The organism is Microvirga yunnanensis (genome assembly GCF_025460875.1).
Genome location: NZ_JAMXFI010000041.1, coordinates 1 through 56,416 on the forward strand (window position 1 = coordinate 1; position 56,416 = coordinate 56,416).

55 protein-coding genes and 6 pseudogenes (1 of these 61 cut by a window edge) are annotated in these 56,416 nt (G+C 61.3%); 27 read left to right on the plus strand and 34 right to left on the minus strand.

The window, feature by feature from the left end:
- Positions 1–617: 617 nt before the first annotated feature.
- Positions 618–1,658, plus strand: coding sequence for a hypothetical protein (locus tag NF876_RS20050; RefSeq protein ID WP_262270408.1), 1,041 nt, complete (start codon positions 618–620; stop codon positions 1,656–1,658).
- A gap of 169 nt (positions 1,659–1,827) precedes the next feature.
- On the opposite strand, the gene NF876_RS20055 is transcribed toward NF876_RS20050, so the two are convergent.
- From NF876_RS20055 to NF876_RS20060, 3 genes are all read right to left on the minus strand, one after another.
- Positions 1,828–3,102, minus strand: coding sequence for an App1 family protein phosphatidate phosphatase (locus NF876_RS20055; RefSeq protein WP_262270409.1), 1,275 nt, complete (start codon positions 3,100–3,102; stop codon positions 1,828–1,830).
- A 284-nt stretch (positions 3,103–3,386) separates the two neighbouring features.
- Positions 3,387–3,689, minus strand: coding sequence for a LuxR C-terminal-related transcriptional regulator (locus NF876_RS43495; protein ID WP_373696689.1), 303 nt, complete (start codon positions 3,687–3,689; stop codon positions 3,387–3,389).
- A gap of 129 nt (positions 3,690–3,818) precedes the next feature.
- A complete protein-coding gene (locus NF876_RS20060; protein ID WP_262270410.1) occupies positions 3,819–4,829 on the minus strand; it encodes a helix-turn-helix domain-containing protein in 1,011 nt (336 codons plus the stop codon).
- An 840-nt stretch (positions 4,830–5,669) separates the two neighbouring features.
- Between NF876_RS20060 and NF876_RS20065 the strand changes: the two genes are divergently transcribed.
- Both NF876_RS20065 and NF876_RS20070 read left to right on the plus strand, forming a co-directional pair.
- Positions 5,670–5,888: a hypothetical protein gene (locus NF876_RS20065; protein WP_262270411.1), complete on the plus strand. Its 219-nt coding sequence runs from the start codon at positions 5,670–5,672 to the stop codon at positions 5,886–5,888.
- Between the two features lie 55 nt (positions 5,889–5,943).
- Complete coding sequence (locus tag NF876_RS20070) at positions 5,944–7,026, plus strand: transporter substrate-binding domain-containing protein (protein ID WP_262270412.1); 1,083 nt, start codon at positions 5,944–5,946, stop codon at positions 7,024–7,026.
- A gap of 559 nt (positions 7,027–7,585) precedes the next feature.
- Here the strand turns inward: NF876_RS20070 and NF876_RS20075 are convergent.
- The 7 genes and pseudogenes from NF876_RS20075 to NF876_RS20105 all read right to left on the minus strand — a co-directional run.
- Positions 7,586–8,419 (minus strand): annotated as a pseudogene (locus NF876_RS20075) (transposase); the annotation flags it as partial.
- Positions 8,420–8,485: 66 nt separating this feature from the next.
- Positions 8,486–9,190: pseudogene (locus NF876_RS20080) on the minus strand (IS6 family transposase).
- 177 nt (positions 9,191–9,367) lie between these two features.
- A complete protein-coding gene (locus tag NF876_RS20085) occupies positions 9,368–10,825 on the minus strand; it encodes a YncE family protein (RefSeq protein ID WP_262270413.1) in 1,458 nt (485 codons plus the stop codon).
- Positions 10,826–10,884: 59 nt separating this feature from the next.
- Positions 10,885–11,331, minus strand: coding sequence for a DUF305 domain-containing protein (locus tag NF876_RS20090; RefSeq protein ID WP_262270414.1), 447 nt, complete (start codon positions 11,329–11,331; stop codon positions 10,885–10,887).
- 254 nt (positions 11,332–11,585) lie between these two features.
- Positions 11,586–12,479, minus strand: coding sequence for a helix-turn-helix domain-containing protein (locus NF876_RS20095; protein WP_262270415.1), 894 nt, complete (start codon positions 12,477–12,479; stop codon positions 11,586–11,588).
- Positions 12,480–12,606: 127 nt separating this feature from the next.
- Complete coding sequence (locus NF876_RS20100; RefSeq protein ID WP_262270416.1) at positions 12,607–13,242, minus strand: response regulator; 636 nt, start codon at positions 13,240–13,242, stop codon at positions 12,607–12,609.
- A 35-nt stretch (positions 13,243–13,277) separates the two neighbouring features.
- On the minus strand, positions 13,278–15,206 hold the full coding sequence (locus tag NF876_RS20105; protein ID WP_262270417.1) for a PAS domain S-box protein: 1,929 nt from the start codon (positions 15,204–15,206) through the stop codon (positions 13,278–13,280).
- Positions 15,207–15,838: 632 nt separating this feature from the next.
- On the opposite strand from NF876_RS20105, the gene NF876_RS20110 reads away from it, so the two are divergent.
- The 9 genes from NF876_RS20110 to NF876_RS20150 all read left to right on the plus strand — a co-directional run bounded on the left by NF876_RS20110 (position 15,839) and on the right by NF876_RS20150 (position 24,730).
- On the plus strand, positions 15,839–18,709 hold the full coding sequence (locus tag NF876_RS20110) for an ATP-binding protein (protein WP_262270459.1): 2,871 nt from the start codon (positions 15,839–15,841) through the stop codon (positions 18,707–18,709).
- Positions 18,710–19,117: 408 nt separating this feature from the next.
- A complete protein-coding gene (locus NF876_RS20115) occupies positions 19,118–20,038 on the plus strand; it encodes a helix-turn-helix domain-containing protein (RefSeq protein WP_262270418.1) in 921 nt (306 codons plus the stop codon).
- Positions 20,039–20,205: 167 nt separating this feature from the next.
- On the plus strand, positions 20,206–21,027 hold the full coding sequence (locus NF876_RS20120; RefSeq protein ID WP_373696692.1) for an alpha/beta fold hydrolase: 822 nt from the start codon (positions 20,206–20,208) through the stop codon (positions 21,025–21,027).
- A gap of 49 nt (positions 21,028–21,076) precedes the next feature.
- Complete coding sequence (locus NF876_RS20125) at positions 21,077–22,048, plus strand: MBL fold metallo-hydrolase (RefSeq protein WP_262270420.1); 972 nt, start codon at positions 21,077–21,079, stop codon at positions 22,046–22,048.
- A gap of 45 nt (positions 22,049–22,093) precedes the next feature.
- Positions 22,094–22,540: a DUF6130 family protein gene (locus NF876_RS20130; RefSeq protein ID WP_373696693.1), complete on the plus strand. Its 447-nt coding sequence runs from the start codon at positions 22,094–22,096 to the stop codon at positions 22,538–22,540.
- 26 nt (positions 22,541–22,566) lie between these two features.
- The gene (locus NF876_RS20135; protein WP_262270422.1) at positions 22,567–23,034 is read left to right on the plus strand and encodes a nuclear transport factor 2 family protein; all 468 of its coding nucleotides are present in this window, start codon (positions 22,567–22,569) and stop codon (positions 23,032–23,034) included.
- A gap of 207 nt (positions 23,035–23,241) precedes the next feature.
- On the plus strand, positions 23,242–24,135 hold the full coding sequence (locus NF876_RS20140) for an MBL fold metallo-hydrolase (RefSeq protein WP_262270423.1): 894 nt from the start codon (positions 23,242–23,244) through the stop codon (positions 24,133–24,135).
- A gap of 51 nt (positions 24,136–24,186) precedes the next feature.
- A complete protein-coding gene (locus NF876_RS20145; protein ID WP_262270463.1) occupies positions 24,187–24,414 on the plus strand; it encodes a hypothetical protein in 228 nt (75 codons plus the stop codon).
- 52 nt (positions 24,415–24,466) lie between these two features.
- Positions 24,467–24,730 carry a DUF2171 domain-containing protein gene (locus tag NF876_RS20150; protein ID WP_262270424.1) on the plus strand — a complete coding sequence of 88 codons (264 nt, stop codon included), beginning with the start codon at positions 24,467–24,469 and terminating at the stop codon, positions 24,728–24,730.
- 16 nt (positions 24,731–24,746) lie between these two features.
- Here the strand turns inward: NF876_RS20150 and NF876_RS20155 are convergent, their stop codons facing one another.
- The 8 genes and pseudogenes from NF876_RS20155 to NF876_RS20195 all read right to left on the minus strand — a co-directional run bounded on the left by NF876_RS20155 (position 24,747) and on the right by NF876_RS20195 (position 30,926).
- Positions 24,747–25,127 (minus strand): DUF983 domain-containing protein, encoded by a 381-nt coding sequence (locus NF876_RS20155; RefSeq protein WP_262270425.1) that lies wholly within the window; start codon positions 25,125–25,127, stop codon positions 24,747–24,749.
- 136 nt (positions 25,128–25,263) lie between these two features.
- Entirely contained in the window at positions 25,264–25,770 is a 507-nt protein-coding gene (locus NF876_RS20160; protein WP_373696694.1) for a c-type cytochrome, read from the minus strand.
- Between the two features lie 19 nt (positions 25,771–25,789).
- Positions 25,790–27,061: a sulfite dehydrogenase gene (gene soxC, locus NF876_RS20165; RefSeq protein ID WP_262270427.1), complete on the minus strand. Its 1,272-nt coding sequence runs from the start codon at positions 27,059–27,061 to the stop codon at positions 25,790–25,792.
- Positions 27,062–27,499: 438 nt separating this feature from the next.
- Positions 27,500–28,248: pseudogene (locus NF876_RS20170) on the minus strand (SDR family NAD(P)-dependent oxidoreductase).
- A 124-nt stretch (positions 28,249–28,372) separates the two neighbouring features.
- Positions 28,373–28,768, minus strand: a pseudogene (locus tag NF876_RS20180) (DUF1993 domain-containing protein); the annotation flags it as partial.
- 192 nt (positions 28,769–28,960) lie between these two features.
- Positions 28,961–29,659, minus strand: coding sequence for a pirin family protein (locus NF876_RS20185; RefSeq protein ID WP_262270430.1), 699 nt, complete (start codon positions 29,657–29,659; stop codon positions 28,961–28,963).
- Between the two features lie 69 nt (positions 29,660–29,728).
- Positions 29,729–30,478 carry an SDR family NAD(P)-dependent oxidoreductase gene (locus NF876_RS20190; RefSeq protein ID WP_262270431.1) on the minus strand — a complete coding sequence of 250 codons (750 nt, stop codon included), beginning with the start codon at positions 30,476–30,478 and terminating at the stop codon, positions 29,729–29,731.
- Positions 30,479–30,539: 61 nt separating this feature from the next.
- Entirely contained in the window at positions 30,540–30,926 is a 387-nt protein-coding gene (locus tag NF876_RS20195; protein WP_262270432.1) for a DUF302 domain-containing protein, read from the minus strand.
- Positions 30,927–32,005: 1,079 nt separating this feature from the next.
- On the opposite strand from NF876_RS20195, the gene NF876_RS20200 reads away from it, so the two are divergent.
- The 4 genes from NF876_RS20200 (at position 32,006) to NF876_RS20215 (ending at position 34,969) form a co-directional block, all read left to right on the plus strand.
- Positions 32,006–32,797, plus strand: coding sequence for an alpha/beta fold hydrolase (locus tag NF876_RS20200; RefSeq protein ID WP_262270433.1), 792 nt, complete (start codon positions 32,006–32,008; stop codon positions 32,795–32,797).
- Positions 32,798–32,939: 142 nt separating this feature from the next.
- Entirely contained in the window at positions 32,940–33,164 is a 225-nt protein-coding gene (locus tag NF876_RS20205) for a hypothetical protein (RefSeq protein WP_262270434.1), read from the plus strand.
- Positions 33,165–33,248: 84 nt separating this feature from the next.
- The gene (locus NF876_RS20210; protein ID WP_262270435.1) at positions 33,249–33,536 is read left to right on the plus strand and encodes a hypothetical protein; all 288 of its coding nucleotides are present in this window, start codon (positions 33,249–33,251) and stop codon (positions 33,534–33,536) included.
- Between the two features lie 77 nt (positions 33,537–33,613).
- A complete protein-coding gene (locus NF876_RS20215; RefSeq protein WP_262270436.1) occupies positions 33,614–34,969 on the plus strand; it encodes an IS1380 family transposase in 1,356 nt (451 codons plus the stop codon).
- Between the two features lie 212 nt (positions 34,970–35,181).
- On the opposite strand, the gene NF876_RS20220 is transcribed toward NF876_RS20215, so the two are convergent.
- Genes NF876_RS20220 through cphA form a run of 5 tightly spaced genes read right to left on the minus strand, consistent with a single transcriptional unit; the run spans position 35,182 to position 40,320 of the window.
- Positions 35,182–35,412: a DUF6894 family protein gene (locus NF876_RS20220; RefSeq protein WP_262270437.1), complete on the minus strand. Its 231-nt coding sequence runs from the start codon at positions 35,410–35,412 to the stop codon at positions 35,182–35,184.
- Between the two features lie 7 nt (positions 35,413–35,419).
- A complete protein-coding gene (locus NF876_RS20225) occupies positions 35,420–35,704 on the minus strand; it encodes a hypothetical protein (protein WP_262270438.1) in 285 nt (94 codons plus the stop codon).
- Between the two features lie 8 nt (positions 35,705–35,712).
- Positions 35,713–36,567, minus strand: a complete 855-nt coding sequence (locus tag NF876_RS20230) for a cyanophycinase (RefSeq protein WP_262270439.1) — start codon at positions 36,565–36,567, stop codon at positions 35,713–35,715.
- 4 nt (positions 36,568–36,571) lie between these two features.
- Positions 36,572–37,447 (minus strand): isoaspartyl peptidase/L-asparaginase family protein, encoded by an 876-nt coding sequence (locus NF876_RS20235; protein WP_262270440.1) that lies wholly within the window; start codon positions 37,445–37,447, stop codon positions 36,572–36,574.
- Positions 37,444–40,320 carry a cyanophycin synthetase gene (cphA, locus tag NF876_RS20240; protein WP_262270441.1) on the minus strand — a complete coding sequence of 959 codons (2,877 nt, stop codon included), beginning with the start codon at positions 40,318–40,320 and terminating at the stop codon, positions 37,444–37,446. Before cphA ends, NF876_RS20235 begins: the two co-directional genes overlap by 4 nt.
- Before the next feature lie 438 nt (positions 40,321–40,758).
- Between cphA and NF876_RS20245 the strand changes: the two genes are divergently transcribed.
- The 5 genes from NF876_RS20245 (at position 40,759) to NF876_RS20265 (ending at position 42,768) form a co-directional block, all read left to right on the plus strand.
- On the plus strand, positions 40,759–40,962 hold the full coding sequence (locus NF876_RS20245; RefSeq protein ID WP_262270442.1) for a hypothetical protein: 204 nt from the start codon (positions 40,759–40,761) through the stop codon (positions 40,960–40,962).
- 15 nt (positions 40,963–40,977) lie between these two features.
- Complete coding sequence (locus tag NF876_RS43500; RefSeq protein ID WP_373696690.1) at positions 40,978–41,316, plus strand: hypothetical protein; 339 nt, start codon at positions 40,978–40,980, stop codon at positions 41,314–41,316.
- 72 nt (positions 41,317–41,388) lie between these two features.
- Positions 41,389–41,784, plus strand: a complete 396-nt coding sequence (locus NF876_RS20255; RefSeq protein WP_262270443.1) for a response regulator — start codon at positions 41,389–41,391, stop codon at positions 41,782–41,784.
- Between the two features lie 206 nt (positions 41,785–41,990).
- A complete protein-coding gene (locus tag NF876_RS20260) occupies positions 41,991–42,230 on the plus strand; it encodes a NepR family anti-sigma factor (protein ID WP_262270444.1) in 240 nt (79 codons plus the stop codon).
- On the plus strand, positions 42,220–42,768 hold the full coding sequence (locus NF876_RS20265) for a sigma-70 family RNA polymerase sigma factor (protein ID WP_262270445.1): 549 nt from the start codon (positions 42,220–42,222) through the stop codon (positions 42,766–42,768). The genes NF876_RS20260 and NF876_RS20265 overlap by 11 nt, the downstream gene beginning before the upstream one ends.
- 245 nt (positions 42,769–43,013) lie before the next feature.
- Here the strand turns inward: NF876_RS20265 and NF876_RS20270 are convergent, their stop codons facing one another.
- From NF876_RS20270 to NF876_RS43185, 3 genes are read right to left on the minus strand one after another with little or no spacing between them, the layout of a single operon-like run.
- Complete coding sequence (locus tag NF876_RS20270) at positions 43,014–43,259, minus strand: hypothetical protein (RefSeq protein WP_262270446.1); 246 nt, start codon at positions 43,257–43,259, stop codon at positions 43,014–43,016.
- A complete protein-coding gene (locus NF876_RS43180; RefSeq protein ID WP_373696695.1) occupies positions 43,256–43,831 on the minus strand; it encodes a Crp/Fnr family transcriptional regulator in 576 nt (191 codons plus the stop codon). Before NF876_RS43180 ends, NF876_RS20270 begins: the two co-directional genes overlap by 4 nt.
- Positions 43,828–44,001 (minus strand): hypothetical protein, encoded by a 174-nt coding sequence (locus NF876_RS43185; protein ID WP_315975057.1) that lies wholly within the window; start codon positions 43,999–44,001, stop codon positions 43,828–43,830. The genes NF876_RS43180 and NF876_RS43185 overlap by 4 nt, the downstream gene beginning before the upstream one ends.
- A 341-nt stretch (positions 44,002–44,342) precedes the next feature.
- Between NF876_RS43185 and NF876_RS20280 the strand changes: the two genes are divergently transcribed.
- From NF876_RS20280 to NF876_RS20295, 4 genes are all read left to right on the plus strand, one after another.
- Positions 44,343–44,603: a hypothetical protein gene (locus NF876_RS20280; protein WP_262270447.1), complete on the plus strand. Its 261-nt coding sequence runs from the start codon at positions 44,343–44,345 to the stop codon at positions 44,601–44,603.
- 184 nt (positions 44,604–44,787) lie between these two features.
- Positions 44,788–45,300: a response regulator gene (locus NF876_RS20285; RefSeq protein ID WP_262270460.1), complete on the plus strand. Its 513-nt coding sequence runs from the start codon at positions 44,788–44,790 to the stop codon at positions 45,298–45,300.
- A gap of 322 nt (positions 45,301–45,622) precedes the next feature.
- Complete coding sequence (locus NF876_RS20290) at positions 45,623–45,799, plus strand: hypothetical protein (protein WP_262270448.1); 177 nt, start codon at positions 45,623–45,625, stop codon at positions 45,797–45,799.
- Positions 45,800–46,223: 424 nt separating this feature from the next.
- On the plus strand, positions 46,224–46,526 hold the full coding sequence (locus tag NF876_RS20295; RefSeq protein ID WP_262270449.1) for a hypothetical protein: 303 nt from the start codon (positions 46,224–46,226) through the stop codon (positions 46,524–46,526).
- A gap of 960 nt (positions 46,527–47,486) precedes the next feature.
- Here NF876_RS20295 and NF876_RS20300 read toward each other — a convergent pair.
- Positions 47,487–47,765, minus strand: a complete 279-nt coding sequence (locus NF876_RS20300) for a LexA family protein (protein ID WP_262270450.1) — start codon at positions 47,763–47,765, stop codon at positions 47,487–47,489.
- Between the two features lie 58 nt (positions 47,766–47,823).
- On the opposite strand from NF876_RS20300, the pseudogene NF876_RS20305 reads away from it, so the two are divergent.
- Positions 47,824–48,561 (plus strand): annotated as a pseudogene (locus tag NF876_RS20305) (IS630 family transposase); the annotation flags it as partial.
- A 13-nt stretch (positions 48,562–48,574) separates the two neighbouring features.
- Here the strand turns inward: NF876_RS20305 and NF876_RS20310 are convergent.
- From NF876_RS20310 to tnpA, 4 genes are all read right to left on the minus strand, one after another.
- Positions 48,575–48,829, minus strand: coding sequence for a hypothetical protein (locus NF876_RS20310; RefSeq protein ID WP_262270451.1), 255 nt, complete (start codon positions 48,827–48,829; stop codon positions 48,575–48,577).
- 2 nt (positions 48,830–48,831) lie between these two features.
- Positions 48,832–50,454: an IS66 family transposase gene (tnpC, locus tag NF876_RS20315; protein WP_262270452.1), complete on the minus strand. Its 1,623-nt coding sequence runs from the start codon at positions 50,452–50,454 to the stop codon at positions 48,832–48,834.
- A gap of 77 nt (positions 50,455–50,531) precedes the next feature.
- Positions 50,532–50,879 (minus strand): IS66 family insertion sequence element accessory protein TnpB, encoded by a 348-nt coding sequence (gene tnpB, locus NF876_RS20320; RefSeq protein WP_262270453.1) that lies wholly within the window; start codon positions 50,877–50,879, stop codon positions 50,532–50,534.
- Complete coding sequence (gene tnpA / locus NF876_RS20325; protein WP_262270454.1) at positions 50,876–51,232, minus strand: IS66-like element accessory protein TnpA; 357 nt, start codon at positions 51,230–51,232, stop codon at positions 50,876–50,878. The genes tnpB and tnpA overlap by 4 nt, the downstream gene beginning before the upstream one ends.
- A gap of 115 nt (positions 51,233–51,347) precedes the next feature.
- Here tnpA and NF876_RS20330 point away from each other — a divergent pair.
- Positions 51,348–51,761: pseudogene (locus NF876_RS20330) on the plus strand (transposase); the annotation flags it as partial.
- A 317-nt stretch (positions 51,762–52,078) separates the two neighbouring features.
- Here NF876_RS20330 and NF876_RS20335 read toward each other — a convergent pair.
- The 3 genes from NF876_RS20335 to NF876_RS43505 form a co-directional block, all read right to left on the minus strand.
- A complete protein-coding gene (locus NF876_RS20335) occupies positions 52,079–52,981 on the minus strand; it encodes a DUF1186 domain-containing protein (RefSeq protein ID WP_262270461.1) in 903 nt (300 codons plus the stop codon).
- Between the two features lie 224 nt (positions 52,982–53,205).
- Positions 53,206–56,049 (minus strand): IS66 family transposase, encoded by a 2,844-nt coding sequence (gene tnpC / locus NF876_RS20340; RefSeq protein WP_262270455.1) that lies wholly within the window; start codon positions 56,047–56,049, stop codon positions 53,206–53,208.
- A 326-nt stretch (positions 56,050–56,375) separates the two neighbouring features.
- Positions 56,376–56,416, minus strand: the final stretch of a protein-coding gene (locus NF876_RS43505) for an alpha/beta fold hydrolase (RefSeq protein ID WP_373696691.1). The gene runs 256 nt beyond the window's last position; the window shows 41 of its 297 coding nt (coding positions 257–297); its start codon lies off the right edge, out of view; it ends in the stop codon at positions 56,376–56,378.

Below are 56,416 nucleotides of genomic sequence, written 5' to 3' on the forward strand. Positions count from 1 at the left end.
TCTTGCTCGGGCACAGCCTTGGCCGCAGCGAAAAGCCGTCGCATGGCGCAGATCCAGGCGGGAAGGAACCCAAACTGCGGTCAAAATCGCCCCAAAAGCCTCAGAACCGCATTGGTATCATAAGCGGCAGTTATCGATACCTAAACCGCAACGCTAATTCCCCGATGCCAAACTGTAGTCAACTCCTACTTAGCTTCACAAATTATCAGATTTATCCTTCTATTCAACATCTTATATGGTGTATAAACTGGTAGTGGCTGGGGTAAGCGGGGCAGATTAGGGGGCGGTGGGCCTCAGCCTGCCCGGAAAACGAGTTTGGCTCACCCCAGTTCGATCCAGTCGGTCGCAAGATAAGCGAAGAACGACAGCCCGAGCGTGTGGCAGGTCATTCACAGGCCCAGAAGCACGCCTTACGCCATACGGCCCAGTTTCAACGATAGCATCGACGATAACGGGGAGCCCACCAATTACTCGCATCTCACGTGTCCGTCAGGCGGGCCGAGCGGGAGCACACAGAGAGTTGTGTGAGCCGGCGAAAGCAGCGTCGCTCCGCTCCATGGCCTGCGGAGCAGGACGCCCTACCTCACCGCAGACATGTCACCCCTGCGAGTTCGGCGATGACAGCTTCCGCTCACATCTACCTAGACCTCGTACGCAGGGCACTGAACCTCGCTGGCGAGGAGCTTCGAGGTCACCGGGTCATTGGTGAGATCATGATCCATGAGCGATGCGTCATCCTGGTCCGCTACAGCTGGGCCGACGATGGCACCCGCATCGAGGCAGACATTGCCCTTGAGGGCAGGGGCGGGATTGTCCGGCAAGTGGTCGTGGGCGCAGGACGAAGTGTCGGGCTCCCCAACGATTGGGTCGAGGACATCCTGCCCGCCGCCTTTGATCACGGACCGTCCGCGGCGGCTGGGTTCCCGACGGGAATGTACCCGTCCTGGGAGCGCCCTGGGCTTCGGGTTCTCGCTGCGCCAGCCAGCCTGCTTGTTCCGATGACATTCCTCGCCTCGCTTCGCCTGAGAGACGACATCGGCTACGACGATCTTGAACCTGCCATCCGGATCGCGGCTCAGGCCGGCATCAAGAGTGCCAAGAGGCTGAAGCGCCTCGTCGCTCCTTACCTGGAGAGAAGAGTCAAGGAGGACGGCGAGATAGCCCGGACCATTGAGAGGAGGCTGTCCCAGTTCGACTATGCACTTGATCGTTTTGGCTGCGGGTTGGTGTTGAACGCGACCCCGAAGTCCCTGGCCGATGTCGCCGCACTGGCGAGGGAGGATGGCGACTGCTTTGGACTTGCCGCGGGCGAGTTCGAGGAAGCTTTCTACCAGCAGAAGGACAAGGCAGCCCAACAGGCTATGCTCGATCCGGTGCCCATTCCGACCGGAGAGCCGAGGGATAATGCCTGGCTCGGAGCGGTCGGCGAGCACCTGGCCCAGCGCTGGGGGCTCGAGGTGCCGCCCTGGACCCAAGAGGCGGCCTTCATGGGCGGACAGAGGCCGTACTTCTGGCCAGACGAGACGCTGGCGCGCGACATTCAGATCATCGAGACGCCTCCGGCCTTTCGGAGACGGCTGCTGTTCACCTATGCGGAGCCGCTCATGAACGCGAAGTTCCCCAATGACCGAAAGGTCAGGATGCCGTTCTGGCATTAAGGCAGCCTTATCTGGCGTTATCGCCTGGAGATGCCGCTGCTCTATGGGTTTGGCAGAGCCCATTGCGTGAGCACCCTTGAGCCCCGGAGTGAGGGTCTTTGAACCGTGGCAGGAGCCCTCCACCATCGACCGCAACAGACACACCTGGTTCTGGGAGGTCCCTGCCACGTCAAGCCTTGTCGAGGGGCCGGCGCGTCTTCGGCTCGACGACGACGCTGGGCGGCACGGCCTCCGATCCCGTCTCGACCAGACACTGCAGGTCACCCCGCGACACGGCGTCGGCTGTCGCAGCCGGAGTGGCGCGCTGGATGCCATGGGTCGCCGGCCGCCGCGCCGTGTCGGCCGCCGCCTTCTCGTCCTTGACCTCCGAGAGCGTCGCTGGAGCAATGAGGCCGAGACCAACCGCGTGCCCGGCCATCGCTAGGCTGTCGGCCGCCAGGACGAGGCTGCTGCCCGCCCCCGCCACCACCTTGGCGAGATCCTCGATCTCCCTGATCCTTTTGGGATCTCGGGAGACATTGCGGATGTAGACCGCCAGCACCCGGCCGGGATGCTCGTCAACGATCTGGCGGTAGATCTCAGGATCATGCTGCCCGCTGTCGCCGATCAGCACGAAAGGCAGATCACGGTAGAGCGCCAGCATGTTGTGGATCAGCTCACGCTTGTGGTCCTCGGCCTTGTGGGGCAGCGGGCTGGTCCACGAGACACCCCATTCGCGCAGGAACAGAATTGGGCCAACGGGAATGCCATGCCGGTCAAAGAATTCCTCCAATACCTCATAGATGCCCCAAGGCGCCCGCGAGACATAGAGCATGGGGTTCTGCTGATGGCCTGAGGTGCCGGCGTGCAGGGCCCGGTACAAGGCGCCGACCCCAGGAAAAGCCATTCGGCTCTTGGCATCTTCGACGAACAGGCGCCAAAGCATCCTGAGCTTGTTGGCGACCCCGGTGTACATGATGGTGTCGTCAATGTCGCTGATAACCACGTACCGGCAGCTGGCCGGCGGGATGAAGATCTGCGCTTGCGCCTGAACCGCCTGAGGCTGCTCCAGGGCCAGATCCATCGTGTGCCACCAACGATCGTCAGGTACCGACAGGGCAGGGGAGAGATGGACCCGGAAGTAGCCATCCTGGTCAGTGGTGAAGGGTTCCTCCGCGCCGTAGAACCGGGCTGTCCCGTCCGCATTGGGAACGGCGCGGCGGGCGATGCGCCGGCCGATATCGCGCAGATCAGCGAGGAGCGGGGTTCGTCGGGTCTCTGAGGACGGTTTCGACTGGCGGAACACCCGGCCGATCAGGAACACCTCAGTGGGGGAACCATACCCACGGTAGGGCTGGAGGACCACCCCGCTCTCGCCTTGCGCCTCACGCACAGGCCGAGCGATGAGGCCCGAGATCCGGGTAAATGCCCTCAACCAGGGTTTCGCCGTGCCCATGCCGCTCATGGCGTTCGCTTTGTTCCTCTGTCTTGTCTCCCAATGAAGCAGGGCCCGAGAAAGATCCTTGGACGGGCATGTGCGCTGAGGAATAGCCGCCTTTGGATCGCTTGGGCTCAGGCAGGGAAGAACGTCTGCAACGCGACCGCGAGCCGACCTTCACACGGTCGCGCTTAAAGACCCAAATCGACCCGTTGCAGGCATTCATAATGTTTGATCGTTGGTCAGCAGGCCGCGAAGCGAAATCATCGAAGTGTCGTCCTGCGGTGTATCTCAGTTGCGTCTCGATCAACTTACTTGCTCACGGGCCGATCTGATGGCGACCGGGCTGTTCTCGTCTTCAACTTGCGCAGAACGGACTTGATGTGCTCCTTGACGGCAGCCTCGTCGATCTTCAACAGATCCGCAACGGCAGACGGGTTTTGGCCGGTCGCCAGATGTGTGATGATCTCAGTTTCCCTCGGCGACATGCCCGGGGAGTCAGAGCATCGGTTTTCGTTCGCTGCCTCCGGATGTAAGAACCGAGATGGACTGTACGCGGCTTCAATGATGCTGCCGGATGGTTCCCTCCGGCGCCGAAAGATCTTTGCGGTCATCGCGGCTGCCCCCTTGCAACGGATTAACCCTGTAAGCTGTTTAGCGGATCGGGCGGGGAAATACTTTGCAGTTTGCCTCAAGCTTTGCGCCGTTTATCTCACGCGCGGGATCAAAGGAGGTAGGGCCGATCAGACCCGAAGATATTGGATCCACTCGGCCAGAACTGGCTGGCCAGATCCATTCGAGCCAGGCTGGAGATGTTTGATTGTTCGATGAGCCGAGGCGCCCTCGGCTCGGGCTTCCCGGGGCGACATATCGAACATTCCGCGGAACGTCCGGCTGAAGGCGGTTTCACTGTTGAAGCCCCACGAGTAGGCGATATCCGCAATGGAGCGATGAGCATGGGCTGATGACGTGATCTCGCTGAAGCACCGGAGCATCCGTCGTGCCCGTATGAACGCCGCTAATCCACCCAATGGCTCGAACATTCGGCCGAGTGTGGCCCTTGACAGGCGGAACTCGCGGCCGATGCTGTCCACCGTCAGCAATGGATCTGCCAGATTGTTGTCGATATAGCGCTTGATCGTCAGGATCAGTGCAGCGCGTTTGGCGATCGTTGTTGTCTCATGAGCGTCGGCCGCAGGGCCGAAACAGGCAGCGACAAGGCTAGCCGTCGCATTAGAGATACGAGCCCCATCCTCTGAACTGAGAGAGCCTGCCGCCTGATAGACGGTGCTCAGATAGGTGGCGAGCAGGTGGCCGAGAGAGGACTGACCTGAGAGCACAAGGCCATGGAGCCCGTCGGGATTCCTCGCCAGAGGCTCCAATACCGATCGCGGGACCACGAGACTGAGGTTCTGAAAGGTCGCCGCCCGGGTATGCATTGTCCGGGACAGATCAAGGATGCTGAGGTCGCCAGGATGGACATGGACCGTTCGGCCCTCTGCATCTCCCGCGTAGCCGCCTACGGGATAAAGCTGCACGAGGTAATGATCGACGCCGCTGCGCGCGATCGTCACCGGGGTGCGGCGAAACTCTTGCCCACTCGCTGCCACGCTTCCGAGGAGCAACGGACCAAAGTGGTAACTGTCGATTTTGACCCGGAACGATGCGACGGCTTGTGTATCTGCGACCGCTACGTCAAACAGCGGCGAGACAATGTTGCGCCATATCCAGTATGCCTCCTCCGGCGCGGACACCAGGGATCCTTCGAAAGAAAAAGACGGCAGACTTGGCATAGATCGGAAGGCACCCCAGAGCTCGTTCTCATTCAGGGAATGAGCCTAGGAGAAGTCTAACGGAGCACTACTGAAAGTCGAGATCTTATCAAAGTCAGGATGAACATCTTGTTACTTCGCCGTCTAACCTTTGTGCTCCCTCGGAAATATGTGGGAGGCCCGGAGCTGCCACTAATCATTTGTTCTTCCCTTGCTTCGCTTTGCCAGATTAAGAAATGGCACCTTAGACAGATCCGCCAAGTGACCCAGCCTTCGCTGCGCCCTTGAGCCTTCTAAAGTCACAGATCAAACGTCGCCTTATGGGATTGGGCTGACCTTAGCCTTAGTTCCTCACTGATGGGATGATCGGACGTTCGTTCAGGCCATGGTACTACCGAGCTTGCCCCCCATAACGCCGTTCAGTGCGGCTTGTTTGTTGAAGACAAGTAGCGCCCGGACCAGCCCTGGGCCGCAAGCCATCAGCCGCGGTCGAGGATTATCCATTTTAGCCGCTCCAGTCTGATTGCTCTTCGTCGCCTGGAGCAGAGCCTCAAGGGAGTTGGAGGAGCCCGCTTCAGGAGGTCAAGCTTTCCTGTTAGGATTATGGCTTGATCGCGGCTCCGGCGCCCCCCGGATGGACGCCCGCCGGACGCGACGGAGGGAACTCGGGCCTGACCGGGCGCCATCGGGGAGGCGGGCGTAACAACTGCCCCAGCCGGAGGGGGTCTGACGAAACGTCGGGAAATGGACCGCGGGCGTGGAAAGGATCGGGATGGCGGCGCGGGAGCGACCTATTGGTGTGTAGGAGGTCCGTGCGACGGCATGCTTCACACCGTGGGCGACGAGCAGCGGATCTGCCTGTCACCCCGGCACGATGAGGCACTGCCGGCTCCTCCAGACAGGATCTCGGCTCCATCGAGCGAGGCCGCCGACTATGACGTGCGGCGGCTTCTGGCGCCTGACGGCAGGTGGCACGAGTTCCTGATGCCGTCGGCCTGGACAAGCATGCAAGCGACAGTCTGGCTTAATCGCCGCCGCTGAGCGACTTTCCGCATGCCGCCAATCTTCTTCTCCACGCAGGCAACGAGGGACGATGATGCAGTACCTGCGCGCACTTCTATTCCTGTTCGGGAGTTTCATAGCACCGTCGATCGCACCGGCTGCCGCCCAGATCTCTGGTAATCGCGAACTCGTCATCGCCACCAAGGAAGCGGCACCCTTCGCCATGAAGGCGGCTGACGGCTCGTGGTTCGGCATCAGCATCGACCTGTGGCGAAGGGTCGGCGACCAGTTGCAACTCCGGTACAGGTTCGTCGAGGAGCCGACGGTGCCCGGGCTGCTGCACGGGACGGCCGAGGGCAAGTACGACGCGGCGGTCGCGGCCCTGACCATCACAGCCGAGCGGGAACGAATGCTCGATTTCAGCCAGCCGTTCTATCTCAGCGGCCTAGGGATTGCGGTGCCGTCGGCCCGCCCCTCGGCTTGGCAGTTGATCATCGATACGGTCGGATCGTTCGGCTTCGTCCAGGCCATCCTGGCCTTGGTGGGCCTTGCCGTGGGCATCGGTCTGCTGATCTGGCTGTTCGAGCGCCGCCACAACGAGGATTTCGGGGGTGGGGCGGTCAAGGGGCTTGGCACCAGCATCTGGTGGTCGGCCGAAACCATGACCCAGGCAAGCACGGGCTATCTCGCGCCGAGGACACTGCCCGGGCGCATCTTGGCCATCGTGTGGATGGCTGCCTCCGTCGTGGCGCTTGCGGTCTTCACCGCGAGCGTGACGTCGACGCTCACAACGCGCAAGCTCCAGGGGCTTGTGTCCGGGGTGAATGATCTGACGGCGGTCAGGGTCGGGGTCGTGGTAGGTTCGGCGACCACGGCATTCCTCGACGAGCGCCGGATCGGCTACCAGACCTTTGCCACTCCCCAGGATGGTCTTGGGGCACTCAAAGGAGGCACGCTGGATGCCTTCGTGTACGACAAGCCATTGCTGGCCTGGATCGTGAGGGAGCAGTTCGCGTCCTCCGCGGAGATACTGGAGATCTCCTTCGACGCGCAGATGTACGGCATCGCACTGCCCCCCGGCAGTCCCCTGCGCGAGCCTGTCGATGTCGCCATGCTAGAGACGATCCAGGGCGCCTGGTGGCGCCAGACGCTCTTTCGCTACCTCGGCGAACGGTAGGGCGGGCGGTGGAGCGATGCCGAGCGGCAGGCCGACGCAGACACGCTAGCCGAAGAACACGGGAACGACTTATCGTGAAGATCACCTTGTACCGACGGGCGTTTGCAGGCCGTTCTGGCCGAACACACCGACGCTGTGGAGGCCGGCGGACACGACGAACGACATCGCCGCCTTGGTGGCAGCCGCCCGGGTTCAGGGTGATGCCGGTGGCTTCGCCAACGGCCGGGCGCGGATCGTGCTCTGATCGAGTTCGGACTGGGCGACATCGAGTTGGGCTCCCAAGAGGTCGAGTTCGACCTGACGGTGTTCGAGCTCGTCTGGCCCGCGCCGCCCGGCACCGCTTCCCGGCCAAGACCACCGGCCCCGACGGTTATTCTAAGCCTCGGGAAAACAGCCACCCTTCGATGCACGATTGTCACCCAGCGCATATGGATGGAGCTGGGAACGTCGTCTTCTGGCAGATTGCGTTGACAAAGTCGGCATCCAGACGGGCTGGGACAGCGATGCAGCTTGCCTTGTTGAGGCTAAGACTGTGGTGAGGTGTATCCTGCGGACCTTCTCAAGCCTCTTGGGTCATCTGAGGCCCTGTCGGCAGAACCAGCTTGGCGAGTTTCCTCAGGTTCTGAGCGGTGGCGGCCAGCAGGAACTCGTCTTGAGCCCCGCACGGACTGCGCAGCCGCAGACGTCCCATCTTCAGGATCCGCTTGAGATGGGCAAACAGCATCTCGATGCGCTTGCGGCCCTGACGTGACCGCTCAAAGGCTGGCGTGCCGGCCAGCGCTCGCGTGACCTCTCTTGCGTGCTCATAGAAGCTACGTGTGATCCTGCGGGCCGGCGTGTTGGGACAGCAACGCTCCTTGAGCGGACACGGGCCACAGTCAAAAGTGCTGCCCAGGTAGAGCCGGTTCGTTCCTTCAGTCACGATCCGACCGCTGGTCGTCAGCGTCTTGCCCTCAGGACAGATGTAGGTGTCCGTCTCCGGATCATACGTGAAGTCAGATCGTGAGAAGGTGCCGTCCTGGCGCTCGGAGTTGTCGATCACCGGAACATGCGGCTCGATCTTCTGCTCGTCCACGAGCCAGTGCAGCATCTTGGCCGAGCCGTAGGCACTGTCACCCGCCAGCCGCTCGGGCTTGAGGCCAAAGCGCTCGGCCGCGCGCTCCAGCATGGTGCGGGCAGCCCCCACCTCGGCCTGCCGCACCGCCCGGGAAGCCTCCACGCCCACGATCACCGCTGACTTGAGGTCGATGAGGTAATTGTCGGCATAAGCAAAGAACGCGGGTCCGCGCATGGCACCGGTCCACTGGGCTGCTGGATCCGAGGGAGAGACGAACTTCGGCTCAACGTCTGTCGCTGCACCCCAGGCGGCTTCGTCCAATGTAGCGAGATACTCCACTGTCAAGTTGATGCTTAATGGGCATAGCTGGCGCGGTCAGAGCCGTCAGATCGGTCCAAGCTATTATACGAGGGCAGCACCGGTCGCATCGCGCCAAGGGGCGAAGGCGTGATCACGCGTAGTCCGGTAACTATTGGCAGACAGGAGATGACGGCGGAGCTGGAAGTGGTTGTGGATCGAGCTACTCATTGAGAGAAACTGCTGGGCCTGCCGAGCTGACTTGAATCGCCTCATGTGGCGCTCCCGCCTTCGGGTGGGCTGGTGTGAGACCTCACAGCGGTTGTTCAAGTATCGACTCTGCCGGTTTTCGACGCCCGGCAGGATCTCGCATTTAGACGCGCCATAGGACACGAGTTTATCCGTCACGATCACCCTGGGCGCGTAGCGCAAGCCCATCAGCAGCTTGCGAAAGAAGCGCTTAGCCGCCTTCATGTTACGGCGACTCTGGACTAAGACGTCGAGCACGTTTCCATTCCGATTGACCGCTCACCAGAGATAATGCAGTTTGCCCCGAATGCGCACGAAAACTTCATCCAGAGGTAGCGTACCGGGCTGCGGCCGCCGCTGCTTGAGCGTCTTGGCATAACTTAGCCCAAAGCCCAGGCTTCATTCGCGGATCGTCTCGTAGCAGACCATGATACCTCGCGCCGCGAGGATCAGTTCGACTTCCCGCAAGCTCAGACTGAAGCAGTGATACAACCAGAGGGCCTGGTTGATTATCTCGGCCGGAAAACGGGACCCACGATACGGATTGGATGGCGTGCTCATGCCCAGGACCGTGCCATAGATCACCGCCTCTCGCCAACTTGACATTACCGCTGACACGCCGGTCATTGACGGCCGAAATTACCGCCAGAATGTTGCGAGCTCTCGCTGACAGCAGACAGGCATCCGGCTGGGATAGATCTGCGATCATTAAGGCGCAATGCCGGGCTGCATTAAACTTCAATCCGCCTGGACCTGAACCGCCTTGCCGAGAGCCTCACCATCCCGCTCGAAAATTGCGAGATAGTGGCGATCGACATGCACCTTGCCTTGAACAATCTGCCGGATTGGGCCAACTGCATTCACGACCGCCGAGCCGGCCGGGTTGGTCATGAAGCTTGCAAGGGGCTCACGTGCGCCACTCCCGTCAGGTTTGCTCACCAGCGCAAGAACATAGGCCCGCGTTGGTTTCAGTCCGGTCGCAGCAGCCTGAAGCACCTGGGTCAAGCCTTGATCAAACAGTGACACGTCGGTTATCGCTTGGCTGCCCGCAGGGGTGGCACCGACAGGCGCAAGGGTGAGGTGGGCTGCTTGGCCAGCAACGCTCAGCGGGTCAAGTCCCTGAGTGCCATCACCCTCCGGAACGGCGTCCGGCACATAAACGAGGGCCTGCGGCGCTTGCCCGATCGGGATCGTTGCCACGACCTCATTCGTCAGTGTGTCGATTGCTGCCAGAGCGTCTGCATTCTCCAACCCGACATAGACCCGCGTGCCGTCACCGGACGGCCAGACGCCATGGGGAAGCCTGCCGACCGGGATCGTCGCGACCATCTCAAAGGTGTCGGTCCGGAAGACCTTAACTTGGTTCAAGCCACCGACCGTCACATAGGCGAAGCTCCCCTTGGCATTGCGCACGAAATTGACGTGATTGGTGATTGGGCCGGCTTCGATCGTTTTCAGCATCGCAAAGGGCGGGCGGGCGTCGAACGCCTGGACTTGACCAATATCCTTCAGTGTGAACCAGACCTGATCGCCGTCTGGAGACGCTGCGAGGTTGGGACAGAACGGACTCGCCTGCGCCACTCGCCCAACGACCTTGTGGTCAGCGACGGTGATCACGACAGTTTCGGGAGTAAAGGATGAGCAGACATAACCATAGGTTCCGTCAGGCGAGAAAATCTGCATGCCGGGCCCGTTCGACAACTCGATCCGTGTCTTCTCCTCGTACGTCGCACCATCGAGGACAGCAACATAGCCCTCGCCCCGTATCGTCACCCAGACCTCCTTGCCGTCGGGCGTGAAGAACGCCTCATGCGGCGCCCGGCCAACATAGGTGACGTGCTTCACGGCATTGGTTACAGTGTCAATGAAGCTTACGGAGTTCGTTCCGATCGACACGACCGCCAACGTTCTATGATCAGGGGAAAAACCCAGGCCGTGCACGAGAACCTGACCGCGATAAAGGGGACTTAAGTTGCCCGGCTGCGGTTCGCCGAGGCGGATCACACCCAGCAGTCGATTGCTGGCCGGATCAGTAACCGACACCGTGTTCGAAAACTGCTCGGCCGCATAAACGCGGTCACGAGAGGTGATTGCTATGTCAGAATCAGATGCGGCTCTTGGCACCTGCCCGGCCCGCGCTAAGCCTGGTAGAAGTACCACGGTAAGCAACGCCAGCCTGAGAATATTGCATGTCATGATGAGCAACTCCTGCTTCCAATCGGCTGTCCTGCAGGGTGACCATGTCACTCCCTGGTTTAGTGACCCTGACGGGTATGGGCTAGCGGTATAAATGGCTGGACCGGAGAGCTCCCGGTTGCAGGGGAGTCTTCGATCGCCAACCGCATGACGGCGATTTCCTGCTGCTGTGTGACGATGATTTCCTGTGCGATCCGCCTCAGCTGCTCGTTTTTACCATACCGGAGATAGGCCATTGCCATATTGATCGCACCCTGATGATGCGGCACCATCATCGCTGCAAAATCTCGGTCGACGTTGCCAGAGGGCTTCACCGACATGGCTCGCATCATGGCGCTCATGGCGGCGGAATTCTCCTGAAGGAAAGCTGTATGGCCGTCACGCTCCAGCCGCGCACCCTCGCAACAAGGCTCACTTGAGTCCCCCGGATCGTAAGCCCAGGTGCCGGGTGCAGCTGTCATCGTGAGACCTATCAAACCAAAGACGATAAAGCGACCTGCAACCATGCCTCTGATCTCCTGATTGCTAACCGATGAACACCTGCAGCCGCGCGTTCTCATCCGGAGCAAGAACGGGACATACCCGATTCCGGAGAGCTTCCATGACAGGTCGTGCCATGCCAAACATCGTTCGATCTTACCCTTGCAACGAGTGGTATCGCGGGCGGTCTGTGAGGTACTGTGAAATCCTGAGAGGGACTGTGGGATTTTGTGAGCTCCAACCAGGCAGAGCACTCTCTCGCTAACCCCTGAATAGCGGGCTAGATCATCTTCTTCCGGTAATCGCGGGGTGAGTGGCCGGTGACCTGCCGGAACAGGGTCGTGAACCGGCTCGGACTGCTGTAGCCCACCGCTATGGCAATGTGCGTGATAGACAGGGTCGGATCGGTCAGCAGTGCCTTGGCCCGCTCGATACGACGACCCATCTGATAGCGGTGCGGCGGCTCGCCGACTGCTTCCTTGAACGCCCGACAGAAGTGGTATGGGCTGAGCCGGGCGATCGCCGCCAGCTCGGCCAAGGAGAGGTCCTGAGGCAAGTTCTCCTCAATGTAGTCGCGCACGGCCCGGTGCTGCCAACTTGCCAGCCCACCCTTGAGCTTGGGGCGCTCGACAGAGCGACCCAGCGATCGGTCAATCGCCTGACAGTTCATGATCTCCGAGAGCAGAAGAACCGCGAGCGACTCGACATACACGCGCGAGTACATGTGCGGCTGCGCCAGGACGCGATTGAGCTGGAGCAACAGTTGGGTCAGGAGGGGATGCTCGACATGCAGTATCGGGGAGAGCTGGGGCCGGTCCGTGCTGAGGTGTGAGCAGAGATTTGGGTCCAGATAGGCGGCCGTGAAGGCGATTGGCGTTGTTTCCGGTTGGGACCAGCCCTGCAGACGGCACCCGGCCGGGATGAAGACAAGCTTGCCCCGGACGTCTCGTAAGGTGGAGCATGGGAGTTCGTCTGCAAACGTTTCGCCGTCCCCGCGATAGAAATTCAGCAAGGCGAGATAATGCCGGCTGCTATGGAGGTTGAACTCGATCCGCCTCGGGCGTCGCATGGCCACATGCTCGGCCTCGAGAATGCCCCAGCCATGGCTCGACCTCAAGGTCTCGGCGGGTAAGCGGTTGCGAACCTGTAGGTTCACCGCATCATCTGGGTTCATGGTCGCCTCCACGAGAGAACTTGGTCTGCCATGACGTGAGCTTTGATACGCTATGGTGAACCTAAGACAGCCAGAGGACCATCGGGCTCACCCTGATCCGATCTCAGGGAAACCCTGAAGCGCCAGCTCAGATCTCAACCATGTGGTGGCGAATGGCATAGCGGACGATGTCGGCCGTGCTCGTGGCGCCGATCTTGCGCATGGCCGCCGCGCGGTGGCTCTCCACCGTCTTGATCCCGACCTTCAGGATCGGGCCGATCTCCCGACTCGTCCGCCCCTCCCCGATGAGCTGGACCACGGTGCGTTCCCGCGGCGTCAGCGGGACGCCGTCCCGCAGCTTGCCGGGCTTGAGAACCGCCTCGAGCAGGGTGCCGGAGACTTGGCCCGAGATGTAGGCTTCGTGCCGGGCCAGCGTCGCGATCGCCTCGAGAAGGTGGCCCTGGGCGTCCGACTTGAGCAGATAGCCCCGCACGCCCGCCAGCACGGCCTCCCGCAGGATGGCATCGTCATCGTGCATGGTGAAGATCAGGATCTCGGGCCGCGGCGGCTGGGCCCGGAGCCGTCGGGCCACCTCGACCCCGGTCATGACCGGCATGGCATAGTCGAGCACGACGATATCGGGCTTGGTCGTCTCGGCGGCCCTGAGCGCCTCCAGGCCATCCCGCGCTTCCGCGATCACCTCCCAGCCAGACCTTGTCTCGATCAGGGCCCGCAGTCCGGTCCTGAGCACATCATGGTCATCGGCAATGAGGATGCGAGTCATAGTGGACCTCGCGGAAACCAGGCATGGTGCGCATACTAGCGTGACGGTGTCAGGGCGTCTTCGGCGAAAATCCTGAGATTGTCCTCAGGAGAGTGTATCGCCCCATCCTCCCCAGTCGCTGGGTGCAGTGGGATTGAGGCCAGCACGGTGGTGCCCCGTCGACTGCCCGTCAGCGACACGTCTCCCCCCAATTGCCGGACCCGGCTCCGCATGCTGCGAATGCCAACCCCGAGTTCTGGGACGGCATCATCTGTAGTCGCCAGGAGACCAATGCCGTTGTCGGTAATCCTGAGCATCAGGTTCGGCCCATCCACGAGGATCGTCACGGCGACCCGGGTCGCCCGGGCATGGCGATGGACATTGGTGAGGGCCTCCTGAACGACCCTGAGAATGGCCCTCTGCGCGGGCGGTGCGGCACCGTCCGCCGCATCGTCGACCTTGCAGACAAGATTCAGGCCTGCACGCCGCGCGAAGCCCTGAATAAAGTGGCGCAAGGCCGAGGCCAGCCTGTCCCGGTCCAGGCTGGGCGGAAAGAGCAGGTACGAAAAGGCCCGGATCTCGCGCTGAGCCTCGGTCAACGAGGCCATGCCGCGCTCGACTGCCGCCGCAAGGGCCGGATCATCGGGCATCAACTGCTGAACCTGAGCGAGGGCGAGCCCTGCCGCCGCCAGATGTTGGGTTGTGGAGTCATGCAGCTCCGCCCCGATCCGGCGCCGCTCCTCTTCCTGGGATCTAAGGAGTCGTTCTGCCGTCGCGTCAAGCTCCCGGCGCACGCTGGCGAGTTCCGTGACGTCCTCATGCGCCACCACCGCATGTACGGCCCCCTCGTGCTCGAAGCGGTTCGCTCGCAGCAGGAACCTCCGGCCGCCCCACAGGTACGGCACTTGGAAGTCCGACCGGCTGCCCGCCAGCAGGGCCTGGATTCCTTCGGCCACGGCAGCCGCGTTGGCTTCGCCGTCGGCACCGGCGTGGAAGAACTCGACGTAGTCGGCTCCGACAGGATTGCCTGGCCAAATAAAGGAGGAACGTTCTGCGAACTGGCGCCAGGCCTGATTGACGGCGAGGATCCGCCCGGAGTCGTCCAGGATCGCAATCTGGGCCGTGAGGGAGTCCAGGGTCGCCTGCAACAGGCCGGTCGCGGAGCTCAACTTGGCTTCAGCGTCCTTGTAGGGCTGGATGCCGATCGCGGACCCGAACACCCGGGTTACCAGCCCGTCGGTGCCGCGCCGGAACACCTTCTCCCGGCTGTGCATCCAGACATAGCGGCCGTCGGGGCGCCGCATCCGGTACTCTACCTCAGCGATGGCCTCGTCGGCTAGGAACTTCAGCCGAGCGAGGTGGTCCACCACGGCGGCGAGATCCTCCGGATGGATGAGCCGGCCCAGAACCTCGCCGTCCATGGCCGCGATCTCGTCACGGGACCAGCCGAGGATGTCCCGCACCCGCCCGGTGATAAAGACGTTGCGGTGCTCGATCAGATCATAGACGTAAAGGATGTCAGGCGAAGCCTCGATCATCTGCTGCATAAGGCTGCGTGTGTCTTCCTCCCGTCTCAGGGCCTCATATTCGAGGGTGACGTCGCGGGCGCTGCCGAGGATCCGGTAGATCCGCCCGGTGTCGTCCCGGACCGGAGTGAGAAGCGTCTGATAGTGGATGACGCCGGCAGGCAGGTCCAGGTCCTCCTCATACCTGATGGGGTGTCCCGCTTCCACGCAGGAGCGGTAATGCTCCGTCACGGAATCGGCCACAGCGGGCGGCAGGCATTCATGCGGTGTCCGGCCGGACACGTCAGCGTTCCTGAGGCCGGTGCGTCTCTCATGTGCCGGGTTGAGGAACTCAATGACGAACCGGTCCGGCTCGACCGCGATGATGAAGAGGCTCTCGGAGGAGTTCTCGAACCAGACCTCACCGGCCTGCTCGAGCAAGGTGTCGGGGAGCTGCAAGCGCCGCAATAAAGCTCTCATTCGGGTCTCCCGGCCATCCCCTGAAGATGATTGAACTTGGAGCTAGTCTCAGGCCTCCTGCGCCGACCGCGAGACATGGTCGTGCAACTCTGTCCTAAACGAAGTGGCGTCGCCGTTCCGGAGCTTTCGAGCCACTCCGAGGCAGTAACGTCAGGCTTCTCTCGCCGGAGTCTGTTCTCAGGCTGGTCGACCCCTTCCCCAAACGCTCCCCGTCGACCGACAGAGACTAGACGAGGGGCATGACTAAACTGCGTCGTAATTTTGTTCTTCAACGGGGTTGCGCTACTGAACAGGTGACCGATTCATTCCGCAGGATTCCGCAATCAGCAGCAAGTTTTGACAATCCAGGGCCTCACGGTAGGATTCCGACACGCTTAACCTCCCAATCTCAAGCAGAAGAGACGGCCCAGCTGCCGAGATCCTCGCACGCCACGGTCGCTTATCGGCTATGGTGCGTGAAAATCAGGTTTGACCCCGGTTCATGACATTCAGGGAGTCAGCCGGTGCATGAGGTTCGTGCATCTCTTCGGCAGTTGGAACGGATCGAATCCCCGCAAGACGCGGCTCGGACGGGCAGCTCGCGTTCATTCGGTCGCCCGCCTCTCCTGCAGCAAAGGAAACAGTCGCTGCCCATGCCTGAACCGCACAATCACGGGCCCGCAGAGCTAGTTTCCTTTGGCCCATTCACCCTCGCTCGCACGGCAAGGCTCCTCCACAAGGACGGGATACCCATCGATCTGGGATCACGCGCCTTCGACATCTTGTGCGTGCTGGTCGACCGCGCCGGCCAGGTGGTCACCAAGGGCGAGCTTCTCGCAACCGTGTGGGAGGACGTTTCCGTCGACGAAAGCAGCCTCCGGTTTCAGGTCTCCGCCCTGCGTAAGGCACTCGGGGATGGCGGACCGGACGCTCGTTACCTGCAGACTCTTGCTGGCCGGGGCTATTGCTTCGTCGCGCCGGTGTCCCGCGCCACCCCGCCCCTCCCGTCAGCTCAGGTGACGGGACGATGCAACCCTAAGATACCCAACGGCATCCCCGCCCAGCTTGCCCAAATGGTGGGGAGGGACAATGCCGTTAGACGCATTTCCCGGCTGCTGCTGGACAGCCGCTTCGTTACCGTGACCGGTTCGGGCGGCATCGGCAAGACAAGCGTGGCCGTCGCGGTCCTCCACAAGGTCGCTGGCGAGCTTGGAGGGGCCGCCTGCTTTCTTGACCTTGGATCGTTGACCAACCCAGGTCTGGTGCCGACCGCGCTGTCGGCGGCGCTCGGGCTTGCAGTCCAGTCTGAAAATCCCACCGCAGAAGTCATCACGTTTCTGCAAAACAAGCAGATGCTCCTGCTTCTCGACTGCTGCGAGCCCGTCATCGAGACCGCAGCGGCTTTGACCGAATGCCTCTTCCAGGAGGCGCCCGGGGTGCACCTGCTTGCAACCAGCCGGGAGGCGTTGCGTGTGGAGGGCGAGAACGTGATTGCCCTGTCGCCGCTCGACAGCCCACCACAAGAGGCTGATCTTTCCCTTGGCGAGGTGCTCAAATTTGCTGCAGCCCAGCTCTTTACCGAGCGGGCCGTTTCGAGCGGATGGCTTTCCGGCTTCGGTGAGGAGGACGCGCCCGTTGTGGCTGAGATCTGCCGCAAGCTCGACGGAATCCCGCTTGCCATCGAACTCGCCGCGGGTGTCGTCAAGGTCTATGGGCTCAACGGCATTGCAGCGCTGCTCAAGGACCGGTTCGAGATCCTCAGTCAAGGCCGGCGTACAGCCCTGCCACGACACCAGACCCTGGCGGCAACCCTCGACTGGAGCTATGAGCTCTTGTCTCCCGTCGAACGTTCCGTCTTCCGTCAACTTTCGGTGTTCGTCGGCACCTTTACCCTGGACGCGGTTCGGTCCATCGTCATGACCGAAGACGGCAACCTGCCCGAGGTCATTCTGGCGCGGCTCGTCGCCAAGTCGCTTGTCGCCGTCGAGGCCGGGCGGCAGATCCCGCAATATCGGCTGCTGGACACCACACGCGCGTACGCTGCCCGGAAGCTGGCCGACAGCGGGGCGGCTCAGGCTGTGACGCGGCGTCATGCCGAATTCTTTGCCGGGTTTCTGCAACAGCTGAGTTTTGATCTTGAGCGGTCCTCCCATGCCTTCGCGGCCCACGGCGGTCATCTGGGCAACGTGCGGGCGGCATTGGACTGGGCGTTCTCCTCCGCAGGGGACCGCCAGCTTGGAACCGCCCTCGCCGCTGCGGCAGCGCCCTTCTATCTTGAACTGTCGCTGCTGACCGAATGCCGCCACTGGTGCCGTCAGGCTATCCCATACCTCGATGCCGGCGCACAAGGCGGCATCGTGGAGATCGATCTCCAGGCCGCGCTGGGGCTGACGGTGATGTTCACCGAAAGCAACAGCGATGAGGCCCGGATTGCCCTGGAGCGAGGCCTCGCCCTGGCCGAGGAGCTTGGGGACCTGCTCCGTCAATTCCGGCTGGTAGGTCGGCTCCACCTCTTCCACTACCGCACCGGCGACTTCCGGACCGCTCTCGGCTTTGCCCAGCGCAGCGAGGTCATCGCCGAGCAGATGGCGGATCCGGTTGCGATTGCAGCCGCCCATTCGCTGCTCGGCATCTCGCATCACTTTATGGAGGACATGAAGACGGCTCACAAGCACCTCAATGCGGCCCTGGTGTTGCTTCCTCCTTCTCGAAACATCAACGAGTTGTATTTCGGAGTCGATTACCGCAATCGGGCCGGCATTTGCATGGCGCGAACCCTCTGGGTTCTCGGATTTCCTGATCAGGCAGCCCATGCGGCAAGGCAGATGGTTGAGGAAGCGGAAAACCTGGACCACCCCTTGAGCCTATGCATCGCTCTTATTATGGCAGTAACCGTCTTTCTGTGGATCGGGAACTGGCAGGCTGCTGAGGGTTACATCACGAGGCTTGTGGAGCACGCGAGAAGCCGCTCCATCATCCCCTATCCGTCCGCGGGGATCGGCGTACAGGGCTACTTAATGATCATGCGTGGAAATGCCGAAGAGGGTATTCCTCTGATCCGAAGTGCCCTGCAGGATATGTATCGTCACCGGTACCACCTGATCACCACGGCCCTGTACAGCGCCATGGCTGAAGGCCTCCTGACGCTTGGCGCACGAGACCAGGCGCTGGAGACCATTGAGACAGCATTCTCTGTGGTTCAGCAGCACGGCGATCTGTTCAACCTGCCGGAGCTTCTACGGATCAAGGGAGACATTCTTGCGTCCGGCGCACAGCCTGATTACCCTCAGGCCGAAGGTTGCTATCGTCATTCACTTGAACTGGCATCACGCCATTCCGCACTGAGTTGGGAGCTTCGGACAGCAATCAGCTTGGCTCGCCTCTGGGCAGGGCAGGGACGCGTGAGTGAAGCAGTCCAGGTGATAGAACCGATCCTCGCGCAGTTCACGGAAGGATTCGCCACTCCCGACTATCAGCGGGCGGAACGCCTGATCAGCGAGTTGACTGGATCCGAAACAAACTGAGTGTGCAGACCGCTCATAACACCTCATGATCCGCTGAGCGGAACAAGCCGGTTAAGCGACTGTTTCTCCGCTGCCCCCTCAAGTGAATGCATGCGCCTGCAGACCCTTCGCGTCCCAATCTCACAAGATCCCACAGCAGCCCACAACATCTAACACCGCGAGACAGGCAGGCGGGTGTACCCCTGTTGAGGACGCCTGGTGGAAGAGAACGTCATCGAGTGGCTCACCATGGGAACTTTCGTACACGCACTGGCTGTCGATTGTCGCGGGACCCCAGATTCCTGGCTGCTCGCTGAGAAGCCGACACATCGCCTGGATTCGGGCTGGAAGACGCCCGTCCTGCCATTCTATCGGGGCGCCCAGATCGTGGGCTGGAATCACCTGGCGTGGAGCTCCATGACGGCCGTTGTGGTCGATCTCCGATCCGAGGGTCAAATTCTTACAGAGTTGAACGCTGGCTTCACCCGGATCTGCATCGCCCTGGAGGAGGTTGGCGGAATCTTCCAGATCGGCGGGGAGCGATCTCCGAGAGAAGCGGCCCAGATGGCCCGAGGCACGATCAGCGTCATCCCCCCTGGATCGCGAGCTTACGGCAAGGGGGATGACGTGACGTTCATGCGCCAGCTGATCCTCCAGGTCGATCAGCAAACGCTCTGCGAAACGTTTGGCCCACAGATCGATGCCGCTTGCGCCCTCGCGCCACGCCTCATGGTGTCGAACGTACGCCTGCGGCGGCTTGGCCAGATTATTGCCGAGGAGTGCACCGCCGGCACAGCCATGAGTCGAGTCTATGGCGACAGCATGACGATGGCCGTGCTGTCTGCGCTCGCCGACTCCGCGGATGCCGAAGGCGAACAGGTGGAAGCCCGGGGTGGACTAGCGCCATGGCGGCTTACCCAGGTGACCCAATACCTCTTCGAGAACCTGTCGGAACGCCTGGAACTTAACACCCAGGCGGCGATTGCCGGGTTGTCGAAGTCGCACTATTGCCGCGCCTTCAAGGCATCTCTGGGGCTCTCGCCGCATCAGTGGCTCCTGGCGGCCCGCGTTGAGAAGGCTAAGCAGTATCTACTGGAAGAAGAAACGCCGCTGGCCGAGATCGCACTCGCCGTCGGGTTCACGGATCAAGCCCACTTTACCCATACATTCAGCAGACTCGTAGGCGCCAGTCCACGCGCATGGCAGCGGGCCCGCTGCACGCCGCCGGAGCCGCCACCAAACCAAAGATCGGCCTTCGAGGTGATCCCGGGGTCTCTCCACACCGGTTCGACGGCCCGCGGAGCAAGCAATCACCACCCCTTCCAACCCGCCTCTGAGAGGACGCAATAATGACCCAGACGAACAGCGGCTCCAACTCAATCACGTCACGCCGGACTATCCTGATGGGAGCGTCTGGTGCTGTGGCCTCTACAGTCTTCGGCGTCCCGGTGCTGCTGGCAGCGAGCCACGATCTGGCGGCGCAGACTTCCTCCTCCACCCTTCAGAAAGGACAGACCATGGCAACGATCACCACCAAGGACGGCGCGCAGATCTACTACAAGGACTGGGGCAACGGGCAGCCGGTCGTCCTTAGCCATGGCTGGCCGCTCACCGCGGACGCATGGGAAAACCAGATGTTCTTCCTAGCCAACAATGGTTATCGCGTGATCGCCCATGATCGCCGCGGCCATGGCCGGTCGAGCCAGACTTGGGATGGCAACGATTTGGACACCTACGCCGATGACCTCGCCCAGCTCGTGCAGGAACTCGACCTGCGGGACGTCGTTCATATTGGTCACTCCACGGGTGGCGGCGAAGTCACCCGCTACATCGGCAAACACGGCACGAGCCGAGTGAAGAAGGCGGTGCTGGTCAGCGCCATACCGCCCTTCATGCTCAAGACAGAGTCCAATCCAACAGGCCAGCCGAGAGAGGAGTTCGACAAGGTGCGAGCGGGCGTTCTCGCTGATCGCACCCAGTTCTGGAAGGACCTTAGCCTTGCCTTCTACGGCTATAATCGTCCGGGGGCCAAGATCTCCGAGGGCGTACGGGAACAATTCGTCTATCAGTCCATGATGGCAGGCTTCCCGGCATCGTATTTCGGCATCAATGCCTGGTCGGAGACCGATCTCACGGAAGATCTCAAGAAGATCACTGTTCCGGCGCTCGTCGTGCATGGCAACGACGATCAAATCGTTCCGTTCGCCAACTCGGCGGAGCGATCATCCAAGATCATCCCCAAGGCAACGCTGAAGGTCTACGAGGGTGCGCCGCATGGTCTTCCCACCACCCACAAAGACCAGCTGAACCAGGATTTGCTTGCCTTCCTTAGAACGTAACTGGCTCCGCACTAATCCATTTGCCGCCGGAAGAACCCAGGAGGCTTTCATGTCAAACCCTCATGACTTTCGTCTCTCGCGACGGGGCTTCTGCCTGTGCTGTCTGGGTGCCACGACCTTCGCAGCTTCCGGCGGCTGGTTGACGCCGAGCGAGGTCTTCGCCCAGTCCAAGAGCATCGTTGACAACATCAGGGCCGCAGCGGCGGAAGCGCCAATTCAGGTTCATAAGCTACGCAACGGCATCAGCGTGCTTGAAGGCTCGGGCGGCAACGTCGCCGTGCTCACCGGGCCGGATGGCAAGGTTCTGGTCGACGCCGGGATCACAGCCTCGCGTCCGCGCATTCTTGAGGCTTTGTCTGGTCTTGGCAAGGATCCAATCCGACATCTGATCAACACTCACTGGCATTTTGACCATACCGACGGCAATGAGTGGCTGCACCAGGAAGGTGCATCCATCCTTGCCCACGAGAATACCCGCAAGCATCTTGCGATGGCCACGCGGGTTGAGGACTGGAACTTCAACTTCCCGCAGTCGCCGTCTGACGCCCTTCCGTCCGAGGTGTTCTCCCAGGACAAGACCCTTAAGATGAACGGCACGACGTTGGCGCTTAAGCACTACGAACCGGCTCACACCGACAGCGATATATCTGTCTACTTTCATGAACCTGATATCCTGCATACCGGTGACACTTATTGGAATGGGTTCTACCCATTTATCGATTATTCGACCGGCGGCAGCATCGACGGGACGATCCGGGCGACCGAGGCTAATCTGGCGGCAATCACCAACAATACGATCGTGATCCCGGGACATGGGCCTCCCGTCAGCAACAAAGCACAACTCACTGAGTATCGCGACATGCTCGTGATCCTTCGTGACAAGGTGGCGGCTCTGAAGAAGCAGGGGCGGTCGCTGGACGAAATCGTAGCGGCAAACCCCACGGCTGATTATGACGCCAAGTGGGGTCAGTTTGCCGCGAACCCCGCCCTCTTCACCAAGCTCCTCTATGAGGGCGTGTGAAGTGTCAAAGCCGACCCAAACTCCTAAGGATAAGTCATGCAATGCATGCTCAAAGGGATACTTGCCATGGCAGCCAGTACCATCGTTGCCGGCGCAGCCTCCGGCCAGAGCGCCAAGGACATCCGCGGACCATCACCCCTGGTTGCTGTCGAGAACGAGGCGCCGCCCCGATTGGTCGTCGATCCCCCTCTCCCGGAACAGCTCGCCATGGGTTGGGTGTTCATCCAGTACCGGACGGAGAATATGCGCATCGTACCGGTGTTCGGCCCGGGCGCCCTCGATGTGTCGCCACGGATCGGGCATATCCACGTCACTGTGGATGATGCCCCGTGGCATTGGGCCGATGCCAGCGGCGAAACCCTGGTCTTGGTGGGCCTTCCGCCAGGGCCGCACAAGGTGCTGATTGCGTTGGCCGATCCCACCCACAAGGTCATCACCAGCCAGGCTGTCAGCTTCGTGGTGCCCGACCCGCAATCCCGGGACGGACAGTAGGTCTGGACCTTTCCTGGAGAACGTTAATGGCCGACCGCCCTCCCCTGCCGCCCTTCACCCGCGAGTCTGCGGTCGAGAAAGCCCGCTTGGCCGAGGATGGTTGGAACAGCCGGAATCCTGAAAAGGTCGCACTCGCCTACACGGAAGACACCTCTTGGCGCAACCGGGCCGAATTCCTGCGCGGCCGGCACCAGGTGATCGAATTCCTGCGCCGCAAGTGGGAGCGCGAGCTTGATTACCGGCTGATCAAGGAGCTGTGGGCCTTCCACGAGAACCGGATTGCGGTGCGCTATGCCTACGAGTGGCATGATGACGATGGTCACTGGTACCGCTCCTATGGCAACGAGAACTGGGAGTTCGACGAGCACGGCCTGATGCAGCGGCGCTTTGCCTGCATCAACGACATGCCGATCAAGGAAGCCGACCGAAAGTTCCACTGGCCCCTCGGCCGGCGGCCGGACGACCACCCGGGGCTGAGCGAACTTGGAATGTGAGACAGGGGAAGGCTATGATCACTCTCTCAGATCATGCGTTCACAGTTTCCATTCCGGTAGCCGCCGGCGACCACGTTTGGACAAGGCGCTTGCGGCGAGCAATCAGCTCACGTCAAACCGCTGCTCCCCACGGCTCAATTCCATATCGGTCGTTTCACAACCACGGCCTTGGCGAACAGCTATTCAACCCGGAAGAGGAGATCCATCATGGGCCAAGTCACGGACAGGAGTGCGCAAGCACCCGTGCCAAGGGAGGCCTATGCGGCTGACCTCTCCCGCTTCAGCCATGGCGATTTCGACATCACGGTTTTCAGTGACGGGTTCATCACGCTTACGGCTGAGATCATTCTCCCAGACGCACCGCCGGACGAAAGACCTGCCATTCTCAGACGTCTGGGCGGCGATGCCGAAAGCGCCCCTTATCAGGTCAACATCCCCTTGATCCGTGTCGGCAACGATCTGATCCTCGTCGACAATGGCTCCGGGAATAAGTTCCAGGCCAGTGCCGGCAAGCTTGCCGCCAACTTGAATGCGGCGGGTGTCGACCCGGCCTCAATCACCAAAGTCGTGTTCACCCATATCCATCCCGATCATGCAGGCGGCACAATCCTTCCTGATGGAACGCTGCTGTGCCCCAATGCTCACTACTACGTCAATGATGCAGAATGGCGGTTCTGGACTGACCCGAATTACGAAACGACCATGCCCGCAACCCTGCATGATTTCGCTCGTGGGTCACAGCGGGACATGGCGGCCGTCCAAGACCGGCTGACCCGGTTCAAGCCCGGGGATGAGATCGTCAGCGGCATGCGGGTGCTCGCGACGCGTGGCCACACGCCGGGCCATGTCTCGTTTGAGCTCGCTGGTGGTGACGGCCTGATCATCAATGGCGATGTCTCAACGAGCAATATTTTGTTCTTCGAGCACCCGAACTGGCACTTCGGCTTCGATACCGAGCCTGAGATCGCACTCAAGACCCGCCAGGCGTTCCTTGATCGTGTCGCGAATGAGAAGACCAAGATGCTGGGATACCACTGGGTCTATCCCGGCGTCGGCTATGCCGAACGCAAGGGCACGGCATACCAGTTCGTTGCCGCATGAGGGAGATCGTCATGATCCGCAATCCTATTTTGCTCTAAGATCTTGGGGCATATGACGGTCACGGACGCAAAGGACAATCCGGATCTCGCGACGCAATTCGCGGTGCCGGGCTATGGTGCCACCATCGTGGCCGGTGACGGCTCACGCCAGCCGAGCCAGAACGAGCTGGACGGCGCCCGCTTCCAGAGCTGGCATGTGGCCGAGATTGCGAGTAGGCTGGGGTGCGGGGCCATTCCAAGACCTATAGATCTACAGATGGTATTGCCGAGACGAGCCTAGCATTCAGGCCCGCCACCGGCCCCGGCTTTGGCTCTCTAACAGGAGAAGGCACATGGCAGACACGAACGCAATCCGTGAGCACATGGAAGTGATCGGAGCCGATGGTGTCCATATCGGCACCGTTGATGGCGTCGAAGGCAACCGCATCAAGCTGACCAGGGCAGACAGCGGCATGGGAGCCCATGCCGGCCACCATCACTACGTTCCGATGTCTCTGGTCGCAGAGGTCGAGGGCGACAAGGTTAGGTTGTCCGCCACCGCGGATGTCGCGGTGACCTTCGAAGAGGAGGCCGACGGCAGCGCCCAAAGGCTGTGACGGGTCCGGCTCGAGGTTATGGCCATGACCGCTTCGCGGAGCCAGCAGCGGGGCTTTTCGTTGCCGCCAGCCGTCCCTCCTCCGCATGATATACATACTGGTTCGCAATCAACCATCCTTTGACCGGGCGCAACGGAAGGAGACTGCTCAGGAGAAGGAATGGGAGCGTCGTGAACAGGTGTACCCAGAGGGGAGCCTCAAACTCGGCCTCGATCCAGATGCCTAAGGCGGTGCTTGGCACGCCTCCGATGCTAATGGCGAGGAAGGCCGGCCCATCCGCCGGATCGGCGAAGGCGTGATCCAGCCCACACACCTCACACCTGGGTCGGAGCTGCGGGAAGCTCTGGAACAGACGTCCACGTCCACACCGGGGGCAGCGCCCTCGGAGGCCAGTCATCACTGGCGACAATGGAGGTCATTCCCGACCCGTCATCGTACAAGCCTTCAGCGTGGATCCGACCAAGGGATCCGGCTGCCTTTCATCAGGGAATCCGCCTCATCAGCGGACATCACCGGGGGCATAATGTGTCCTGCTACCTCGAGTTTCGGATGACCTGGAACTCTGGTTCGGGGATGAACCCGTCACGATTGGGCATTTGGATCTTCGGTAGATTGTTCCTGTCGAGCTTCGCGTCCGCAGGCACGATGCCGTTGAGGTTAAGGATATAGGCGACAAGCGCATAGGTCTCATCATCGCTGAGCGACCCCGGTGTCGGGTAAGGCATGGCTCTCCGGATGTAATCGAACAAGGTCGTCGTATAGGGCCAGTAGCTCCCCACCGTCTTGACGGGGCTACTCGAAGTGAGAGTGCCCTGTCCGCCGACAAGCCGATCCTTGATCCCCCCTTGGCCATTCGGCCCATGGCAAGCCACGCAATTGTTCTCGTAGACCGTTGCTCCCGCAGCAACCGTACCACTGCCTGCCGGCAGGCCGGAGCCGTCTCGCCGGACATCGATATCCCAAAGCCTGATCTCCTCAGGCGTGGCAGGTCGGCCGAAGTCGCGGCTATGGGCTGTCGAAAACAGACAGAGACAGATCATTCCGCTTGCGATGAGGGCTCTAATCGAGAACATTACGAACTCTCCCGGCGGCGTCTATCGCCCAGGTCTGCTGTGCGCTATAATGGAACAGCGCATTGGTTCCGACTTTGGCGATGAACGATTTGCGATCGGGCTGGACATTGCCCTTCTCATCGGTCGAGCGACTCACGATCTTCGTCGGCTCTCCATTCCATTCCCAATCCATCTGAAAGCGTGTCTGCGCTTTCGGAAGGATCGGATTGTTCAGGCTTGCGTCCTTCCAGCTCCTCGCGCCGTCTGTGCTGATCTCGACCCTGGTAATCTTGCCGTATCCGCTCCATGCCAAGCCGGCGATGCGGTTATAGCCGGGCTTTATCTCCATCATGCCGGACGGCGAGGTGATCACTGAGTTTACGTCCTGCCGCAACTGAAACTGTATGGCTTTACCGTCGGCCTGCAGCTGCGTATAGCGCGCCGTCTCCCAGCGCGTCATGAACGGACGGTCGCCGAACTTGAGGCGTCGCAGCCATTTGATGTTGAGGTTGCCTTCAAGTCCCGGCAGGAACAGCCGGAGTGGGAAACCATGAGCGGGCCGTAGCGGCTCACCATTCTGCCCGTAAGCGAGGATGGCCTCGCTGATCACTTCATCAGTCAGCGGAATGCTCCGCGCGACCCCTGCCCCATCGGCACCCTCTGCCAACATCCATGTGGAGGCACGATCCACTCCCGCCAGGTCGATCAGAAAAGAGAGCGGGACTCCCGTCCACTCATGCGTGCTGATGAGGCCATGGGTGTTCTGCACCGTGACATTGTCAGGCGCGCTCTTCCAGTTCTCCCACCCATTCCCGGTACATTCGAGGAAGGCAATCCGAGACATGGACGGCATGGCCCTGATGTCGCCCGTCGTCAGGACGATCTCTCTTCTGACCATACCATGCACCAGAAGCCGGTGCTTTGTAGGATCGAGGTCGGGCACCCCGGAGTGACTACGCTCGTAGTGGAGGTCCGATGGCGTGATTGTCCCGACAAGCTTATCCAGCGGCGCCTTGGAGTTGATGGCGTCGATCGGATCGACATTGCGTTTGCCAGGGCCGGCCTCCGGGATGCGCTCGATGTGCACATATTGTGAGCGTTCGCTATGGCCCGATAGGACATCCCCAGGCTCCCGTGGTGGAACATCGGCCAACGTATCCGCTGCTGCCTTGCCCGTGACAGCCGCACCAGCTGCCCCTGCGGATACCTTGAGGAACCGCCTCCGGGAAACCCGGTGATCGTCCGCCGATTGTTGCGGCGTTTTGTCTTTGCTCAACATAGGTCTCTCACCAAGCCGACGCCTATGCTGCCCGATGATAGCTTCTGCAACCACGCGCGGCGCGGGCAATGACTGCATTCAAATATGAACAATTAACCTCTTCAGAGCATCTGTCTTGGAGAGAATTGCTCCCCACTGTCAAAGCTTGCTACTGCCGCTGCACCTAACGTCCAAAATCGGTATCCTGACAGGTCCATCAAGGCAGCTTTCAGCCGTGGCATGTGCAACTGCGGGAAGCTAGCTCAAATCATCTCCACGCCACTGGCGCAGTTACTCGCCCGTAGGAGCCAAGGTTCTTGTGTGCTGCCCTCGAGCGTCATCACGTCAAAGGACAGGCTATCCTTCTTCGCATTAGTCGTTTGCAAGCAACACGTCATCGCAGACCTGAGCCAGCTTTGCAGTGGACCAGTGTCAGTCCTTCCTCGAGGCGAGCGCGGTTCACGCGAGATAGCCGCCGCTGATGTCAAGGACAAACCCTGTGATGAAACCTGCGTTGGGACCAGATAAATAGACCACGCCGGCAGCTACGTCCTCGACTGTCGCTAGGCGGCGAATTGCGAAAAGGTCCAAATGGCCCGGCGGTAGCTTTCCTTCTGAATTCGCAACCATGTCGGTCACCATGACGCCCGCCTGAATGACGTTAACAGTGATGTTGCGCCGCCCGAGGTCGCGTGCGGCACCTTTCGATTATCCGACGATTGCCGCCCTGGTCGCGACATAGTCGGTTGTGCCAGGAAAACCGGCGCGGCTACCAAGTAGCGAGCCGATCGAGATGATTCGGCCTCCGTCGGGCAGGTATCTCAAGGCAGCCCGAATGTTGGCGACGATGCCGGCAACATTCGTTGCCCATTGGCGATCCATCACAGTATTGTCAATATCAGGATCATCTAACATCTCGCCTTGCAGGGAGATGGCCGCGTTGTTCACTAGAATGTCGAGTTTCCTGAAATGGTCGACGACACTGCGGATAAGCGGTTCGGCCGCTGCGGGTCTCCCTGATCGCTTTGGAAAGCAAATCCTCGTACAGCTTTGGCCTCGATGTCCCTCACGACAGCCTCTGCCTTGCCGGCTGATGCGATGTAGGTGATCGCAACATGAGCGCCCTCAGTAGCCAGCGCTTGTGCAATCGCCCTCCCGAGACCACGAGACCCACAAGTGACAAGCGCGACCTTACCTGCAAGTGTCATGAAGTGTCATGATCAGAACTCCCTACCTACACCTGTTGATCTGCGCCTCAGATGACGCGCCTCCGACTTTCACAAGATCCGAAGCAATGTCTGACTCGCCGCTCGCGCCGGATACACGCTGCGTTCACGGAACAGGGCCCAGGAAATCGAGTTTACCAATTTCTATGCCTTTGTGGCGGAGGATCATATAGGCGGCAGCGATGTGAAAGTAGAAGTTTGGCAACGCGAACTCTAGCAGGTAACTCTGTCCACTAAATGACTTTGGCTGGCCGCGGATCATCAGCACGATCTCCCGGTTTTCAGAACCATCGACGCGTCCCGGATCGATGTCGCTGACGAACATGCTCACGGCGTTGAGCCTCCACTGCAGTTCATCGAAGCTCGTCTCGATATCGTCGAATTTCGGAACTTCGATACCAGCCAAACGCGCAGAGGCCCCCTTCGCGTGGTCAGTCGCTAGCTGCACCTGCCCGATGAGCGGAAACATGTCGGGGGCAAGACGGCTCTGCAACAAGGTGCCTAGATCGAGTCGGCGATCACCCGCCTATCCGGCGGCCTTATTCAGGATTGCAGATAGATTTGCCAATCCCTGCAGGAACACGGGCACTGAAGCTTGGTACATCGACAATGTCATTGGCGCTCTCCCGCCTGCCAAACTGTGTTAGACCCAGGACGCGATTAGCGGTACGTCAATCAAGATGAGCTCGCGTGGCTAGCCAACTTCGACAACGACGATCTCGGTCTCGCTGAGGGAAGTGACAGTAAACCGGGGCTCACCTGTCACCGCCGCACCATCGCGAGGTGCCATGGGAAAGCCATCGAGTTCGATCGAACCCACAGTCGTCACGAGATAGGCGCTTCGGCCTTTGCCAAGGTAGTGGACAATTGTTTCTCCTGGCTGCATCGACGCTATGAGCACTCGAGCGTCAGCGTTGATGAAGAGGGCACTAAGCTCGGAGGGATCACCGCTTGCTAACGCCATAAGACGTCCGTTCCGGTCAGCGCGGGGAAAGGCACGGCTGCTCCAGCGGGAGGCACCACCGCGGTGACGAGGCTCAATCCAAATTTGGAACAATCGGGCCGGGACGGGTTCAGCGTTAAACTCGGAATGGTGGATTTCTGCCCCAGCACTCATTACCTGCACACTACCGGCTTCGAGGCGCGCCTTGTTGCCAAGGTTATCTTGATGTGTAATTGCGTCCTCAAGAACATAGGTGACAATTTCGACGTTCTCGTGGGAGTGGCTCGGGAAGCCGGAGCGTGGGGCGAACTCGTCGTCGTTCCAGACCCGCAAAGCACCCAGAGGGCAATGTTCAGGCCGCCCCATATTGGCGAAGGCGAAGTGAAGCTTGTCCGTCAACCAATCGCGGTGCATGACGCCGAGGTCTTGGTAAGGACGATGGTCGATCATGATCCCACTCGCTGCGATGTGCGGTTCGGCGCAACAGCCCCCTGTTCGACAGGGCGCTGTTAGGAGCTGTCAGATTTGAGCCTCGCCGCCATCGACGAAGAGCTCGATACCAGTTACGAAGCTTGAGGCATCTGACGCCAAGAACACTGCTGCCTTACCGATTTCATCGGGATCGCCGACCCGGCCGATCGGCAGTTTGGCGGCGAAGCTGGACAGAAGATCCTGCTCTTGATCAGGAGGCACCAATCCGAGCAGGCCTGGGGTTCTGGTGGGGCCCGGGCTCAGGACGTTAACCCGTATGCCAGTGCCCTTCAGATCCAGAATCCAGGTGCGCGCGAAGTTGCGCACCGCTGCCTTGGAGGCGCTATAGATGCTAAAAGCCGGATTGGCGACCCGACTGGTGGTCGACCCAGTCAGTATAATCGACCCACCGTCCCGCATTAAAGGCAGGGCTTTCTGTACTGTAAACAGAGTGCCTTTGACATTGGTATTGAAGGTCTTGTCGAAATGCTCTTCGGTGATTTCGCCGAGAGGCGCAAATTCGCCGCCACCGGCATTCGCCACAAGAACGTCGAGCCGACCATACTGAACTTTTACCTGATCGAACAGCGCGTCCAGATCTGATAACTGCGAGACATCGGCACGGATGGCAGATGCGCTCGGGCCGATCGCGTTTACTGCAGCGTCTAATTCTGCTTGGCGACGTCCCGTGATGATGACGAAAGCGCCCTCGGAAGCGAACCGCTTGGCGATGCCAAGACCAATGCCAGTACCGCCGCCGGTTATGAGGGCGATTTTACCCTTAAGTGATTGAGACATTTCAATTACTCCTCGATTTACGGGATAGGACATAGTCCACGGCCTAGATGTCGCATCCCGACTAATTCTCCTTGGATGTGCGTGCGATGGTATTGACAATCAGTTCTTCAGCAGGGGCGAGTTTCGCAGCCATGCCGGCGGGCAGCCCATGCTTCCCTTCCAGAGACGTCGACGGGTTGAAGGTCACGTACGTCTTTCCATCGTCCGCCACGCGAACCAGGACCCGAAGTGGAAGCTCGAGCGCAAAGTCTGGTGCCTCGGTCATCAGCGGAGTTCCGCCCCTGGGATTTCCGTAGATGAGAACTATGGTTGGCGGCATGTCGAGGCCGACCGACTGGGCAGCCGCACGATGGTCAATCGTTGCAAATATCTTGAAATCCTTGCTCTCGAGAGTCGATTTCAGGCGAGCAAGCGTTTCGGCAAATGAATAGGCGCTCTCGAGTCTCATAGCTTCCTCCGCCGAAGCTCCACTTGCCATGCAGCCGATGAAAGTCGCCGCGATGCCAAGGACCCTGCTGCTGGTGAGTGCCAAAGCAACCGAGATGAGTGACCTGCTGCTCATACCCTCAGACCGGAAGCAACGAATAGGATGCATGTGCAGAGCTAATTATAGCTACAACGAAAGGTATCCCGCCCGATGAACTCTCCTTTGACGGCGCAAAGGACCAAAGACTTGTGCGTGGAATCTAGCTTACGATTAGCAGGTTCCGAGCGACCATCTTGCAGAGAATCTCCTCAAATTGTAGATTATTGCTCTTGGTGCAGCTTATTTTTGGCGGAGAAACTCTGGATAGAGAGTGACCGCGCTTGCACACAGAACACTCTGAATATTCCGAATGGGTGGTGCTGTGTCATGAGATCATGTGAAAAACTTGCGCACCGTTGCGGACTAGGACGAACATGGCCAGCCGAACCGGGTGCTCACCCGCCACATAACGTGGTTTAGAGCAACTTTCTCCTACAGAGTGTCCAATAGGACTCCCGCCGACGAGATCGGACGAAAACTGTTCTCCACGACCAACGCGCTGACACACCTCTTTCAGCGAATGGAAGCAGCCGCCTTGGTTGTTAGTGCTCGCGATAGCTAAAGTAAGACAACAGTGAGGCGCCTTCCAGGAAGAGTCGAATTTGTCATGGCCTTCGAAGTGCTGCAAACGCGCCATCGCACCCGTTCGTGGTTTGTTTGACCACAATCCAAAATATAAGCGATTTCTTGCAATCCGATCGGTGCGAGTTTTTGCATGCTCGATCGGACGAGGATGACAGTTTCGGACCAAGCCAAAGCCCCGGTCTGGCCACACGCCCTGTGTCGCTTCGCCGACCACAATGGGGACCCCAGTTTTGGTGTTAGCAGGATGGCGAGAGAGGATTAAAGCCTGATTGGGAATGGAGAGGAAGTGCTGTGCCTGCCCGGCTGTCAGCACGCCCGCATCAAGGCGATACAGATCAAGCAGGAGGGGCTACAATCACACGGTTTTCGTGCACGTGGCGCGCTACCGAAGAACCTGAACACCCGATGGTAAGAATATGAGCGAGCCTATCCTTCATGATGAAGAGCAGGGCGACGGATCGCCTGCCCTCGTGTTTCTGCACTATTTCGCCGGCTCCCTGCGGTCTTGGACCCATGTGGCCGGAGATCTGTCGCGCATCTACAGGTGTCTGCGGATCGATCTTCCAGGCTTCGGCCGCTCGCCGCCCTTACGGGCCTTCAGCGTCGATGCGGTTGCCCAGGTGCTTTCGCGGCGCATTGCGGGCCTTCGCCTCGAGTCTTTCGTCCTCATCGGCCACTCCATGGGCGGCAAGCTGGCGCTCGCCTGCGCCGCCGCTCATCCTCCAAGCCTTGCTGGCGTGGTCTTGGTGGCTCCGTCACCCCCTTCGCCTGAGCCAATGGACGAGAAGGAGCGAGCGCGCCTGCTGACAACCCACCGCGACCGCGCCTCGGCGGAGCATACACTACGCATGATCACTCAGCGACCGATCCTGGCAGAGGAAGCCGAAATCTGTATCGCCGACAACCTCATGACCTCAGCCGATGCCTGGAACTGGTGGCTGGCGCAGGGTAGCCGCGAGAACATCACGGCTCAGGCCGAGCGGATTGTCTGCCCGGTCTTGGTCCTGGGCGGCAGCGCTGACCCGGTCATCCCGCCGCCCGTGATTACGACCGAGGTTATGCCCCGGCTCGCCGACGCCTCTCGCGTCGAGATTGCACGTGCCGGACACCTCCTTCCGTTCGAGGCCTCAAAGGAGGTTGCAGATAGTATCCAGAGATTCGTCCGTGAGAGATGCCGTGGCACGGCGCCGAGAGCCGATCGGTCGTGACCGGTGGGGAGACGCGCGGTACCCCTTCGGGTAGCCTTGCAATTACCCATAGGGACGCATCCCCGCTCTCCATTCTGGGCTATAGCGGAGCGTTAACGAAAGTTAACGCCGAGCTGTGCCGCGCCGTGTAACCTGCCGTGCGATGCACCCTTCCGATCGCCCCGATTCGCCTCCCGACGAGCCCGAGCAGGGCCAACGCTCGCTCAGCGAGACAGTCGAGCGCGCCAACCGGGCGATTGAGGGATCGCGGGCCGAAATCGCCCGCTCGAAAGCGCTGGGCCAGTCGGTCGCCGATCTGAACGGCGACATCGAACGGGCTCGCGAGAAAGACAGCAACACTTCAGTGGTGCGAAGTGACAAGGCTTAATCCAGGGACGTGTCTCTATGGATCGGGAATGTCGGATGGATCCGGCCCCTCTTGGCGCGCGATCTCATCTAGGATAAGTTGCCGGTGGAACCGAAACTGCTCAAGGGTTTCATCGTAGTTCCGCAGCAGCCTGCTGGCTTCCGTCGTATTCTGTCCCTTCCTGGTCATCTGTTCGATCAGGGCGATCTGCTCGGCCACACGCCTCTCTCCCGCGGCGATGTCGAGATCCGCCTTGGCGAGGTCTTCGCGCTCTTTCCAGGCATGGGGCATGACGCTGCCGATCATGCACCTGAGCGCGCACATGTGCCACCCATTTTCGGCACCTTAGCCGTTCTTATGCATGAGGCGGCTGATAAGGGCTGGCGGATGTAGCTTAAGGCCTTGAAGCAGCGTAGGATTTAGTTGCTGAGACTAACCCCTGCCACCGATTGCACTGTGCCACACCCGCCATGCCGGACGATACAACCGCAACGTTCCCGTTTCCAGCCGTATCCCGCAAGAAGATCACCGCTGCTTTCGACGGTGGACGCTTGTCGTCCGACGGCGGCGTCATGCTCCTGGCCCAGGCCGAGCGCCGGCTCGGCATCGCCGAGCGGCTGGCGCGCCTCATCCCGGATCGGCGCGATCCAGGCCGCGTGACGCACGCCATTCCTGACATGATCCGCGCCCGCATCTTCGCCATCGCGTGCGGCTATGAGGACTGCAACGACTTCGGCCCGCTGCGCGCTGATCCAGCGTTCAAGCTCGCCTGCGGGCGCCTGCCGGAGAGCGGAGCCGATCTGGCCTCGCAGCCGACCCTCTCGCGGCTGGAGAATGCGCCGACGATCCGCGATGCGATCCACCTGAGCTACGCTCTGGTCGACCAGTGGATCGACAGCTATGCCACCCCGCCCGACGGCGTGGTGCTGGACGTCGACGACACCTGCGATGTCGTGCATGGCCATCAGCAACTCTCCTTGTTCAACGCGCATTACGACGAGCGCTGTTTTCTCCCGATCCACGTCTACGACGCGGCGACAGGCCGACCGGTCGCCATCGTGCTGCGGCCGGGCAAGACACCTTCGGGTCGTGAGGTGCGGGCGCATCTGCGACGCCTCGTGCGGCGCATCCGGGCGCGTTGGCCTCTCACCCGCCTCACGATCCGCGGCGACAGTCACTATGCCCGTCCCGAGGCCATGGCGTTCTGCGAGCAGAACGGCGTCAGCTATCTGTTCGGTCTGGCCGGGAGCCGGCCGCTCACCAGCAAGGTGCAGGACACCGCTGATGCGGTGCGCACCCGACGGGCCGTCGAGGATTGCGAGGTGGTGCGTGGCTTTGCCGAGACGACGCACCGGGCCAAAAGCTGGTCATGCGAGCGCCGGGTGGTGGCCCGCATCGAAGCCACCCGCCTCGGGCTCGACATCCGGTTTGTGGTCACCAATCTGATCGGCACCAGCCCACGGGTCATCTACGAGAGCCTGTACTGTGCCCGCGGCCAAGCCGAGAACTGGATCAAGTTCCACAAGGCGCAGCTCGCCTCCGACCGGACCTCGTGCCGGCGCGCCGCAGCCAACCAGGTCCGCCTCGTGCTGCACACGGCGGCGTATTGGCTGATGCTGGCGGTGCGGGAGGCGATCCCGGCTGCTCGCGATCTCGCCCGGGCCGAGTTCGCGACGCTGCGGCTGCGCCTGCTCAAGATCGCCGTGCGGGTGCAGGAAACCACCAGCCGCATCCGGCTGGCCTTCGCCTCCTGTTGCCCGGAAGCGGATCTGGTCCGTCGGCTTGCGGTGGCTCTCGCACCTCAGCCCCGGTCCGCCTCGCCCTGAGCGGTGGGGCTGCTGTCGCCCCGATCACCCCATGTTGTTCCCGCCAACGCGTTCCCCTGTTCCAGACCTCGCCGCGATGAAACAGACGCAGCGGATCCGCACGCCCAAGTCGCAAATCAGGTCACTGCAACAAGCTCAGGTGAATACGATCGGTTAGGAGCCGGGGCCTGCTGCCAGAGTACAGTGTACCAGATGAAGAGCCAGGATGGACCTCAACGCCGTTCACTGCCTGGAAAGCATACCGACGCGTATCCCTGACCTGCCTCCTCCACGATCTCGATCGTCAGGCCCTCGTGCCGCAGGTGTTGAGGCAGGAAGGCTTGGAAATGGTCGGCAACATGTCGGGCCGCACCCCGGGCGGCTTCAAGGTTGGGTAGATCTTGGATCTCAAAGTCCTGCGCGAAGAAGATCCCGCTGTAAGCATGAAAGCAGTAGCGCGCCACGGCCGCGTCATCCCATTCCCAGGATGTCGCCGAGGCAGGACACCCATCCAAAGACAAGGGCCTCGTCCCAATGATCGAGGAACCGGCCCAGCGGACGCTCACGGGCATGCAGGGCGATGATGATGCTCAGAAGGGCTGCCAGGAACGCCAGATCGAAGAACAGGTTCGGGCCTCCCGACGCCACCTGGAACCCGCAGACGAACGCGAACACGGCGAGCTTGAGGCCGAAGCGAGCGATCACCCGCCGGGAACGCTCGGGAAGGCTCCGGCCAAGGGCGCACAGATCGGTCACGGTCTGTCTCATCTTCGTTCCGGTGTCTCGATGGCATGGCTGGTCGTCACGTCGGGCACCTCGGCCGGCCTGCGTCTTGCGAGATCGAAGGTGTCGCCCGAGCTCAACACGTGCAGGCGGATGTCGTACATGGAAAGCGCCCGCTCGGGCCGCGCCTCGGCGATGTTGGACTGCGTGACGCCTGCCCCATCGACCACGTAGACGCAGCCACTGCCGATCACGTCGAAGCGGCCATCCTGAAGCACGAGGGCCGTGTCCTCGTCGATCCCGATACCGAGTTCGCGCGGGTTGTGCGCCACGGCCCCGAACAGACGGCCAAAGCGACCTCGCTCGGCAAAATGCTGGTCGATGATGACGTTGCGGACCAAGCCAAGCCCCGGCGCCATGTGCAGGTCGCCGATCTTGTACGACTCGCCGCTCGTTCCCTTGACCAGCATGGTCTCGCTCATCATCGAGGCCCCGGCCGACGTGCCGGCGATCAGGCCTCCCGCCTGATGGATCTCGCGCACCCGTTGCTCGATCGGCGTGTCGCCGATCTGGCTCGAGATCCGCAACTGGTCGCCGCCTGAGAAGAACACGCCGGCGGCTCCCTCGAGGACCCGCAGCTTGTCAGGATCGAGCGTCTCTGCCCGGTCCTTCACGTACAGCTCGACCAGGTCCGAGATACCGAGATCCGCAAACGCCGTCTGGTAGGCCTCGAAGTAGCCTTCCGGCTGATGCGAGGCCACCGTGGCCAGGACGAGCTTGCCGCCGTTCAGGTGGCGGGCCACCTCGCGCAGGATGACGCGCTCGCCCTCCTTGTCCTCGCCGCCCCCGATGACGATCAGGGGTCCGGGGGTTCTCTTGCTGCCGCGGTCTGTCATTGTCCTAGTCGATCTCCTCGTCCTGCCGCAGGCGGACCGATGGGGCGGCCATGACGTCCGTCACCCAGGCGACCGCAAAATGCGAGCTGTTGTGAGCCCAGCCAACCCGCCCCAGACGGTCAAGGACGATCGCGCCGGCCTCTCCCCCGACCCGTTCGAGGTGCGCCAGCGAGGTGTCGGCGGCGGCCTGCGGCGCCTGATTCCGCTCGAGCGCCTGCATCACGCGGGCGGCGAGCAGGACACGAGCGATGCATTCGCCATCTCCCGAGAAGGCGACACCCCCGACCTGATCGTCGGCATAGAAGCCGCAGCCCGGCAGCGGGGAGTCCCCGACCCGCCCCGGATGGGTTCCGTCGAGTCCTCCGGTTGACGTGCCGGCCGCGATCCGGCCGGAGCTGTCCAGGGCGACGCAGCCGACGGTGTCGTGCTCGTGCGGCCGCTCGGCCGATCCGTCCTGACGGGGCGAGATCAGCTCCCCGGGATCGCAGAGTTCGGCACCGTGCGCGGCGGCGAAGCGGCGAGCTCCCTCGCCGACCAGCAGGGTCGGTGGCTCGCCGAGCATCCGCCGGGCCACGGAGATGGGATGGCGCACGCCCTGGATCGCGGCGACAGCCCCGATGGCGAGGTTGCTGCCGTCCATGAGGGCAGCGTCCATCTCGACCTCGCCGGCGGCATTCAGGTCCGAGCCGTACCCGGCGTTGAAGGCGGGATCGCTCTCCAGGACCTGGATCGCGGCCTCGACCGCGTCCACGGCCGAGCCACCCTGCGCCAGGATCGCCTGTCCGGCCGAGATGGCCTCGAGGCATCCGCGCCGGTTGGCGTCCTCCTGCTCCGGAACGATCTCCTTGGCGCCGCCATGGACGACGATCGCCCAGGTCACGCGGTTCTCCGCCACGTGTCCGTTCCGTCGGCTTGCCGTTCGATCTCCGCCTCATAGCGGGTCTCGGGCGACACGCGGAATTCGAGCACCTGCTGCCACATGGCCTCGACCTCGGTCGGCGTGAGCACCACCAGGTCTCCCGGGCGCGCCATGGCAAGGCACACGGGGGCGGCGTCCTCCTCGTTCATGACGCGGCGGATGCGGTCCTCGGGAAAGCCGGCGGCGAGCGCCCCCTGGGTCAGGAGTTCGATGATCTCGCCCGGCTTGCGGCCCCGGCGGGCCGGGTCCTCCCGGAAGACGATCTCGTCGAAGTACCGCGTGGCGAGTGCCCCCATCTCGCGCATGTCCTCGTCGCGGCGGTCGCCCGGGATGTTGATCATGCCGATCACGCGCCGATACTGCGGGCGCAGCTTCAGGATGAGGTCGCCCAGCGCCTGGAGGCCGGCCGGATTGTGGGCGTAGTCCAGGATGACGCGGAAGCCATGCCCGTCGAAGACGTTGAGGCGACCGGGGTTGTGCTCGAACGACGTGGTGTAGGTCGACAGGGCGCGGCGGATGACGATGGGCGGCACGCCCTGGGCATAAGCCATCGCAATGGCGCCAAGAGCATTCTGGACGTTGAACTCGGCCAGTCCGTCGAAGGTCGCCGGGATCTCCGCGGTCGGCATCAGGTGAATCGCATCCCCGTCATCGTGGATGATGATGTCACCGCCAGGGGACCGTCCGGACTCGCGCACCACCGCGAGGCCGCCGGCCGCGATGTGCTCGCGCAGGACGTCCGGCATGTCGGAGCCTCCGCGAAGCGAGAAGTAGCACAGCCTTCCGCCGGCCCGCCGGCGCATGCTCACGCACATGGGATCGTCGGCATTGAGGATGCTGGTGCCATTGCGGTGCACGGCCTCGACCACCACCGACTTGACCCAGGCGAGATCCTCGACCGTCTCGATGCCCTTGAGCCCGAGATGATCCGGCTGGATATTGGTGACGAGGCCGACATCGGCCTCCGGGAAGCCGAGGCCCTCGCGCAGGATGCCGCCCCGGGCCGTTTCTAGCACCGCCACGTCGACGGTCGGGTCGCGAAGCACGGCGCGGGCGCTCCATGGGCCCGAGGCATCGGCCTCCACCACCCTGCGGCCGTTCATGTAAATTCCGGTCGTCGAGGTCATCCCCACGCACAGCCCATGGGCATGCATGATGTGCCCGATCATGCGGGCCGTGGTGGACTTGCCGTTGGTGCCCGTGATCGCCAGGATCGGGATGCGGGTCGGCGCACCGCGCGGGAACAGCATCTCGATCACCGGGCGGGCCACGTTGCGGGGCCGCCCTTGCGAGGGCTGGAGGTGCATGCGGAAGCCCGGCGCCGCGTTGACCTCGATGATCCCGCCGCCGGTCTCGTGCACCGAGCGGGTGATATCGGGCGCGATGAAGTCGATGCCCGCGATGTCGAGGCCGATGGTCCGCGCGGCGCGGCGGGCGATCATGGCGTTGTCGGGATGGATGTCGTCGGTACGGTCAATGGCCGTGCCGCCGGTGGACAGGTTCGCCGTGTCGCACAGGTACACGACCTGGCCTCTCGCCGGGACGCTGTCGATGCTCAAGCCCACTTTGGCGAGCACACCCTGCACGTGATCGTCCAGCCTGATCCGCGTCATGACATTCTCATGCCCTTCACCCCGGCGGGGATCCCGGTTCACCTCGTCGACGAGCGCGGCGATGCTGCGACTGCCGTCGCCCACCACATGGGCCGGGACGCGCTCGGCCACGGCGATCACCTCACCGTTCACCACCAGGATGCGGTGGTCACGCCCCTGGTACTGCTGCTCGACGATGATCCGCCGGCCGTGCCGGGCCGCCTCCTCGAAGCCGTCCCGCACCGCCTCCGGGGTGGCAAGGCCGATGCTCACGCCGCGGCCATGGTTGCCGTCGAGCGGCTTGGTCACGACGGGATAGCCGATCCGGCCGGCCTCGCGCACGGCGTCGTCGGCCCGGCGCACAATGACACCGCGCGGCACTGGCAGGCCGGCGTCCCTGAGAAGCTGCTTGGTCAGGTCCTTGTCACTCGCCGCATCGGTGGCGATCTGGCTGGTCTGGCTCGTGATGCTGGCGCGGATGCGCTTCTGGTGCCGTCCGGTCCCGAGCTGCACCAGGCTCTGGTCGTCCAGGCGGATGGCGGGGATTCCCCGCCGCTCGGCCTCGCGCATCAGCGACTGGGTGGTCGGGCCGAGGGCCACGCGGCGATGCAGGCGTTGGAGTTGATCGATCGCCGCATCCAGGTCGAACGTGCCGTCCCGCATGACCGTCTCATGCGCCTCGCAGATGCGGTCGAGTCCCCTGATGCCCTGCAAGCCGGACGGCAGGAGAGAGTCCACGAGTTGCAGGGCCAGGCGCCCGGCGAGCAGGCCAACAGCTTCTTCCTCGTAAGCGAACATCACGTTGTAGACGCCGGGCTGGCCTTTGACGGACCGGGTCTTGCCCCGTGTGACGCCGAGGCCGATGCGGGATTGCAGCTCGATCGCCACGTGCTCGGCCACATGACCGAGCCAGGTGCCGTCCTCCAACCGCCTTATGAACCCGCCAGGCTCGTTGTACGAACACCCGTGCCGCCCGAGGCCGGGCAACAGCGTCAGAAGGCGCTCGTTGAAGCCCGGCACCTTGTTCGAAGGCCAGTCCTCCAGCGCGCCGAGATCCACCTGGATGCGGATCATGGGCAGCGAGCCGTAGAGATGCGGGCCGCGGTACACGCCGCGCTCGACAACTCTCATCGGCGGTCCAGAGGGTGTCGGCGACGGCTGCTCCGAAGCGAGTCCCGTCTCAATTTCGTTCAGCGTGTAGGGAAGTTCGGCGTTTGGGGTGTCCGCTGCATCACGGATCATGCTGTTGGCTCCAAAGGGCATACACATCGGCACGACGGGACCGTTGCCATCCGCTTTACGCAAAGCGGAGGCGTGCCAGGGTTGAGGATTGCTGACGACTGCCTGGAACGACGTGTCCAGGTGCATACAAACCGTGGCGGCCCGCCCATGTTCCGTGGGGCGCGACAGAATCAAGGAGTTGAAGGCTGATCGCTGCTTTCTACCCTTGCGAGTAACATAAGTTAGCCGTCGACCTGGGTGTGCGAGCGTTCCAAATCCCTCCACGCACGGATACGGCGGGAACCACGGTAGCCTGATCCTTGTTCACGAGGTCTCTGTCCGATGGCGCAGACCATCGTCCGGTTGGCCGAGCAGGAGCGTCATGGCAGAATTGTCCGGATCGCCATTTAGGAAGGGTGCCGATCAGCGGCTGGAGCGGCAGACAAGCCGAGGGGCGCAATGATCCCGAGCCAAGGTGGTATCCGTTCCGGCGCGGGCATCATCCTGTCGGCCGCGGTGATCTTCGCCGTGCTGAAGCATGGCCCGGCTTCCGTGGATACGCCGTGGGGCCTGCTGGTCGCCCTCGCGGCCGCACTGGGACTTCACGTGCTGAGCCTGTGCTCCGCCATGTCTCTCGGTGCCCGTAGGCCCGACGATGAGTGACGGCGCGACGCAACCGTGCCCGGGCAACTCCACGGCCCCGACCGTCACTGGGACGCCGGGCAGATCGGGTGCCAGTTCACGATTAACGGCAGCAATGTCATCACGGGCGGCCTGATCCTCCGTCCGGCCCCGATCACCGTGCTGCTGTTCCTGCTCCAACTCGGCCAGTTCCCGCTCGGCGCCGCGACGGTTGCCGCGTTCAGCCTGGGATTGGCAATCACCATGGTATCGATCGGTGTCGCAGGCACCTGGGAGCTTTTCCCTTGCCTCAGGCCCTCAAGGTCCTCAGCTATCGGAAAGGCTCCCTCGCTGGTTGCAACTGGCGAGGGAGTTCTTTTGCGCGCCCGCGCCTGAAGCCGTGCAGCTCAACTTAAGTGAATGCCGGCTTCTCGGCCCTCCTGTAGCGGTGAGACTATGAACAGCGAAATGACCGAACAGCCCTGCTGCCTCGTCATTGAGGATCAGGCGCTCATTGCCATGTCGATCGAGACTTACCTTGAGGACGCCGGCATCGCCGTGCAGACCGTAGGCTCCCTGGCCGAGGCGCGGGCCTGGCTGGAGGCCAACACAGTTGACGTGGCCATTGTCGACTTCATGCTCAAGGATGGCTGTGCCACAGGACTTGCTGGGGATCTCACCGGGCGGGCCATCCCGTTTGTGATCTATTCCGGCTACCCGATCAGTCAGGGCGTACCGTCTGAGCTTCAGGGCGTCCCTTGGCTCGAAAAGCCCACCAGCCGTGAGGATTTGATGAAGGTGGTGCTGACAACCCTCATGGCCGTGTCAGGGCGGACGCCACCCAGTCCCAGGCTCCATTCCTGAAATCTGTCCAGTTTAGGGACGCTCTCACCTCCATAGGTGAAGCCTGGCTAGATCTTCCTGATGAGGCAGGAGATGCGTCAACTCGTCCTGCGCCCGTCACGATTATCGCAGGTGAATGGCGGCACTCCCTCGCTGACGTAAGGCAGGGTGTCTTCCGCACCCCCACAAGACTAGAGGGCACCCTGGCAGTGTCTGGAGAAGCAAGCGTGCCCACAAACAACCTCAACACCAACGCCACTCTGATCGAACCGGACACCCTTGAGGACCTCCTGAACGCCAACGGCGATCCAGGTCCCGAGCCGGTGCTGCCGCCCCATGTGGCGACGTTCCTAGGGGAGCAGCTCCAAACCTTCTATTCCCATCTGATGAATGAGCCGGTGCCCGACCGGCTCATTCAGCTTCTTGCGCAACTGGACACAAAACAGGGCGGCCCTGATGGCGAGTGAGGATCCCGTCCGCCAAGCGATGCTGAAGGCCATTCCGCACCTGCGTGCCTTCGCCATCTCGCTGACCGGCAACGTTACCTATGCGGACGACCTCGTGCAGGCGGCACTTTTGCGCGGGCTTGAGAACCTCGACAAGTTCCAGCCCGGCACGAGCATGCAGGCCTGGCTCTTCACCATCCTGCGCAACCAGTTCTACACCGATATGCGCCGCAGCCGCCGGGAGGTGGACGATCCGGAAGGGGCGTTGGCTGGCAAGCTGGCGATCATGCCCGAACAAGGCTCGCGCCTGGACTTCACGGACATGGAGGCGGCATTGGCCAAGCTCAGTGTCGAGCACCGTGAGGCGTTGCTGCTCGTGGGTGCCGAGGGTGTCTCCTATGAGGAGGCCGCCCAAATCTGCGGTGTCAACATTGGCACGATCAAGAGCCGCATCAACCGCGCCCGGACCCGCCTCGCCGAACTCCTCGCCCTTGAGGCTGAGGAGGACTTCGGCCCCGACCGTCTGGTCAAGGCGGCGCTGTTCGTGCAGACACCTTAGGGACCTCACATCCGTGTCATTGGGGATCTCCAGAACTGAGGACCAGTACCGCTTTCATCACTACTCCTCATCCACTGCAAAGTCCCCTTCGGGTCAGGGACCGAGATTCCCTTCGCGTTGAGAACGTCTGGTTCGATCAGGATTGTTGCCTTCGAGCTTAGGTCTCAGGAGTACCATCTCCAGACGTTCCGGATACAGGGACACTCACCTTCGAAGAAGGCCATTTGTGGAACTGCCAAGCCGACTCAGCGGCGGCTGGCAAGGTGCTGGGCGATTCCTTCGAGGGCGGCATCCAGATCGGCGTAGGTCGGGTGCCCCAATCCTTCCAGGACACCGAACTTTGCTTCCACGTACCACCGTCCGGGAGCCACCTCGTTGTTGTCCGAGAGCCGGACCAGCACCGCCACCAACCGCTGCTCCTCGTCAAGGACCAGCATGCCGTCCTCATCGAAGCCAGTCGCCACGCGGATGGGCTGAAGGATAAGGCTCATGCGGCGGCCTGTTCAATCTCCAGATGCAGGTAGGTCGGGTCGAACTCGCCCACCTGCTTCAGCCGGTCCCAGTCGGGAATGGTCAGCCGTGTCCCTTCGGTCACGATGAGACCCTCGGCCCGCATCTGCTGGAACACTCGGTTGACATGCACCGGGGTGAAACCGAGCGCATCGGCGAACTCCACCTGGGTGATCGGCAGGTCACAGGCATGGTCCTCGACCAGTCCCACAGCCTTCAGGCGCACCATCAGCTCGCATAGGAGGTGGGCCGTGCGGCTGACGCCTTCACGCCGCCCGACATTCATCACCCACTCGCGGAAGATGGCCGCATCGATCAGGGTCTCGCGCCAGAACGCGCTCGTGATCCGCGGAAAACGGGTGCAGAGGTGGCGCAGATCCTCGTGGGTGATGAACCCCACGCTGCATGGGCTCAAGGTGGCCACGCTGTTGTCGAGCACCTTCAGGTGCAGGCTCTGGAGGTCGGGAATGTCGCCGGCAATGGTAAACGAGACGATCTGGCGCTTGCCTTGCCCTGTGATCTTGTAGGTGCAGGCAAAGCCGCTCAGGATCAGGCAACTCCGGGAGGGACGATCCCCTCGCGCACGATGTCCTGATCCTCCTTGAGCGCCGACACCTGCATGGGCAAGTCTTGCAGGGCCTGCCGCTCATCGTCGGTCAGATCAAAGATGCTTTCCAGCTTGCGGATAAGCGGATTGTAAGCGGGATGGGAAGGTGAGTGCATGAGGCGGCTCCCTGTTTTGCAGGCGGGAGCACATGTCTCTCAGTCACCAGCGCCCAAGGTCAGTGGCTGATAATGAGATAGCAGTCTCACATAAACGTTGGGTTGTCCCAAACCTATGTTAGTTGTTCGCAATAACTTTATCGTTCCAATCGGACGCGACCAAGATGACCATCATTCACTCAGGACCGTTATACTGCGCCCACCCCAACTTATGTTAGTCGCGAACCCACACCTGGTTGAAAGACTGTTTGGGCCAAAGGATGTACGTAGGCGTCCTTGTTTCTCCTGGGTGTTTGGCTCCTTCGCAGTTGAGCTTCCTGCCCCAACCTGAAGGCAAAGACATGAGCCTCGACATCTCGCTCCATCCCCTCCGTGTGCTCGTCGATGGTCATGACAGCGAGGGCAGGCTCATCCTCGCCGATGGGCAACTCACGGCCGTGTTCGTCCGCCTTGACGGGAGGCACCATGACCCCCAGCACAAGGGGCGGTGGCACCTGGAAGCCGGATTCGGCAAGTCCAACGTTCGCGAGGCGCCCCTGTTCAGGACGCCCGAGGAGGCTGGAGCTTGGATCGGACAAGTCCTAATGGGCAAGGCCGCCTAGTTTCCGGAAGCCCTGTATGGAGCTCTCCTGAGCTGCGGCACGATTGCGCGATCCTCTCGCGAGAGAGAGGACTATGACGAGTTCCAGCCGCCGCAGTTCTTCCGGCCGGCGTTGGCTTCAAGCCACCCAGCCCTGAGCGCCCCAGCACTCCTGTCTGACTGCAAACGTGGGAAAAGGGTTGGCCATGAACACCAATCAGTACGGTCATCAGCCGGTGGTTGTTCTCCTTGCGGAGGACGAGGCGCTCGTTCGCATGACGGCTGCGGATGTGCTCCGGGAGGAAGGCGGCTTCAAAGTCGTTGAGGTGGTCAATGCCGATGAAGCCCTAACCGTGCTTGAGGCGACAGCCGACGTTCGCGCCCTGGTGACCGACGTGGAGATGCCGGGTTCGCTGGATGGCTTCACCCTGGCGCGTGTGGTGAAACAGGCGTGGCCTCACATCGGAATTGTGGTGACGTCCGGCCGAATGGCACCAGGGCCGACGGTGCTTCCCTCAGGCGCAGTGTTCATGTCCAAGTCTTACAGGCCAGCCGATTTAGTTGCCGCTGTGCGGACGGTGCTGCCGTCCGATCGGGCCGAGATACCGGCTGAGGCTCCAGTCCCAGTGCTTCCCTCAGCCGTCAAGATCAGTCAGCCCCACACCGGCATTGGTGCTGCGGGCGGGTTGGCACAGCCGCTTCCTGAGCCCGAGGAATAGACCTAAAACGAACGCGGAGGTTCGCAGAGCCGGAATGGCGGCAGTCGAAGAAGTCCGTCCAGTTCCTTGGTCCAGGAATCCTGCACCCCGCCGGAACTCATGAGCCCGTGTCTTTGTCGGGTTCCGCCGCACCGGGATCCAGCCGCTCCACGACGGCGCGTTGCTTGCGCAGGGTGACCGGCCCCTGATGGCCGCATTATGCGCCCATGCCGTTGAGAAATCCAAACGGCGCCGCGTCATGCGCATAAAGCCGGTATGGAACAGCAAAGGCATGTAACGTGGTTTAAGACGGCCATGGCCCAATCGGCCCATGCTGTAGACCATGAGCAAGTTGCAGTTCGATCAGCATGTATGGCAGCTACGCCGGCCATTGATCCAGGAAAGCCGTAGGCGGACCGCGCAGGCGGTCGAAGAGAGCGCGATCGAGGAGAGCCGTGCGCTGCTCGACCGGCCGGTTTACCCCTACGATCCCCGAACGGTTCCCAAGACAGACAAGTAACGCTTCGCGCGTGAGCGAAGGACAGCTTTGGGTCACCCACTGAAATTCCTGACTCCTTCGGAACCTCCGGTTACGCAAGGATTGCTGCCCTCGGGCTTAGGTCGCAGGTGTGCCACTAGACGGCCTTCCGGATCGTTATCAATGTCGCATAAGGTCCGATATGGAATGAATGCAGGCTAAGCGGCCGAACTGCCGCTGCCTATGAGGTTGTCACTCTGAAAGTTGATCTAGCAAAAAGAAAGCGCCCGCTGATGCAACGGGCGCTTTCAAGGTCCGGCCCGTAGGGGCAAAAGTAACGGTGCCGATGCCACCTCAGTATCCGACCGGATCCGGCGTGTCTGCTCGGACGATCCCTCAGTACATCTCCGCTTCTGGCGACATCATGTTCCATCATATCTAATCCGTGTGGAGCGGAGAAGAATTGATGTCCAACTACGCGGCGTTCCTGCGCAAGGACGAGGAAGACCGAGCGAAGTTCGACCAGTTCGTTGCAAAGGGCAAGCGGCGCGTGACCGAGCAGATGCTCCTGATCGAGCAACTGCGGGCCGATGGCCACGACACGACACGGGCCGAGAAATTCCTTGAGGAACTCCGGAGCAACCTCGCGGAATGGCACCAGACCAGAACCGATGTCACGCAGGTCATGCAGACCTATGAGCTTCTGGAAAGAACCGATCTTGCTCCCCGTCGATTTGGGGTCAGCAGCTCCGCGCGACCTGAGGCTTAACTTCCGGCAACGGGACGTTATAGAGCATGGACTCGGACGGGAGAACTGATCCGGGAAGGTCCGGAGTGGGTCAAACTCTGCCAATCCCCTGACCTCCAGGAACGTCCGCTGCTCCTTGCGAGAGCAGACCATCGTTCTACTTCCGCCCAGTGCCATAAAGGGACGTTCACGCGGAATGCGGAGCTATCTGGGGCAGAATTTCTGTAACATTCTGCCCCAGATAGCTCCGAGCCTGTGATTCCTAAACCGTAGGCCGGAAGTGCGACTCTTCCCAAGATCGCTAGCTTTTACAATAGCTTACTCATTCTCCGTTTCCCTGCCGCACCTTCGACTTAGATAGCGGGATAATAAATGAGTAACAGCGACGGAAGCTCAGTCTGGCTGAGGCGGCCCGATTCGGACGCGAGTGAGGCTACGTCTCGGACGTGAGGCGGTTGGTAGTATCCAGCCATAGTTCGATCTGAGCCGCCCTGAGGGCGCTGTTGTTTGACGACATCCGCGCTCGCCTCGAGCGCGTTTGACGCTTTCGCGTATGATTGGGTCCTGAGGCGTCATCAGGCTCAAGTCCCGGCAACTGGTACTGAGTAGGAAGCTCTGTGGCTCCAGCCTCTTCGACGTGCGACTCGGGTGAAGGTGTTTCGTTAGCAGGCTCGTGGTCTCGGAGTGTGCCCTGTGTTGAGGGAGCAATCTCAGACGGGTTGTCGACACGCCCAGCTGGAGCAACATCAGCAGAACCCGACGTAGGCTTACCCAAAGCTTTGGTCTTCGCCCTGCCTTCTGTGTGCCATTCCTCTTGATGCTCTGTGATGTCCCGTACTGGCAGATCGTCAGGTGCAAGTCCGTCTATGGGATAGTCATCGTCATCGTATTCAGCGTGCCTAAGCGCGACGTCCGGACCTCTCGTCCTGCCGCTCCTTCCGTTGACCCTCGATGTGGCTCGATGGCGTAGCATACGTGCTCCTAGATCCTCGGCGCAGAGGATTTGACCGGTTGGGGGTGGCGGAGAAGGGGCAGGCCTTCAGGGGCGACCAACACCTCGATGCTTCGCGCCACCCCGGGCTGGCGGCGGATCAGGCCGGCCCGTTCCAAGGTCAGGATCATCTGGTGCACGGAAGGCGGCGTGACCTGGAAATGGTGCTGCATGTCGGTCTCAGCCGGAGGGCGGCCATGGACGCGCGTGTAGGCATCAATGAAGGCCAGGTACTGGCCCTGCCGGTCGGTGAAGCTTTTCTCAGACATCCGCCACACGCTCGATACATCGGCTGATTCAGTTGGGCCTCTCACGCGGGAGGCCCAGATGAACATACGCTACCGGGTTGAACTGAGCGAGGCCGAGCACACCCAACTCCAGGCGATGCTCAGCGGCGGCAAGTAGGCGGCCCGCAAGCTCAAGCGCGCGCAGATCCTGCTGGCGGCTGATGCCGGCGTGCCGGACGAGACGATTGCCCAGAGTGTCGCTGTGGGCGGCTCGACCGTGTACCGGACCAAGCGCCGCTTCGTGGAGGGCAACCTGGAGCGGGCGCTCAGCGAGGAGCCCCGTCCCGGTGCCGCCCGCAAGCTCTCAGGCCCGGAGGAGGCGCGGCTGGTGGCGACCGCCTGCGCACAGCCGCCGGCGGGCCGGGCCCGCTGGACGCTGGAGCTCCTGGCCGGCGAGATCGTGCGGCTGACCCACCATGAGAGCCTGTCGCGCGAGACAGTGCGCCGGCGCCTCTGCGAGAACGCGCTCAAGCCCTGGCAGCAGAAGATGTGGTGCGTTCCGAAGATCGATGGCGACTACGTCGCCCGCATGGAGGACGTGCTTGATCTCTATGCTGAGGGGCCTGATCCGATGCGGCCAGTGGTGTGCTTCGATGAGAGCCCGGTCCAGCTCATCGGCGAGACGCGTCCGCCGCTCCCGGCCACGCCCGGGCAGGTCGAGCGGGTCGATTACGAGTACCGCCGCTGCGGCACGGTGAACCTGTTCGTGATGGTGGATGCGCACCGGCCCTGGCGCAAAGTGAGCGTCACGGATCGCCGGACGGCCAAGGACTTTGCTGGTAACCGGCCGATCAGGACCCGGGATCCCGTTTTGTCGCCACGGCCTCTGACGCGCGCTGAGCATCGGCTTTGTGGAGCTCAATGAGGTAGCGCAGGTGTTCGATCCCGGCCTGGGTGAAGGCGGGGGTATAATCGTCCCCAACGCCATGCACGCCGATCATGCCGTCCTCGGGCTCCATTTCGATGCTCAGCTCATGCAGGTCTTCATCCTCGCCCAGAAGTTCGGCCACACGGGCAAGGGTCAGCACGTGAGCAATCGCCGCCATGCTCAGGCCGCCCGATCCTGCACGACGCCCGTTCGCGTCCAGTTCCACGGCAGAAGTTCATCGAGACGGTTGATCTTGTGGTCATTGATCCGCGCCAGAACATCCCTCAGATAAGCTTCCGGATCCAAGCCGCTCAGTTTGGCCGTTTCGATCACCGTCATCGCATCCGCCAGCGTCTCCCCGCCCGCGTCTGATCCCACGAACAGAAAGTTCTTGCGCCCCAGGGCCACCGGCCGGATCGCGCGTTCGGCCGGATTGTTGTCGATGGCGATCCGGCCATCCTCCAGGAACAGGGTAAAAGCCTCCCACCGGTTCAGCCCGTAGCGGATCGCCTTGGCCAGCTCGCCCTTGCCGGGAAGCTGCGCCAGCTGACGCTCGCACCAGGCCTTGAACGCCTCCACCTTCGGCTTGCTCTTGTCCTGCCGTACGGCATAGCGCGTCTCGGCTGGCTGCCCGGCGATCGCCCGCTCGATGTCGTAGAGCGCACCAATCTGCGCCAGCGCGTCCGCCGCAATCACCGACTGCGTGCTCTTCCAGATGTCGTGGAAGTCGCGCCTCAGATGAGCCCAGCACGCGGCTTGCCGGATCCGCGCCACGCCGCTGAGCGGGTCAGGTTCGTACAGTGCCCGGAAGCCGGAATAGGCGTCGGCCTGCAGAATGCCGCCAAAGCCGGCGAGATGCTCCTGGGGATGGGCGCCCTTGCGATCGACCGAGAAGAAGTAGGCCACCGCCGGCGGATCACCGCCGCTGAACGGGCGGTCGTCGCGAACATAGACCCAGATCCGCCCCTCCTTGACCGCCCGCCGGGTTCCTTGCGAGGCCACCACCACCTTGGGATCGAGCACGCGGATCGGCGTGTCATCGGCATGTAGCCTTGTGCTCGCAAAGACGTGTCGTCTGATGAGGGCGGTCAGCGGCTTGAGGGCCGCAACGGCCTGGCCGCACCAGTCGATCAGGGTTGAGCGCGGGATATCCGCGCCCAGGCGCGCCAGGATCTCGCCCTGACGGTACAAGGGCAGATGATCGTCGAACTTGCTGACCAGAATATGCGCGAGCAGGCCCGGACCCGCCATGCCGCGCCGCACCGGCCGGGTTGGCGCGGGAGGTTGCACCATCGCCTCGCAGCGGCGGCAGGACTTCTTGAGCCGTGCCGTCTCGACCAGCTTGAGCTTGGCCTGCACGAAGTCGAGGATCTCGGACACGTCCTCGCCAACCAGCCGCAACGCGCCGCCGCAGTCCGGGCAGCAGCTGCCGGGATCGAGCACGATCCGCTCACGGACCACGTCGCCGGTCAGACGGGGCTTGCCGCGCCGGCGCGGTGCCGCCCGCTCGGGGATAGAGGCCGGCTCGTCGTCCGGGTCTTCACAACTCGGGTCGGCCGCGGCACGTTCGATCTCGAGCCCTTCGAGAGCGAGTTCGAGCTGCTCGATCTCGCGGGCGATCTTCTCGGACGAGGCGCCAAACTTCTGCTTCTTGAGCCGGGTGATCTGGATCCGCAACGCCTCGATCAGGGCCTCAAAGGCTCGCGCTGACGAGGTCAGCTTGTGGATCTCGGCCTGCTGTGCGGCGATGATCGCGCGCAGGGCAGCAACATCATCGGGCAGCGATTCAGGCGAAGCATCCATGACGGAAAGCTTAGCAGAGACCAGCAAGACGCGCAGCTTTTATGATGCGCCATCAGCACAATAGCACAAGCAACCCGTCACGACACGCGGGCTGGTGGCGCACCCCAATGCGGGCGGCGCCAATCGATTCCTTCCCACAGCATCGCCAGTTGCGCCGAGGTCAGGCGCGCGGTTCCATCGGCCGGGGACGGCCATGGGAAACGGCCGTTCTGAAGAATTTTGTAGTACAGACAAAAGCCCTGCCCATCGAAGTAGAGCAGCTTGATGCGATCCCCGCGCCGTCCGCGGAAGGCAAAAACCGCGCCGCCGGTCGGCTTCTGGCCCAGCGCATCCTGGGCGATGGCGGCCAAACCATCGATGCCCTTGCGCATGTCGGTGACACCGCATGCGAGATAGACCCGGACGCCTGTGCCCGGTCCGATCATGCGGCCTCCGTCAGACGGATCAGGCGCATCAGCACCGCATCGGACAATCCGGTGCTCGCCCTGAGGATGCGGCCGTTGCCCAGGATGATCTCAATGCGCTGGTGATCGGCATCACGGCCGGTTGCAGGAAGGGCCGCTGCCGCAGTGAGATCGTCAGAGACCTCCACGGGCACCAGGGTCGAATGTTCTCCCGCGGTCAGGTGCTTGCGACGCAGCTCCCGCCGCCACTGGTACAGGTGTTGCCGGGTGACATCATGGCGCCGGGCTACATCGGAAACGCTCGCGCCCTCCACACCCACTTCGCTCAGGATTCTGCGCTTATCCTCCTGTGACCAGCGTCGCCGGCGCTCCACGCCTGTCAGTATCTCTTGCCGCATTGCTTACGCCTTGCTGACGTCAACAACGACGTCGTTAACGACGTAAACTCACACAACACGACAAGCTTCGTAAGGCGGCCTTGAACGGCCGATTACCTTTGCTGTGTGCATGCGCGAGCTGGTGGATGTGGACTTTCCGCAGACCGCGCGGATCCGGGTGGTGATGGACAATCTGTCGACGCACACGCCCGGCGCGCTCTACGAGACCTTCTCGCCGGACGAGGCGCATCGCCTCCTGCGGCGACTGGAGTTCCACTTCACCCCCAAGCACGCAAGCTGGCTGAACATGGTCGAGATCGAGATCGGGGTGCTCAAGGGGCAGTGCTTGGACCGGCGGATCGATGATCGCGCCCGGCTGGAGCAGGAAATTGCCGCCTGGGAGCGCGAGCGCAACGCCGCCGGCGCCCGCATCACCTGGATGTTCACCACCGAAAACGCCCGGGCCAAAATGGGCCGCGCCTATCCAAAAACCGCCTCGCCCGAGCCACTCGCCAAAGGGTCATAATCACTGCGACGCGGATCTAGTTCGGCATGTCACCTCAGCGCGCGACTGAGAGAACCCTAGCAGATCTACTCTTACTCACCTCGCCTTTGGTATACGCTGGTCCCAGTACTCAGGGGGAGCCTCGTCTATGTCGCTGCCTGTGCCACCGCCGCCCATGCGCCCGCTATCAGGGGAAGCGCACAGGTGGCAAGCGTGACAGCAGGAATAAAACTGAGCACGAAGGGTCTGATCCAGTGCTGCAGATCTGAGAAACCGCCGATTGTGTCAGCTCGTGGAGTGTCCTCTTTCAGCAGACACGGAAGGAGGGCGGGAGATCCTCAATGGAGGCAGCACTTCTTGAACTTTTTACCGCTGCCACATGGACAGGGATCGTTTCGGCCGACTCCCTTGAACGGGTCGGCAAAAGGAAGGGGCGTATCGGCAAGGAACAGGCGGGCATCTCCGGGCGTGGTGGCCCGCCGCACCTGATCCCGCTTGGCCGCATCCGAGAAAGCGTACCAGCTCGAGAGCTCGCCAATTGCATCCTTGAGCGGCTCGATCCTGTCGTGATGGAAACCTATCATGCGCTTGGGATCGGCCAGTGTGCGCCCTAGATCCTGGAAAAAATCGTCATAGCTCATGACCATGCGATCGATCAGACCGCGCCGGAAGGCTTGGCGGACAACATCAGACAAAGCCTCAAAGCCGAGGAGTGCTACGGCCCGTACCCAGCCCGTCCAGACAAAGCTCTCATGCGCCGGTCGCAGGGTGTCATAGAGCCGGAACAGGTACGCTTCCGTCTCGTCTCGAGGGATGCGCCCAGTCGCCGTCAGATAGGCCAGCACCTCCAAGGCCCCAGCACGAACGAACTCATCCGCCTCCGACGCCTCAATCACGCCCTTGAGGGTGTCGAGATCGCCGTCATAGGTGCTGATCAGGATTTGCTTGAAGGTCGTCGTAATGCTATCGCCCAACAACGGTTCAATAGCTTCACCATCCTGCGCAAGATCGCATAAGAGTGAGAACACGCGTGTGTCCTGCTTCTCGCCCGCAAGGTGGAGGAAAAAGAACACTGCGCTCGCCGCCTCGTCCGATCGATCCGCTCCGCTGACGAAGCGCTCCAGTATGCTGAGCAGTGCGGGGGCGGCCTCGTCCCAGTTGTCGAGCGCCCATTGCATGGCCTCTCTGGGTAGATCGTGACCTGCACTCGCGAAGGCTTGGGTCGCGGCCTCAACGTCCATAGAGCTCCTCCGTCTCTTCGCATTGGGGTAGCCATGCCCAGTATGGGCTGGTCGTGGCGTACAGATGTTGACGTGTGGCGCAGCTTTCCAGGACTGATCGGGCAGCAGTTGCCAAGGTGGCGCATGCAGCCCTACTCCAAGCCCTGTCAAGCTCGCGGCAACTCCTCGATATGAATCAAAGCCTCATCCCGACTTTCTTGGGAAGCTGAAGTTGTGCTCGAGCTTTAGTCCTTGATCCCTCGCCCCTTGGAACAGAACGAGCCTACATGCGGGACGTTTGATGCCTTACCTTCGATGCTCCTTCCGCGCATATTCGTGTATTCATCAATATCCGTGTGGCCAGACCGAAGAAAATCTAAAAAATTTCTCCCTCTATAATGTAGCGTTTGCTGGATGCTCAACAGAATGGCGTATTCTTTCGCTCCTTTCGGAGTGCTCGCTATCAGGCCATTTCGCAACTTCACATACGCATGAACGGCGTGCTCCGCGTTATTGTTATTCCAGGGCACATTATCGTATTCGAGGAATGTGAACAGCCTGCCCCTATTCTTCTCGATCCTCTTTCTCAAAACGGATCCGGCTTCTGTCTTACATTCGAGCGTTATGACGTTCTCGATGAAGCTCACTGCCGGCCGCTTGTGCTTTCTGAGGTGCCGCGCCTTCAGGCCATATGTGTCAATCGTTTCGACGATCTCTCGCAACAAATCGCCAAATCCCCGCGCGATCGACGCCAGTTCCTCATTGAACGGATTCTTACACACCTGCTCATTTATGTCCCGCATTAGGTGGATCAGGCACTTCTGCTGCGCGCAAGGCACCGAGTCATATGCGGCATAGAAATCCGACACCAGTACCCCGCTGAACCCCTTCAATACCTCCTCCAAGATCGCCGCTTCACGGGTTTCCGCGGGTACGTACGCGACGGAAGTTAGATTCGTGAAGACCCACATGTAGTGCCCACCACCGTTTATAGCACCTTTGGTGACGCCAGCTTTTGTCTCATCGGCGTGCACAAGAGATCCCTGCGTGATCTGAGTGAGGATCTGGCGATACGTCGCTTCGTACTTGTCGGCCATCTGATATTTTATGTAGCTCGGCGTGTTCGTGCGGACAGGTAGGTTGAACAATGATGTAATGTGGTCAGATATCTTCTGGTTAGAAAGGCGCATTTCGATCAGAAGGTAGGTAACGTAGGCGCGAAGATTCGGCCCATATTGCCAGTCCCGGTGATATGACGTCGTCACGGTCGAGCATTCGTGGCATCTATATTTCCGATAATGGTACCGGACAACCCATCGCTTGATTCCCCGGCCGGTGAATCTCAGGTCGAAGACCAAGTGAGCGGGACTATCTATTACAGAGAGATTTTCCGAGTGACATTTAGGGCAGTGTTCTAACGGGACATCAATATTCGCATCCTTATCAACCGCCAAGTTCGCGTGGGTCCTTTTCGATTTTGTGATAGATTGCCGGATCTTCTTATCTGTCCGAATGTATACCTTTGATCTCTGATAGTCCCAGTAGGCAGCTGAATTGATTTTTGCGAACTCAGGCAAGACAGCGGCGAATTTCCCGAAGGTCGACTGAAAACCCACCTCCAATGAACTCACGTTGACCGCCTCCAACCTCAACGAGTTGTCGGTGCAATCGCCTTCACATATGCGGACCAGAGCTTCCGCCACCACTTCGGCTGCTCGGCAATCCTCAATGTTATAGGTGATCAGTTGATGCTTCGTCTCGTCATCGTCATCTCCGATCTCCCACTTTCGGCGCAGAAGTACCGAAGCGGATCCCGAAGCCTGCAACCAAGTCCATGAAAAGCCGAGATAGCGGCCGATATCTTTCAGGCTGTTCGAGTGCGTTGGGAAGTATATTTTTCCATAGATGCAACTGGCGAGGTTGACCGACGTATCTATGAGCCGATCGACAAATTCTCTGTCGTCGGTTGCCAGCGGATGCCGCTCCTTCATTTTTCTAAGGAACCGGTTCTCGTAACTGCCATAGTGCACAATCTGCGGATTTTCGACTTCCTTGAGCGTCTGCAGACATTCGCCCCAGATGCCGCGTTCGTCGTCCGGTCCGTTGGCCCAGAACGAGTGTTCGACACAGGCGCCTGCCCGTTCGAATCGTAAACCAATAAGGTAGTAGAAGTCACGGTCCGGCATGCCCTCGACATCTAAGAAAACTGGAGTGCCTAGGATCTTCAGCGTGGGAGCGCCGACGACATGTATCTGTGCCTTCTTTATAGCCAGAGCTTTGAGCTTGTGGTCTTGTCTGGGAGGTAGAGCAGTGTGTTTAGTGTGCGATTTGGCGCTCTTTCGCCGACGGGGTCGATAGCCATACGACAACTGCGTTATAGTGAATATTCCCTTCTCGTTGTATTTCGTTCGCTCTTTGGGAGTGATAGTCGCAAGTTGACTAAGATCATCGCGGTCGGCTGCAATATGGAGGCATCTCGACTGAAAGTCGCAAGTAGCGCAGTATTTCTTCAGAACTAGTCGTGGCGGTTGTTGAGCGCCATAGAGCAGCCTGATCTCGTCGATGATCCGTTGCGTTTGGACAACATAGTCCACGACTGTCACGGTCTTACAGCGGTGACATTCGCCATAGATCATCTTCCCGACTTCTGGGAGTGCTCCGACGACTTGCCGTATCGCTAGGGCACCAAAGCACAGAAGGAAGTTGTCCAGCGGGTCAGGCTTATTGCGGGCAGAAAACAGGACAGGTGCGTAGCCAGGCTCTGATGCGGCTTTCCGAGCGGAAAGTTCTTCGCAATTAAGTTCAGACTGGACGCAGCTGTACGCGACGGCCTCGCAATCAACATAGCGGGTGATCAACTGGCTCCCGATGTCGCGAGACACCTCCGAAAAAGCTACTAGGTCAAACCCCAGTACCGACTTGCGGAGATGCCGTAGTGCCTTGGTTTTGTACCCCTTTGCAATGAACTCCTCGTTATCGGCAGAGTAGGAACTTGGCACTGTCTGCCCTGCTACCAAGAGATGCGCCTTTAATGCGCATTTCAGATATGCGGAGAAGACCGACGCAGTAATTGAAGTGCCATCGTCCATTCAGGCATGCCCTATCAGATGTTGAATCCAATGCTCTCAGATTGATGGTTCACCGGAGCGTATTATGGGAGGATTAGCCCTCGCAACTGTCTCTGAACAACAATCGCCGGGAGGATGGCGCGAATATCGATGTCATGGTTCATCCGTTCGTAAGCCCCAACGGCCGATGGACTGGCGGCCGCCTGAATGTACCTGGCGACTGCCTCCACCGACGCTTGATTCATGTCAGGCCCCAACCTTTCACCGGGGCCGCGGATATAATGCTCTGAGGCCCAATCCCCGCGGATCAAGCGAAGAAACTCCTCATACACATGCAATGTCAGGCCTCAGGGGTAGTCCGGCGCGGAACTCCAGCGAGCTTGTGTCC

Bases quoted from the DNA above. Each gene is read 5' to 3' on its own strand.
- NF876_RS20050 (WP_262270408.1), top strand. From the start codon at position 618: ATGACAGCTTCCGCTCACATCTACCTAGACCTCGTACGCAGGGCACTG.
- NF876_RS20055 (WP_262270409.1), bottom strand. From the start codon at position 3,102: ATGAGCGGCATGGGCACGGCGAAACCCTGGTTGAGGGCATTTACCCGG.
- NF876_RS43495 (WP_373696689.1), bottom strand. From the start codon at position 3,689: ATGACCGCAAAGATCTTTCGGCGCCGGAGGGAACCATCCGGCAGCATC.
- NF876_RS20065 (WP_262270411.1), top strand. From the start codon at position 5,670: ATGCTTCACACCGTGGGCGACGAGCAGCGGATCTGCCTGTCACCCCGG.
- NF876_RS20070 (WP_262270412.1), top strand. From the start codon at position 5,944: ATGCAGTACCTGCGCGCACTTCTATTCCTGTTCGGGAGTTTCATAGCA.
- NF876_RS20085 (WP_262270413.1), bottom strand. From the start codon at position 10,825: ATGACATGCAATATTCTCAGGCTGGCGTTGCTTACCGTGGTACTTCTA.
- NF876_RS20090 (WP_262270414.1), bottom strand. From the start codon at position 11,331: ATGGTTGCAGGTCGCTTTATCGTCTTTGGTTTGATAGGTCTCACGATG.
- NF876_RS20095 (WP_262270415.1), bottom strand. From the start codon at position 12,479: ATGAACCCAGATGATGCGGTGAACCTACAGGTTCGCAACCGCTTACCC.
- NF876_RS20100 (WP_262270416.1), bottom strand. From the start codon at position 13,242: ATGACTCGCATCCTCATTGCCGATGACCATGATGTGCTCAGGACCGGA.
- NF876_RS20105 (WP_262270417.1), bottom strand. From the start codon at position 15,206: ATGAGAGCTTTATTGCGGCGCTTGCAGCTCCCCGACACCTTGCTCGAG.
- NF876_RS20110 (WP_262270459.1), top strand. From the start codon at position 15,839: ATGCCTGAACCGCACAATCACGGGCCCGCAGAGCTAGTTTCCTTTGGC.
- NF876_RS20120 (WP_373696692.1), top strand. From the start codon at position 20,206: ATGGCAACGATCACCACCAAGGACGGCGCGCAGATCTACTACAAGGAC.
- NF876_RS20125 (WP_262270420.1), top strand. From the start codon at position 21,077: ATGTCAAACCCTCATGACTTTCGTCTCTCGCGACGGGGCTTCTGCCTG.
- NF876_RS20130 (WP_373696693.1), top strand. From the start codon at position 22,094: ATGCTCAAAGGGATACTTGCCATGGCAGCCAGTACCATCGTTGCCGGC.
- NF876_RS20135 (WP_262270422.1), top strand. From the start codon at position 22,567: ATGGCCGACCGCCCTCCCCTGCCGCCCTTCACCCGCGAGTCTGCGGTC.
- NF876_RS20140 (WP_262270423.1), top strand. From the start codon at position 23,242: ATGGGCCAAGTCACGGACAGGAGTGCGCAAGCACCCGTGCCAAGGGAG.
- NF876_RS20145 (WP_262270463.1), top strand. From the start codon at position 24,187: ATGACGGTCACGGACGCAAAGGACAATCCGGATCTCGCGACGCAATTC.
- NF876_RS20150 (WP_262270424.1), top strand. From the start codon at position 24,467: ATGGCAGACACGAACGCAATCCGTGAGCACATGGAAGTGATCGGAGCC.
- NF876_RS20155 (WP_262270425.1), bottom strand. From the start codon at position 25,127: ATGACTGGCCTCCGAGGGCGCTGCCCCCGGTGTGGACGTGGACGTCTG.
- NF876_RS20160 (WP_373696694.1), bottom strand. From the start codon at position 25,770: ATGATCTGTCTCTGTCTGTTTTCGACAGCCCATAGCCGCGACTTCGGC.
- soxC (WP_262270427.1), bottom strand. From the start codon at position 27,061: ATGTTGAGCAAAGACAAAACGCCGCAACAATCGGCGGACGATCACCGG.
- NF876_RS20185 (WP_262270430.1), bottom strand. From the start codon at position 29,659: ATGATCGACCATCGTCCTTACCAAGACCTCGGCGTCATGCACCGCGAT.
- NF876_RS20190 (WP_262270431.1), bottom strand. From the start codon at position 30,478: ATGTCTCAATCACTTAAGGGTAAAATCGCCCTCATAACCGGCGGCGGT.
- NF876_RS20195 (WP_262270432.1), bottom strand. From the start codon at position 30,926: ATGAGACTCGAGAGCGCCTATTCATTTGCCGAAACGCTTGCTCGCCTG.
- NF876_RS20200 (WP_262270433.1), top strand. From the start codon at position 32,006: ATGAGCGAGCCTATCCTTCATGATGAAGAGCAGGGCGACGGATCGCCT.
- NF876_RS20205 (WP_262270434.1), top strand. From the start codon at position 32,940: ATGCACCCTTCCGATCGCCCCGATTCGCCTCCCGACGAGCCCGAGCAG.
- NF876_RS20215 (WP_262270436.1), top strand. From the start codon at position 33,614: ATGCCGGACGATACAACCGCAACGTTCCCGTTTCCAGCCGTATCCCGC.
- NF876_RS20230 (WP_262270439.1), bottom strand. From the start codon at position 36,567: ATGACAGACCGCGGCAGCAAGAGAACCCCCGGACCCCTGATCGTCATC.
- cphA (WP_262270441.1), bottom strand. From the start codon at position 40,320: ATGATCCGTGATGCAGCGGACACCCCAAACGCCGAACTTCCCTACACG.
- NF876_RS20245 (WP_262270442.1), top strand. From the start codon at position 40,759: ATGATCCCGAGCCAAGGTGGTATCCGTTCCGGCGCGGGCATCATCCTG.
- NF876_RS20255 (WP_262270443.1), top strand. From the start codon at position 41,389: ATGACCGAACAGCCCTGCTGCCTCGTCATTGAGGATCAGGCGCTCATT.
- NF876_RS20265 (WP_262270445.1), top strand. From the start codon at position 42,220: ATGGCGAGTGAGGATCCCGTCCGCCAAGCGATGCTGAAGGCCATTCCG.
- NF876_RS20270 (WP_262270446.1), bottom strand. From the start codon at position 43,259: ATGAGCCTTATCCTTCAGCCCATCCGCGTGGCGACTGGCTTCGATGAG.
- NF876_RS43185 (WP_315975057.1), bottom strand. From the start codon at position 44,001: ATGCACTCACCTTCCCATCCCGCTTACAATCCGCTTATCCGCAAGCTG.
- NF876_RS20280 (WP_262270447.1), top strand. From the start codon at position 44,343: ATGAGCCTCGACATCTCGCTCCATCCCCTCCGTGTGCTCGTCGATGGT.
- NF876_RS20285 (WP_262270460.1), top strand. From the start codon at position 44,788: ATGAACACCAATCAGTACGGTCATCAGCCGGTGGTTGTTCTCCTTGCG.
- NF876_RS20290 (WP_262270448.1), top strand. From the start codon at position 45,623: ATGAGCAAGTTGCAGTTCGATCAGCATGTATGGCAGCTACGCCGGCCA.
- NF876_RS20295 (WP_262270449.1), top strand. From the start codon at position 46,224: ATGTCCAACTACGCGGCGTTCCTGCGCAAGGACGAGGAAGACCGAGCG.
- NF876_RS20300 (WP_262270450.1), bottom strand. From the start codon at position 47,765: ATGTCTGAGAAAAGCTTCACCGACCGGCAGGGCCAGTACCTGGCCTTC.
- NF876_RS20310 (WP_262270451.1), bottom strand. From the start codon at position 48,829: ATGGCGGCGATTGCTCACGTGCTGACCCTTGCCCGTGTGGCCGAACTT.
- tnpC (WP_262270452.1), bottom strand. From the start codon at position 50,454: ATGGATGCTTCGCCTGAATCGCTGCCCGATGATGTTGCTGCCCTGCGC.
- tnpB (WP_262270453.1), bottom strand. From the start codon at position 50,879: ATGATCGGACCGGGCACAGGCGTCCGGGTCTATCTCGCATGCGGTGTC.
- NF876_RS20335 (WP_262270461.1), bottom strand. From the start codon at position 52,981: ATGGACGTTGAGGCCGCGACCCAAGCCTTCGCGAGTGCAGGTCACGAT.
- tnpC (WP_262270455.1), bottom strand. From the start codon at position 56,049: ATGGACGATGGCACTTCAATTACTGCGTCGGTCTTCTCCGCATATCTG.